50 protein-coding genes and 1 pseudogene (1 of these 51 only partly in view) are annotated in these 57,671 nt (G+C 41.7%); 29 read left to right on the top strand and 22 right to left on the bottom strand.

Annotated features, from left to right (window positions below):
- Window positions 1-1,168: the 3' portion of an apolipoprotein N-acyltransferase gene (gene lnt / locus AC504W_RS26745; protein WP_494878785.1), read on the top strand. It extends 422 nt beyond the left edge of the window; the window shows 1,168 of its 1,590 coding nt (coding positions 423-1,590); its start codon lies off the left edge, out of view; its stop codon occupies window positions 1,166-1,168.
- Between the two features lie 197 nt (window positions 1,169-1,365).
- Here the strand turns inward: lnt and AC504W_RS26740 are convergent, their stop codons facing one another.
- A complete protein-coding gene (locus tag AC504W_RS26740; protein ID WP_494875244.1) occupies window positions 1,366-2,556 on the bottom strand; it encodes an MFS transporter in 1,191 nt (396 codons plus the stop codon).
- Window positions 2,557-2,869: 313 nt separating this feature from the next.
- Here AC504W_RS26740 and psb32 point away from each other — a divergent pair, with 313 nt between their 5' ends.
- On the top strand, window positions 2,870-3,604 hold the full coding sequence (psb32, locus tag AC504W_RS26735; protein ID WP_494875242.1) for a photosystem II repair protein Psb32: 735 nt from the start codon (window positions 2,870-2,872) through the stop codon (window positions 3,602-3,604).
- A 56-nt stretch (window positions 3,605-3,660) separates the two neighbouring features.
- On the opposite strand, the gene AC504W_RS26730 is transcribed toward psb32, so the two are convergent.
- The 3 genes from AC504W_RS26730 to AC504W_RS26720 all read right to left on the bottom strand — a co-directional run bounded on the left by AC504W_RS26730 (window position 3,661) and on the right by AC504W_RS26720 (window position 6,384).
- On the bottom strand, window positions 3,661-4,044 hold the full coding sequence (locus tag AC504W_RS26730) for a DUF4346 domain-containing protein (RefSeq protein ID WP_494875241.1): 384 nt from the start codon (window positions 4,042-4,044) through the stop codon (window positions 3,661-3,663).
- 84 nt (window positions 4,045-4,128) lie between these two features.
- The gene (locus AC504W_RS26725; protein WP_494875240.1) at window positions 4,129-4,824 is read right to left on the bottom strand and encodes a potassium channel family protein; all 696 of its coding nucleotides are present in this window, start codon (window positions 4,822-4,824) and stop codon (window positions 4,129-4,131) included.
- A 225-nt stretch (window positions 4,825-5,049) separates the two neighbouring features.
- The gene (locus tag AC504W_RS26720) at window positions 5,050-6,384 is read right to left on the bottom strand and encodes a TrkH family potassium uptake protein (RefSeq protein WP_494875239.1); all 1,335 of its coding nucleotides are present in this window, start codon (window positions 6,382-6,384) and stop codon (window positions 5,050-5,052) included.
- A 286-nt stretch (window positions 6,385-6,670) separates the two neighbouring features.
- Between AC504W_RS26720 and AC504W_RS26715 the strand changes: the two genes are divergently transcribed.
- Complete coding sequence (locus tag AC504W_RS26715; RefSeq protein WP_494875238.1) at window positions 6,671-7,513, top strand: methyltransferase domain-containing protein; 843 nt, start codon at window positions 6,671-6,673, stop codon at window positions 7,511-7,513.
- On the opposite strand, the gene AC504W_RS26710 is transcribed toward AC504W_RS26715, so the two are convergent.
- The 3 genes from AC504W_RS26710 to AC504W_RS26700 form a co-directional block, all read right to left on the bottom strand.
- Window positions 7,482-8,321: an SGNH/GDSL hydrolase family protein gene (locus AC504W_RS26710; RefSeq protein WP_494875237.1), complete on the bottom strand. Its 840-nt coding sequence runs from the start codon at window positions 8,319-8,321 to the stop codon at window positions 7,482-7,484. The two genes, AC504W_RS26715 and AC504W_RS26710, sit on opposite strands and share 32 nt — an antisense overlap.
- Before the next feature lie 292 nt (window positions 8,322-8,613).
- Window positions 8,614-9,303, bottom strand: coding sequence for a response regulator transcription factor (locus tag AC504W_RS26705; protein ID WP_494875236.1), 690 nt, complete (start codon window positions 9,301-9,303; stop codon window positions 8,614-8,616).
- Between the two features lies 1 nt (window position 9,304).
- Window positions 9,305-10,408, bottom strand: a complete 1,104-nt coding sequence (locus tag AC504W_RS26700; RefSeq protein WP_494875235.1) for a sensor histidine kinase — start codon at window positions 10,406-10,408, stop codon at window positions 9,305-9,307.
- Between the two features lie 271 nt (window positions 10,409-10,679).
- Between AC504W_RS26700 and kdpA the strand changes: the two genes are divergently transcribed.
- The 4 genes from kdpA to kdpC are packed head-to-tail and all read left to right on the top strand — an operon-like array spanning window position 10,680 to window position 15,492.
- Window positions 10,680-12,425: a potassium-transporting ATPase subunit KdpA gene (gene kdpA, locus AC504W_RS26695; RefSeq protein ID WP_494879482.1), complete on the top strand. Its 1,746-nt coding sequence runs from the start codon at window positions 10,680-10,682 to the stop codon at window positions 12,423-12,425.
- Window positions 12,426-12,477: 52 nt separating this feature from the next.
- Window positions 12,478-14,610, top strand: coding sequence for a potassium-transporting ATPase subunit KdpB (gene kdpB / locus AC504W_RS26690; RefSeq protein ID WP_494875233.1), 2,133 nt, complete (start codon window positions 12,478-12,480; stop codon window positions 14,608-14,610).
- Window positions 14,611-14,632: 22 nt separating this feature from the next.
- Window positions 14,633-14,884, top strand: coding sequence for a potassium-transporting ATPase subunit F (locus tag AC504W_RS26685; protein WP_494875232.1), 252 nt, complete (start codon window positions 14,633-14,635; stop codon window positions 14,882-14,884).
- Complete coding sequence (gene kdpC, locus AC504W_RS26680) at window positions 14,884-15,492, top strand: K(+)-transporting ATPase subunit C (protein ID WP_494875230.1); 609 nt, start codon at window positions 14,884-14,886, stop codon at window positions 15,490-15,492. Before AC504W_RS26685 ends, kdpC begins: the two co-directional genes overlap by 1 nt.
- Window positions 15,493-15,585: 93 nt before the next feature.
- On the opposite strand, the gene AC504W_RS26675 is transcribed toward kdpC, so the two are convergent.
- A complete protein-coding gene (locus AC504W_RS26675) occupies window positions 15,586-16,626 on the bottom strand; it encodes a ribonuclease T2 family protein (protein WP_494875228.1) in 1,041 nt (346 codons plus the stop codon).
- 187 nt (window positions 16,627-16,813) lie between these two features.
- Here AC504W_RS26675 and AC504W_RS26670 point away from each other — a divergent pair, with 187 nt between their 5' ends.
- The 13 genes and pseudogenes from AC504W_RS26670 to AC504W_RS26610 all read left to right on the top strand — a co-directional run bounded on the left by AC504W_RS26670 (window position 16,814) and on the right by AC504W_RS26610 (window position 29,005).
- Entirely contained in the window at window positions 16,814-18,760 is a 1,947-nt protein-coding gene (locus tag AC504W_RS26670) for an APC family permease (RefSeq protein ID WP_494878783.1), read from the top strand.
- Between the two features lie 132 nt (window positions 18,761-18,892).
- Window positions 18,893-19,555, top strand: coding sequence for a CAP domain-containing protein (locus tag AC504W_RS26665; protein ID WP_494875227.1), 663 nt, complete (start codon window positions 18,893-18,895; stop codon window positions 19,553-19,555).
- 296 nt (window positions 19,556-19,851) lie between these two features.
- Window positions 19,852-21,018 (top strand): pyridoxal phosphate-dependent aminotransferase, encoded by a 1,167-nt coding sequence (locus AC504W_RS26660; protein WP_494875226.1) that lies wholly within the window; start codon window positions 19,852-19,854, stop codon window positions 21,016-21,018.
- Between the two features lie 154 nt (window positions 21,019-21,172).
- Window positions 21,173-21,256 (top strand): annotated as a pseudogene (locus AC504W_RS26655) (Mo-dependent nitrogenase C-terminal domain-containing protein); the annotation flags it as partial.
- Between the two features lie 165 nt (window positions 21,257-21,421).
- Window positions 21,422-22,096: a response regulator transcription factor gene (locus AC504W_RS26650; RefSeq protein ID WP_096581516.1), complete on the top strand. Its 675-nt coding sequence runs from the start codon at window positions 21,422-21,424 to the stop codon at window positions 22,094-22,096.
- Window positions 22,097-22,268: 172 nt separating this feature from the next.
- Complete coding sequence (locus tag AC504W_RS26645; RefSeq protein WP_494878782.1) at window positions 22,269-22,469, top strand: hypothetical protein; 201 nt, start codon at window positions 22,269-22,271, stop codon at window positions 22,467-22,469.
- A gap of 223 nt (window positions 22,470-22,692) precedes the next feature.
- Window positions 22,693-23,931, top strand: a complete 1,239-nt coding sequence (locus tag AC504W_RS26640) for a GNAT family N-acetyltransferase (protein ID WP_494875224.1) — start codon at window positions 22,693-22,695, stop codon at window positions 23,929-23,931.
- Window positions 23,932-24,024: 93 nt separating this feature from the next.
- On the top strand, window positions 24,025-24,498 hold the full coding sequence (gene ruvX, locus AC504W_RS26635) for a Holliday junction resolvase RuvX (RefSeq protein ID WP_494875223.1): 474 nt from the start codon (window positions 24,025-24,027) through the stop codon (window positions 24,496-24,498).
- A gap of 131 nt (window positions 24,499-24,629) precedes the next feature.
- Window positions 24,630-25,202, top strand: coding sequence for a DUF3727 domain-containing protein (locus AC504W_RS26630; RefSeq protein ID WP_096581510.1), 573 nt, complete (start codon window positions 24,630-24,632; stop codon window positions 25,200-25,202).
- Window positions 25,203-25,504: 302 nt separating this feature from the next.
- The gene (locus tag AC504W_RS26625) at window positions 25,505-26,044 is read left to right on the top strand and encodes a YqeG family HAD IIIA-type phosphatase (RefSeq protein ID WP_494875222.1); all 540 of its coding nucleotides are present in this window, start codon (window positions 25,505-25,507) and stop codon (window positions 26,042-26,044) included.
- Between the two features lie 263 nt (window positions 26,045-26,307).
- Window positions 26,308-27,417 carry a glutamate 5-kinase gene (proB, locus tag AC504W_RS26620; RefSeq protein ID WP_494878780.1) on the top strand — a complete coding sequence of 370 codons (1,110 nt, stop codon included), beginning with the start codon at window positions 26,308-26,310 and terminating at the stop codon, window positions 27,415-27,417.
- Window positions 27,418-27,660: 243 nt separating this feature from the next.
- Complete coding sequence (locus AC504W_RS26615; protein ID WP_494875220.1) at window positions 27,661-28,383, top strand: Crp/Fnr family transcriptional regulator; 723 nt, start codon at window positions 27,661-27,663, stop codon at window positions 28,381-28,383.
- Between the two features lie 190 nt (window positions 28,384-28,573).
- Window positions 28,574-29,005, top strand: coding sequence for a response regulator (locus AC504W_RS26610; protein WP_494875219.1), 432 nt, complete (start codon window positions 28,574-28,576; stop codon window positions 29,003-29,005).
- Between the two features lie 51 nt (window positions 29,006-29,056).
- Here the strand turns inward: AC504W_RS26610 and AC504W_RS26605 are convergent, their stop codons facing one another.
- The 5 genes from AC504W_RS26605 to AC504W_RS26585 all read right to left on the bottom strand — a co-directional run bounded on the left by AC504W_RS26605 (window position 29,057) and on the right by AC504W_RS26585 (window position 34,850).
- Complete coding sequence (locus AC504W_RS26605) at window positions 29,057-30,712, bottom strand: dipeptide ABC transporter ATP-binding protein (protein ID WP_494875217.1); 1,656 nt, start codon at window positions 30,710-30,712, stop codon at window positions 29,057-29,059.
- 207 nt (window positions 30,713-30,919) lie between these two features.
- Window positions 30,920-32,002, bottom strand: coding sequence for a photosystem II q(b) protein (psbA, locus tag AC504W_RS26600; RefSeq protein ID WP_494873532.1), 1,083 nt, complete (start codon window positions 32,000-32,002; stop codon window positions 30,920-30,922).
- Between the two features lie 428 nt (window positions 32,003-32,430).
- Window positions 32,431-33,009 carry a Uma2 family endonuclease gene (locus AC504W_RS26595; RefSeq protein WP_494878779.1) on the bottom strand — a complete coding sequence of 193 codons (579 nt, stop codon included), beginning with the start codon at window positions 33,007-33,009 and terminating at the stop codon, window positions 32,431-32,433.
- A gap of 3 nt (window positions 33,010-33,012) precedes the next feature.
- A complete protein-coding gene (locus tag AC504W_RS26590; RefSeq protein ID WP_494875215.1) occupies window positions 33,013-33,603 on the bottom strand; it encodes a Uma2 family endonuclease in 591 nt (196 codons plus the stop codon).
- A 122-nt stretch (window positions 33,604-33,725) separates the two neighbouring features.
- Window positions 33,726-34,850, bottom strand: a complete 1,125-nt coding sequence (locus AC504W_RS26585) for a type I restriction endonuclease (RefSeq protein WP_494875214.1) — start codon at window positions 34,848-34,850, stop codon at window positions 33,726-33,728.
- Between the two features lie 325 nt (window positions 34,851-35,175).
- Here AC504W_RS26585 and bioU point away from each other — a divergent pair, with 325 nt between their 5' ends.
- Window positions 35,176-36,180: a (S)-8-amino-7-oxononanoate synthase BioU gene (gene bioU, locus AC504W_RS26580; RefSeq protein WP_494875212.1), complete on the top strand. Its 1,005-nt coding sequence runs from the start codon at window positions 35,176-35,178 to the stop codon at window positions 36,178-36,180.
- 102 nt (window positions 36,181-36,282) lie between these two features.
- On the opposite strand, the gene AC504W_RS26575 is transcribed toward bioU, so the two are convergent.
- The 4 genes from AC504W_RS26575 to AC504W_RS26560 form a co-directional block, all read right to left on the bottom strand.
- Window positions 36,283-36,840, bottom strand: coding sequence for a hypothetical protein (locus AC504W_RS26575; protein ID WP_494875210.1), 558 nt, complete (start codon window positions 36,838-36,840; stop codon window positions 36,283-36,285).
- Window positions 36,841-36,934: 94 nt separating this feature from the next.
- Window positions 36,935-38,158, bottom strand: coding sequence for a type II secretion system F family protein (locus tag AC504W_RS26570; RefSeq protein WP_096581492.1), 1,224 nt, complete (start codon window positions 38,156-38,158; stop codon window positions 36,935-36,937).
- Between the two features lie 104 nt (window positions 38,159-38,262).
- Window positions 38,263-39,381 (bottom strand): type IV pilus twitching motility protein PilT, encoded by a 1,119-nt coding sequence (locus AC504W_RS26565; protein WP_015112099.1) that lies wholly within the window; start codon window positions 39,379-39,381, stop codon window positions 38,263-38,265.
- Between the two features lie 53 nt (window positions 39,382-39,434).
- Complete coding sequence (locus AC504W_RS26560) at window positions 39,435-41,447, bottom strand: GspE/PulE family protein (RefSeq protein WP_494875208.1); 2,013 nt, start codon at window positions 41,445-41,447, stop codon at window positions 39,435-39,437.
- Between the two features lie 297 nt (window positions 41,448-41,744).
- Between AC504W_RS26560 and grpE the strand changes: the two genes are divergently transcribed.
- From grpE to rsgA, 5 genes are all read left to right on the top strand, one after another.
- Window positions 41,745-42,494, top strand: coding sequence for a nucleotide exchange factor GrpE (gene grpE / locus AC504W_RS26555; protein WP_096581487.1), 750 nt, complete (start codon window positions 41,745-41,747; stop codon window positions 42,492-42,494).
- A gap of 356 nt (window positions 42,495-42,850) precedes the next feature.
- Window positions 42,851-44,812, top strand: coding sequence for a molecular chaperone DnaK (gene dnaK / locus AC504W_RS26550; protein WP_096581483.1), 1,962 nt, complete (start codon window positions 42,851-42,853; stop codon window positions 44,810-44,812).
- Window positions 44,813-45,281: 469 nt separating this feature from the next.
- Window positions 45,282-46,412: a molecular chaperone DnaJ gene (gene dnaJ, locus AC504W_RS26545; protein ID WP_494875206.1), complete on the top strand. Its 1,131-nt coding sequence runs from the start codon at window positions 45,282-45,284 to the stop codon at window positions 46,410-46,412.
- On the top strand, window positions 46,412-46,669 hold the full coding sequence (locus AC504W_RS26540) for a sulfurtransferase TusA family protein (RefSeq protein ID WP_494875204.1): 258 nt from the start codon (window positions 46,412-46,414) through the stop codon (window positions 46,667-46,669). Before dnaJ ends, AC504W_RS26540 begins: the two co-directional genes overlap by 1 nt.
- Complete coding sequence (rsgA, locus tag AC504W_RS26535; protein WP_494875203.1) at window positions 46,666-47,745, top strand: small ribosomal subunit biogenesis GTPase RsgA; 1,080 nt, start codon at window positions 46,666-46,668, stop codon at window positions 47,743-47,745. The genes AC504W_RS26540 and rsgA overlap by 4 nt, the downstream gene beginning before the upstream one ends.
- Before the next feature lie 277 nt (window positions 47,746-48,022).
- Here rsgA and AC504W_RS26530 read toward each other — a convergent pair whose 3' ends face one another.
- The 5 genes from AC504W_RS26530 to AC504W_RS26510 form a co-directional block, all read right to left on the bottom strand.
- Window positions 48,023-48,811 (bottom strand): ABC transporter permease, encoded by a 789-nt coding sequence (locus AC504W_RS26530; protein ID WP_096581475.1) that lies wholly within the window; start codon window positions 48,809-48,811, stop codon window positions 48,023-48,025.
- A gap of 87 nt (window positions 48,812-48,898) precedes the next feature.
- Window positions 48,899-49,879, bottom strand: a complete 981-nt coding sequence (locus tag AC504W_RS26525; protein ID WP_494875202.1) for an ABC transporter ATP-binding protein — start codon at window positions 49,877-49,879, stop codon at window positions 48,899-48,901.
- Window positions 49,880-50,230: 351 nt separating this feature from the next.
- Window positions 50,231-51,877, bottom strand: coding sequence for an ABC1 kinase family protein (locus AC504W_RS26520; protein WP_494875201.1), 1,647 nt, complete (start codon window positions 51,875-51,877; stop codon window positions 50,231-50,233).
- Window positions 51,878-51,908: 31 nt separating this feature from the next.
- Window positions 51,909-52,193, bottom strand: a complete 285-nt coding sequence (gene yidD, locus AC504W_RS26515) for a membrane protein insertion efficiency factor YidD (protein ID WP_494875200.1) — start codon at window positions 52,191-52,193, stop codon at window positions 51,909-51,911.
- Between the two features lie 84 nt (window positions 52,194-52,277).
- Window positions 52,278-53,342, bottom strand: coding sequence for a mannose-1-phosphate guanylyltransferase (locus tag AC504W_RS26510; protein ID WP_494875198.1), 1,065 nt, complete (start codon window positions 53,340-53,342; stop codon window positions 52,278-52,280).
- A 117-nt stretch (window positions 53,343-53,459) separates the two neighbouring features.
- Here AC504W_RS26510 and AC504W_RS26505 point away from each other — a divergent pair, with 117 nt between their 5' ends.
- From AC504W_RS26505 to murJ, 3 genes are all read left to right on the top strand, one after another.
- Window positions 53,460-54,971 carry an LCP family protein gene (locus tag AC504W_RS26505; RefSeq protein ID WP_494875197.1) on the top strand — a complete coding sequence of 504 codons (1,512 nt, stop codon included), beginning with the start codon at window positions 53,460-53,462 and terminating at the stop codon, window positions 54,969-54,971.
- A gap of 458 nt (window positions 54,972-55,429) precedes the next feature.
- A complete protein-coding gene (locus tag AC504W_RS26500) occupies window positions 55,430-55,936 on the top strand; it encodes a pentapeptide repeat-containing protein (RefSeq protein WP_494875196.1) in 507 nt (168 codons plus the stop codon).
- A 114-nt stretch (window positions 55,937-56,050) separates the two neighbouring features.
- Complete coding sequence (murJ, locus tag AC504W_RS26495; protein ID WP_494875195.1) at window positions 56,051-57,655, top strand: murein biosynthesis integral membrane protein MurJ; 1,605 nt, start codon at window positions 56,051-56,053, stop codon at window positions 57,653-57,655.
- Window positions 57,656-57,671: the final 16 nt, after the last annotated feature.

Below are 57,671 nucleotides of genomic sequence, written 5' to 3'. Positions count from 1 at the left end.
GAATCAATCAAAACCTTGGTTACGAGTTCTGATTGGTACAGCCGTCTGGTGTAGTTTAGAAAGTTTGTGGAGTTCCGGTTCTTTGTGGTGGAGTTCTCTCGCTTATACTCAATCACCACATAACTTAGTCATTTTACATCTTGGGCAACTGTCTGGCCCGAATACAGTAACAGCTGCGATCGCCGCCTTCAATGGTCTAATAGCCGAAGCTTACCTATCTTCTACACCTCGGCGGTTCGTTAATAAATATTTAGCACTAGGCACAGGCTTATTTATCACCTTACATCTCATCGGCTGGTTTTTATATAGCCAACCCATCGCCCAACCACCAGCAGCAGCCTTAAAAATTGGCGTTATTCAAGGTAACATCCCCAACAAAATCAAAGTCAAACCTGAAGGATATCTTCGCGCCATTACAGGCTACACCAGCGGCTATTTAACTCTAGCCGAACAAGGTGTAAATGCAGTTCTTACACCCGAAGGCGCTTTACCGATTTTTCAGCGTAACTTTGTAGACACCCCCCTATTTGCAGCAGTGCAGAAAAAAGGTGTAGTAGTTTGGGTTGGTGCATTTGGGGAAAAAGGACGCAGTTATACAAACAGTTTATTTACCGTTAATAGCCAGGGTGAAACTACCAGCCGATATGATAAATCTAAACTCGTACCCTTGGGTGAATATATACCCTTTGAAGAGATTTTAGGTAAATTAATCAGCCGTTTGTCACCGTTGGATGAACATCAAGTTCACGGTGCAGCCAACCAAATATTTGATACACCTTTTGGACGGGCGATTGTCGGTATTTGTTACGAATCTGCATTTCCTGTAATATTTCGCCGTCAAGCTGCGGCGGGGGGGCAGTTTATCCTCAGTTCTTCTAACGATGCTCATTACAGTGCAGCTATGCCATTCCAGCATCATGCTCAAGATATCATGCGGGCAATTGAAACTGATAGATGGTCAGCACGAGCTACTAATACTGGGTATTCAGCTTTTGTAGACCCTCACGGCAGAACTTTGTGGATATCTGGCTATAACATCTACCAAACTCACGCAGAGACTATTTATCGTCGTCAAACGCAGACTTTATATGTGCGTTGGGGTGATTGGTTAACGCCGTTGTTGTTGGGTTTGGGTGTTGTGGGTTGGTTTGTAGGGAAAGTATTTTAAACGCAAAGGTATGCAAAGTCCGCGCAGAGTTACGCAGAGGAAGAGGAGTTGAGTTGAGAAAATCAGGAGGAAGTGGAACCAACGGTACAACAATTATAAATGTTAACACCAGAAGAACAAGTGCAAAAAGTTGAACAACGCGCTCAAATCTTAGCAGAAAGATTAAGAAACCTGGGTGTAGACCCAGATTCTTTGATTTAAACAGGCTTATCTGTTGACTCTAGTTGGGATTTATTCGCTTGTAATTGCACCCAAACAAAGAAGGGAATTGCGAGTAATTGAGTAGCAGTCGAAAAGATAACTAATAGGGTAATGGAGCGATCGTACAAAACACCCATTAAAGTGCTGCCTAAAAACCAAGCAAAACCATAGCCTGTGCTGAAGATACCATAAGCTGTGGCGCGTTTGTTTTTGGGTACGAGTCCAGCGATCGCAGCTTTCAAAATCGACTCTTGTGCGCCCATCCCAATACCCCAAAATGCTATGCCTAACAGCGCCATTTGTGTATCGCCAAAAAATATCAACGGCGCGAAAAAGGAGGAAACAAAAGCAGCAACCATCAAAATCGAAATACCAACTCTGTCAAACAGATAGCCAAATATCAGTGCAGCTACGGCATCGACTCCCATTGCGAAGGCATAAAATAAAGGAATTGTTTGACCGGAAGCAACATTTCCCTTTTGAAAATGAAAGGCGATTAAGGGAAAATCTGCATAACCAGTCGCAATAATCGCCACCGCACCCAAATAAATCCAAAATACTCGCGGTATTCCGTCTTCTTCACTCATTTCATGTTCAATTTCCAAGTCGCTGGGGTTGGGATATAAAAATTGCAAAACCAATAACACAATCAATCCCAACACCGCAGGTACAATCAAAATCGTGAAGCCGTTGCGATACTCTCCTTGGAAATAAACCATTGCTGCTACGGCTAAAGGCCCCATCACAGCGCCGGTTTGATCCATTGCTTCATGCAAACCAAAGCCGAAACCTCTGCCAATTTGACTCACACCATGAGACAGGAGTGCATCTCTTGGGGGAGTACGCACGGCTTTACCTGTGCGTTCTGCCATCATCAAACCAGCTGCTACTTCCCATCTGCCGGCAAAAGCCAATAGTGGGACAACGGCAGTGTTCAAAATAAATCCTAAAGTTGTAATACCCCAATATTTGCGTGTCTGATCGCTGAGATAACCAATGGCTAGGCGCAAACCATAACCAATTAACTCACCAAAACCCGCTACTAGACCTACCACAGTGCCGCTTGCGCCCAAAACCTGCAAATAAGCCCCCGTAATACTACGCGCCCCTTCATAAGTGGCATCGGCACAGAGACTAACAAAACCAAGTAAAATCACAAACTTCAAGGCGGCTGATTTCTGTGCCATATTCTTGTATCTATGCAAATTGCTACTTTAGAGAATTCTGTCTTCATTGCTAGATTTGAAATTGAAAAAAACAACCCTGTTTTGGCAAAATTGCTGGTTGTAGCAGCTAAGACAGAATTTCGGTTATATCATAAAGTTCTGGAATATTTGGCAAAGTCCGCTGTAAACATTTGAATTTAGCCTTAAAGTCGCAAAATTACTAAATTATTTATTTGCTACTGGCAATTTTTTACATAGATAAATTACTCAACAGGATGATTTTGTCATTGATTGTGTAGTATTTTTGGTGCTAGTCTGTCTTAGGATCAATCCAATGAAGCAGTTCCTCAGAACAGTATTTGGCATTAAAACATACATCATTTGGCTGCTGACACCAATACTGGCAATTATTCTTGGTGCATCGCTGTTGGCTACCCCGGCGTTAGCTACTGGCGTGTATCAAATTCCCAATTTAAACCCCGGCGGTGACTGGGTTGTAGATCAAGGTGAAGTGATTAGTCGGATCAACGAAGGTAAGATTAGTAGTGCCTTTGAAGATTTGGCAAAGAAAACTGGCAATGAAGTCCGGTTTGTCACCATTCGCCGTTTAGACTATGGTGAAACACCAGAAAGCTTTACTCAAGGGCTTTTTGAAAAATGGTTTCCCACAAAAGAAGCACAAGCTAACCAAACTTTGTTGGTGCTAGATACTGTTACTAATAACACGGCTATTATTAGCGGAGATAAAGTCAAACCTTTGCTAACTGATTCTATTGCCGGTAGTGTAGCTACAGAAACCTTAGCTGTACCATTACGGGATGGTAACAAATATAATCAGGCATTTTTGGATGCAAGCGATCGCCTCGTTACAGTTCTCTCTGGTGAACCAGACCCAGGCCCACCAAAAATTACTGATAACGTTCAGGTAGAAGGTACTTTCACCAAAGCAGAAGATACCGACAAAGGTAATGCTACAGCTTGGGTGATAGGACTAGTAATTGCTGCAACCATTATCCCGATGGCGACTTACTACATCTATCTAGTCTATCAACCACCATCTAACGGCTAATTCTGAAGTATGAAGTATGAAGTCTGAAATTTTTTACTTCACACTTCATACTTTTCTTAGTCTTGAACATACTCTTGTCCTGTCACTAAAGCCATCTCAGCGCGGACAAATTCTCGTCCTAAATAGGCCGCATGGTCTAACTGAGAAACTGGACAGGGCTGAGTTTGTTCAAAAATTTTGACGCTAAGTTCTTTGGCTGTTCTACCACTAAAAACTGTGGTGTGAGTTCTTTCCACCTTACCTCGTGCAGGAATTACTTTGCCTGTTTCGGGATCTACAGCTAAACCATGCTCATCAATTACATTGGTAAAATGCTTTGCATAGATTAATCCCTCGCCTCTATCTAAATAGATGATGAAATATCCAGCGGGGTCAAGGTCAATATGACGCTGAGAAAGTCTCTCATCTATTGCTGCTAAATCTTGAACTATTAAATCCATAACCACTATCAAAAACAAAATTCTTTCTTCAGGGTTTTTACACCATATACTTAAGTGTAATTCTTATTTTCCTCAGTACGACCATTAAATCGGTAAGCGATTAATATCTTTGTTGCAGCCAATTACTACCATTGCTGAACCACGTTCTAAGCGCCTATTAGGTTCGGGATTAATGGCAAATTTTCCCTCTTGACTCACAGCCAGCAAATTTAAACCATAACGGTTACGCAGTTGAATTTCTGTGATGGTTTTGCCATGAAATTCATCTGGGACAATCATCTCGACAATACTATGATCTGGGTCAAGGTCAAATCTGTCTAATATAGATGGTTTTGTTAGAGTCCGCGCTAAAGCACAGCCGGCTTCATATTCAGGGAAAACAACATGGTCTGCACCGACTCTCTTTAATAACTTGCGGTGAACTTCACTAGAGGCTTTAGCCACAACATGAGGTACACCACCTTCTTTGACGTTGAGAGTGGTAATAATACTTTCTTGAACATAATTACCGATCGCTATAATGACCGTATCAAATTCAAAGATTCCTGCTTCTTTCAGCGCAGCGGGTTCAGTTGAATCTAGTTGCAAAGCATGACCAACTATTTGTTCTGTCAAAGCTTCTGAAACTCTTTTTTCATCAATGTCTGTGGCTAGTACGTCATAACCGAATTTATGCAGTGTTGAACTGACAGAACGACCAAATCGACCTAACCCAATAACAGCAAATTGGTTGTTATCTTTACGTAAACTGCGAAAAAACCCTAATGATGCAAGATTCACAGTTGCTATCCTTGTTAAAGCTCCCTGGATTTAGGACAAAAAATACTTAAATCTAACTTAAAGTAACAATTTTTATTTTTTGCCTAGTGTTTCATATTTTATCAGTTTAAGTTAATGACATTGATACTAAGTGCGGTTATCTCACCAGTAAGTTTTCGTCAAGCACAAAAACATCTCCGACTTCTTTAATAAGTCGGGGATGTTAGCTTCTATATTTTTACTCAATTATCCTACTAATAAATTTTCTTCAGGATAGTGAATTCTACTAGGACGAGGGTCGCCTAAAATAGCTGACATTAGTAATAAAACTCCAACTCTGCCAATATACATTGTCATAATTAAAACGAGCTTGGCTGCGCTGGAAACACTAGCTGTAATACCTGTAGAAAGACCAACAGTGGCAAATGCAGATACTACTTCAAATAAAATTTGAATAAAATCTAATGTTGGATCTGTTAAGGAGATGATAATAGTTGCCAAAACTACGGTAGCGACAGAACCAACTAAAACACCAACTGCTTTCAAAATTAAATTTATAGCTATCTTGCGGTCATATAATAAAACTTCTTCTTTACCTTGAAGAATTGCTTTTGTGCAACTGGTAAGAACTCGCAACGTTGTAGTTTTCATACCGCCGCCTGTACCACCAGGACTAGCACCAATAAACATCAGCGCTATGGTAATAAATAGACCAGCAGTGGTCATCTTACTAATATCAATAGTGTTAAATCCGGCAGTTCTAGGGGTAACGGATTGGAACCATGCTACTAATAATTGTCCACCGAAATCTAGTTTACCAAAGGTTTCAGTATTTCTAAATTCTATACATAAAAAAGCAATTGTTCCGACAACCAAAAGGATTATAGTTGTACTGGTGGCAACTTTAAAATCTAAAGAAAATATCAAACAGGCGTTTTTCTTGAGTAGGCGATCACGCAACCAAATGTACATTTCTAAAATTACTTGATAACCAATGCCGCCAAATATAATTAATGTAGTCACGGTGAAAACAACGAACCCAGATGTTTGATAACCAATCAAGTTATCTTTAAACAAACTAAAACCTGCGTTATTCCAAGAATTAACACTATGAAAAATCGCTAACCATAGCCCTTGTGACCAACCATACTTCGGCACAAAAGCAGGCAGAAGTAGAAATATGCCTGTAATTTCAAAAATTAAAGTAGTGGCAATAATTGAGCGAATAACTTGGGCGCTACCTTGCATTCCTGGCCTATCTAAAGCTTGCTGAATTGCAATTTTTTGTCGCATATCAAATCTGCGCCCAATGAGCAAAATCAAAAAGGTAGTAGTTGTCATATATCCCAACCCACCAATTTGAACTAGCAGTGCAATAAACAGTTGACCCCAAAAAGAAAAATAAGTCCCAGGGTCAACTACTGACAAGCCAGTCACACAAACGGCAGATGTTGAGGTGAATAACGCCACAACTAAATTATTCCAACTTCCATCGCTAGTTGAAATCGGCAGCATCAACAAAATAGTCCCGACAGTGATGACAGCCAGAAAACCCAAACAAATTGTCCGCGAAACAGTCATATTAAGGTAGAGCCTCTAAATTATTCCAGGGAGGGTCTGAGGAAAGTTTGGAAACCTAACTCCCCAGCCCCCTTCCATCGTAGGGAAGGGGGAGAAATCAAAGCCTCTCCCCTAAAAGGGGAGAGGTTTGGAGAGGGGTTTTTAGTAGAATTTGCATTTTGGCAAACATCATCTAAGCTTTGACTCTTTCCTGGAAAAGAAAACATCCTGATTTAATTAAAAACACACATGGTAGCCTACCAGTATGTTTATTTAAACTCTGTCTTGTCTTAACATTATTTGTTTTATGAGTACAACACTATATCAGCAAATTCAGCAGTTTTACGATGCTTCTTCGGGTTTATGGGAAGAAATTTGGGGCGAACACATGCACCACGGCTACTATGGTGCAGATGGAACGCAAAAAAAAGACCGCCGTCAAGCGCAAATTGATTTAATTGAAGAAATACTTCGTTGGGCAGATGTAAAAACAGCAACTAACATTTTAGATGTGGGCTGTGGTATTGGCGGTAGTTCTTTATACTTGGCAGAAAAGTTTCATGCTAGAGCTACAGGTATTACTTTAAGTCCTGTGCAGGCAGCGAGAGCCACAGAACGCGCCCAAGAAATGCTGTTAAATCTGAGAAGTAAGTTTTTAGTGGCTGATGCTCAAGCAATGCCTTTTGCAGATGATAGTTTTGACTTGGTTTGGTCGCTGGAAAGTGGCGAACACATGCCCGATAAAACTAAATTTTTGCAGGAGTGTTATCGCGTATTAAAACCAGGTGGGACTTTAATTATGGCGACTTGGTGCCATCGCTCTACGGATGAAACGCCACTAACAGCAGATGAACAAAAGCATTTGCAAGATATTTACCGCGTGTATTGTTTGCCTTATGTGATTTCGTTACCGGAGTATGAAGCGATCGCCCATGAATTACCATTAAAAAATATCCGCACTGCTGATTGGTCAGTTGCGGTTGCACCATTTTGGAATATAGTTATTGATTCCGCATTGACCCCCAGTGCCATTTTTGGGTTGTTGCGTTCTGGCTGGAGTACCATTCAAGGAGCCTTAGCACTGGGATTAATGGGTCGTGGTTATGAACGTGGGTTAATTAAGTTTGGGTTGGTATGCGGGAATAAGTAGAGATTCCGGCTTCTTGAATTGCCGAAAAAGCTGTTTCCCCAATGATGCGGTGCGCCATAGTTGTGGGATGAATACCATCCCAAAATAAAAACTGGTCGGGATTACCACATACTTGAGAACCAGATAAACATGAACTGCTAACATTAGTCAAACCAAATGCAGCCGGATTAGCGATCGCATTGCGATACAAGGTGTTAGCATCCAAACTGACAATCTCTAAGCCAGGATGCTGCTGGCTTAGTATTTTTAGCGATCGCCTTAAGCCTTGATTATGTGCTTGGGTTAATGAACTCAGATTGAAGGAATTTGTGTTGCTGCTTGTTGCTGGTAACTTGCCTAAATCTGGTAAATTAGCCACCAGAAATTTTTTTGCCCCGACATCAGTTAAAGAGGCGATCGCTTGTGTGACATTTTCAATTGGGACATTTACATTATTTACTCCTTGTAAATAATCATTCGCCCCCGCCCAAACTACATATAAGGCATTTGAATTAGTCTTTTGATGTGTCTGGGTAAATGACTTGACTTGAGTTAATAAGTTCGGGACATAATTGTTGCCCACATTACCAGTAGTTGCACCTCCGTAAGCAAAATTGTTAGTTTGCTGACTGGATAGATGCAGGCGATCGGCAAGATATTCAATCCACACCCGACCATTAGAGTAACGCCCCTGAAAGTATGTTGGACTAGGGGGGTACATTCCCCCTGTTGCTTGAAATACCTTACCTGCATCCGATAGACTGTCGCCAAACACATAGAGTCCGGCGATCGGATGAGTACTAGCAAAAGAATTTGTGAGTAGAACCATGATAAAAGCTAAAAATGATAGTCCTATTACTAAAAATGAATTATTTTTTGGCATGAATGTGCGGTTTTATTGCCAGTTTTTCAACTAATATTTGGTTAGCTAATTGTTTCTCTAGGCTAACAAGCTACCTGAAGGTATTGTGAGTGTAACCGAATACTTTTAGGTGTGGATTTTGCTAAATTAGGACTAAAACTGCATCTCATAGATTTATGCTTGAGGCTGTAAATAGTCCAGAAAAGTCTGCTTTTTGACCATTGACATTGGACTTTTTATTCTGCCAGTTATGTAATACCTATGACAGATGATCTTTCCCAATCATGTCGTTTTTGATTAAACTTTTTTTTAAAGCAATCATCACCGCTTGGGTGCGATCGCTCGCCTCTAACTTTTGTAAAATGGCATGAATATGCACTCGCACTGTCCCTGGTGCAATATATAGTGCAACTGCAATTTCTTGATTGGTTTTACCTGCTGCTAACAGTGATAAAATTTCTTGTTCGCGCTGAGTTAATGGATTAGCAATCTTTGAGATATTTTCTAATTGAGGCAGTTCAGAAACAAAAGAAGAACGAATTTCTCTTGTTGCAGTTTCATCCCACCAAGAAGCGCCAGCCGCCACAGAACGCAATGCTAAAACTAATTTTTCCGCAGCAATGCCTTTCAGGCAATAACCTTGAGCGCCTGCTTCAATTAACTTGAAAATTAAAGGCTTTTGCGAGTGGGAAGTAAGAATTAAAATTGGCAGTGCCGGATTTTGCTGCTTAATTTGTCTACAAGTTTCAATTCCACCAATTCCTGGTAAACCCACATCTAACAACACAATATCTAGAGGATGTTCTTTGACTAACTCAATAGCTGTTTCACCATCTTCCGTCTCAGCAATAATTTCTAACCCAGGTTCTTGTTGCAACCGTACTTGCAAACCTAAGCGAAAAAGTTCATCATCTTCAACTAGTAGAATTTTGATTGGGGTAGAAGACATTTCACGCAGTTGGCGGAGATGGAAATGGATAAACAGGTAGTCTAAAAGCAAACACAGCACCAGTCGGCACTTTGTTCTCTGCCCAGATTATACCCCCGTGGGCTTCAATAATTTGCCGAGATAAATAAAGCCCTAAACCTGAACCTTTAGCTTGACGGGCGCTATGACCTTGATAAAATCTTTCAAATAAGTGAGAAAATTGTTCTGGTTGAATACCTGCACCTGTATCTAAAATTTTCACAACTTGATAAGAAGTTTGCGGTTCTAAAAAAACTTCCACCTTCCCACCACGGCGGGAATGATTAATAGCATTCACTAACAGATTATTAAACACCCGATGCAGTTGCAACGCATCACCATACACCCACAATGATTGTCGCCAATTAGAATCGCCATAACCGACCGACAGATGAACACGACGATTTGCAGCTAATTCCATCAAATCACCAGTCGCCTCTTCCGCCAAAATAGTTAAATCGACTGGTGCTAAGTCCAGCTTTAAACCTTCGGTATCGTTGCGATAAACATCTAAAAGTGTTTCTACCAGTTGTAAAGAAGTTTCATGACTCCGCGCCATTGTCGATAAGACTTGTTGTTGCATTGGTACAACTGGGCCAAATTTTTCTTGTTGAAAAGCTTTGATAGTTTCAATCGCCCCTAACAACGGTGTTTTTAAATCATGGGTAAGAGTAGAAGCAAAATCTTCTCGTACCTTGACCAATTCCGCTTGCGATTCTAACTTAGCGCGAGTTACTGCGATCGCCTCTTGAGAACGACGCAGGCGATCGCTTAAAATACCAGTCACAATTAACGCCATCACCGCAATTAAGCGACTGGCTACCGTTGAGACTTTCACTAATTCATTTCCAGGTACAACCAAATTCAACAGTGTCAAACACACCGCCACCACAGTTGCTAAAAAAGTTGCCCTTCCACCAAACCAATAGTTTGTTAATAAGATTGCACCTATATAAAGATATCCAAACACATATTCAGTTGGTGTTTTAAACTCCATCACTATCACACCAATAAACAGACCGAATATGATGATAAATCTGCCAAATCGTGAGTTATTAGCTAGTATTTTTTCGGTAAATAACCTCATTTAATTTAAGTAAGATTCTCTAAAATTATATTTAATATACTAAAACTATAGAGGTTTATATCCCCGACTTCTTTAAGAAGTTGGGGATCTGATTTGTTGTTTCAACTCGGCGTTTAGTTAGCTACTAAACGCTAGATATAGAAAAAATAAACGCTGTATATTTCAAAAATATGTATAAATTTATATCTTCTATCTCTTGTTTTTGCCTGATAAAAAATCGATGATCTAAATTAATCCCAGTAATTACAAACTGTCTAAATAATTAATATTTATGCTCCAAGGATGGATTCAAATTGGACTAACGCTACTGATTGTAGTAGCCATAACTCCATTTTTTGGGCGATATCTGGCGCGTGTTTACCAAGAACGCAGCACATTTCTCGACCCTATTTTAAACCCAATTGAACGTATACTTTACACTTTAGTTGGAGTACAAACTAAAGCAGAGATGACAGGTTGGCAATACACCAGAGCCATTCTCTACAGCAATATCGTCATGGGTTTGCTGATATTTTTGATTATTATGAATCAAGGATGGCTACCCTTTAACCCAACTAAAATCCCTGCACCAACTTGGGATACAGCCCTACACACAACAATTTCCTTTATTACTAACACCAACCAACAACATTATTCTGGTGAAACATATCTGAGTTACGCCAGTCAAATGTGGGGACTTGGTTATCACATGTTCACCTCAGCTGCCACTGGTTTAGCAGTGGGCATTGCTTTTATTCGTGGGTTAACTGGGAGACCATTAGGTAACTTTTATGTAGATTTGATTCGCTCAATTACACGAGTTTTATTACCTATTTGTATTGTTGGTGGAATTGCATTGATGGCGGCTGGTGTTCCCGAAACCTTAGCAGGGCCAGTTGTATTCCCCACCTTAGAAGATTCTAATATCAGTCAAGCGATCGCCCTTGGCCCTGTTGCCCATTTTGAAATCATCAAACAACTCGGAGAAAACGGCGGCGGCTTTTTTGCCATCAACTCAGCCCATCCCTTAGAAAATCCCAACGGATTTTCTAACTTAATTCAAATTGTAGCGATGTTGTCAATTCCCACATCGTTGATTTATACCTACGGCTTATTTGCCAATAACACCAAACAAGCTTGGTTAGTCTACGGGATGGTGGGCGTAATTTACATCGTATTTATTATCCTCACCGCTATTGATGAATATAACGGCAACCCAGCAGTCAACGCACTGTTAGGTAGTAACCAACCCAACTTAGAAGGTAAAGAAGTCCGGTTTGGTTGGGTGCAATCAGCCTTATTTGCCGTCAGTACCACCGGAACCATGTGCGGCGCAGTCAACAGTTTACACGACTCCTTCATGCCCAACGGTGGTTTTGTCACCCTCTCCAATATGTTTTTACAAATCATCTGGGGTGGACAAGGTACAGGTACAGCTTATTTATTTGCCTACCTCATCTTGGCAGTATTCGTCACAGGCTTAATGGTAGGACGCACACCAGAATTTCTCGGACGCAAAATCGAAAAGCGCGAGGTAGTACTAGCGAGTTTCTTGATTCTCCTAGTTCACCCCATCTCCATTATGATTCCGGCTGGTATTACTTTAGCCTTCCCCGAACAACTAGCAGGAATCAGTAATCCTGGCTTTCATGGCTTTGCCCAAGTCCTTTACGAATATGCTTCGGCTGCGGCTAACAACGGTTCAGGCTTTGAAGGCTTAGGCGACTCCCAACCATCACCCATCGCCATTGCAGCAGGGGCAAAAACCAGCGTCACCGCCCTCTGGTGGAACCTCAGTACTTGCTTCAGCCTCCTCGCCGGACGCTATATCCCCATCATCGGCTTACTCTTACTCGCCGATAGTATGTCTCGCAAACCCCAAGTCCCCTTCACAGTTGGCACATTACGCACCGACACCGGACTGTTTACAGGCGTAACCGCAGGCGTAATTTTAATTCTCGGCGCACTGACATTCTTTCCCGTCCTCGCCTTCGACCCCATCGGGGAAGCCTTCTGGATAGCCAAAGGCATCGGCTAACTCAATACTCCTTTGCGCCTCCGCGTCTCTGCGTGAAAAAATTCCTCTTTCTATGAAAACCAACACAACACCTCGTCTTCCTCAAGGAATCCGTGACTCGCGCAAACATACCCCCAAAGCAGATATGCGGGGACTCTACCAAAGAGCGATTAAAGAGTCATTTGTCAAACTCCACCCAAAAATAGCTGTCCGTAACCCAGTCATGTTTATCGTCTGGGTAGGAACAATTGTTACCTTTCTCGTCACCCTCGACCCCAATTTATTCGGCACAATTCAAGCAAATGTTAACCAACAACGCTTATTAAACGGGTTAATTACACTGATCTTGTTTTTCACCGTTGTGTTTGCCAACTTTGCCGAAGCCGTGGCTGAAGGACGCGGTAAAGCCCAGGCTGATTCCTTACGTTCCACCCGTTCTGATACCGTTGCCAATAAAATCCTCCCTGATGGTTCAATTCAAACAGTCAATTCTACAGAACTGCGACGCGGCGATTTAGTCAAAGTAGTAGCTAACAACATGATTCCCGCCGATGGGGAAGTGATTCAAGGGATTGGTTCTGTAGATGAGTCAGCAATTACGGGAGAATCAGCCCCGGTACTCAAACAACCAGGTACAGATATTGCCAGTTCCGTTACAGGCGGTACGCGCTTACTTTCTGATGAATTAACAATTCGGATTACTGCTGATCCTGGTAAGGGCTTTATCGATCGCATGATTGCCTTGGTAGAAGGCGCGGAACGCACCAAAACACCCAACGAAATTGCCTTAACAGTATTGTTAGCAGTGTTAACCCAAGTCTTTTTAATTGTCGTGGCAACCATGCCGCCCTTTGTTAACTTTATTGCTAACTTTATCAGTACGATATTTGGCACAGAAGCCGGCAATAGCTTACGGGCGGGTGCGAGTGTGGCGATTTTGATTTCCTTGCTGGTTGCTTTGATACCAACAACCATCGGTGGTTTGCTGAGTGCGATCGGGATTGCCGGGATGGATAGAGTAGCGCAATTTAATGTGATTGCCACCTCTGGACGCGCCGTTGAAGCCTGTGGTGATATCAATACCCTAGTGCTAGATAAAACAGGCACAATCACCTTGGGCAACCGGATGGCGGATGAGTTTATCCCTGTTAATAGTTACACCATCGAAGATGTCGCCAGAGTTGCCCGTGCTGCCAGTGTATTTGATGAAACACCAGAAGGTAGATCAATTATCAAACTGGCAGATACTTATCACGTTGGTGTAGATTTCGATATCAACCAAGCAGAAGGTGTAGAATTTTCTGCCAAAACCCGGATGAGTGGGACAAATCTCCCCAACAGTAAACAAGTCCGTAAAGGGGCGGTAGATGCAATTAAAAGCTTTGTTCGCTCTCGTGGAGGCCATGTTGCTAGTGATGTTGATGCAGCATACCAGCGAGTTTCGCGGTTAGGCGGTACACCCTTAGCCGTGTGTCAAGATGACCAAATTTTCGGAGTTATCTATCTCAAAGATATTGTTAAACCCGGTTTGCGTGAAAGATTCGACCAACTCCGGCGGATGGGTGTCAAGACAATTATGCTCACAGGTGATAACCGCATTACGGCTGGTGTGATTGCTCAAGAAGCAGGTGTTGATGATTTTATCGCTGAAGCCACACCAGAAGACAAAATTGGTGTAATTCGCGCCGAACAATCTCAAGGTAAATTGGTAGCGATGACCGGAGATGGTACTAATGATGCACCCGCATTAGCCCAAGCTAACGTGGGTTTAGCAATGAACTCTGGGACACAAGCTGCTAAAGAAGCCGCTAATATGGTGGATTTAGATTCTGACCCCACCAAGTTAATTGATTTGGTCACTATTGGTAAACAGTTACTTATTACCCGTGGGGCGTTAACTACTTTTTCTATTGCTAACGATATTGCTAAGTATTTCGCCATTATTCCCACTATCTTTGCGGCGGCGGGAATTGGCGCACTCAACATTATGGGACTGAAAAGCGCCCAATCAGCAATTATCTCAGCCCTAATTTACAACGCCTTAATTATTCCGGTACTGATTCCGTTAGCACTGACGGGAGTCAAATTCCGTCCCTTGACAGCAGATCAATTATTAAGACGCAACATTTTCATTTATGGTTTGGGCGGAATTCTTGCACCATTTATTGCCATCAAATTAATTGATGTCATCTTACCTTTGTCTTAGTTTTTCACCACTCACAACTTTTATGAAATCTTTTCGTTTGCCTCAAATATTGGCAGAAATAATTGATTTTACTGCTGATTACCGCATTCCAAAACTACCTTTGTATATCTTTCTGGGAATGTGTTTCAACCTTTTGGTTGCACCTGTTGTTTATGCTGCTACTGGAGAAAGTTTTTCCCATGTTCAAGCTTGGTCATTAGGTCTATTAGGGTTAGTAACTTTAAGCCTTTCTACTTATTTATTTTTTGTTATGTTTGTTCCGGAGAAATTCTAATGAGTTTTGCACGCGAAGTTAACCGAGCCATTCGTTCTACTTTAGTTCTTTGGGTAATTGGCGCTATTATTTATCCCTTTGTAATGATCGGTATTGGACAGATTATTTTGCCATTTCAAGTAAACGGTAGTCTGATTAAAAATAGCCAAGGTCAAGTGATTGGCTCTAGTTTAATTGGTCAACCTTTCACTTCCGAAAGATACTTTAATAGTCGTCCTAGTACCACCAGTTACAGTACTGCTGACCCGAAAAAAGATGAGGCGGGAGTTTTAAAAACTGGGGTTTCCGGTGCGAGTAATTTAGCCCCAAGTAATTCAGCATTAATAGAACGTATTAAAGGCGATGTAAATCGACTTACAACAGGAGATATCCAACCTACCGCTGATTTAGTTTACACCTCTGCTTCTAGCCTTGATCCTCACATTACCCCCAAAACTGCCAGAGGGCAAGTTAATCATGTCGCCAAGGCGCGAGGACTCCAACCGCAGCAACTGGAAAGTTTGATTGCACAAAATACTGATGGTCGCTTTCTGGGTATTTTTGGTGAACCGGGAGTTAATGTGTTGAAATTAAATTTAGCGTTGGATGCGTTGAAGTCAGCAAGTTAGCCAGAATTTTATATCAAAATATTTTTTTGATTGGGCGATCGCATCACACATAGCGATCGCCTTTATCTTTTATACTTAACCCAACAACTTTAATTAATTACGCGCATCATCAATTAAGCAAGACTTGAACTTCTCAAGTTTGGCTTTTGGGCTATTGGTTAACAAGTCACTAATTAAAGTGTTAGGGGTAATATCGCCTCTGAGGTTAACCCAAAGTTCACCTAATACTGCATTGGTGCATTTGACTTCTATCTTGTCCCCAGCATTCACACCCAAAGACGACAAGGCCTGATCAATATCTTTGAGAGTAACTTGGCGACCAATACTACTAGCTACTAATGCTTGAATGGGAGATTTGTTCAAGGCATCGATTAGGGCAATGGATTCAGTAAAATATTCCTCTGGTGTACCTTGATAGCAAGTACCATGCTTAATCCATTCATGCCTTTGCAAATTGGAAGCAGTTCCCGGCATCACAACTTGTAGTTTTGCCCAAGTTTCAGGTGAAAGTTCTGTCTCTACCGCTGGCAACTTTGACCAAGCACTGGCTTTATCAAAGGTGATGTCACTCTGACTGACTCCACAATAAATATTAGATTCCGGCTGAGGCCACAAACCATGTAAAGCGAAATTAGTAGCTTCGGGACGGTTGGGATTTTTCGCTAAATTTTTGCACTCAGTTTTTTCAGGTTTAGACTCACAGAAGGCTGGTTGCCAACTTACCGCTAGTAAATAGTCATTACCTACAGCTACAGGAATTACAGGCGGTATCTTTCCTGTGGTATCAGTAGGCAAACCATCGGCACTAACGCAACTAGTAGGAACCCAACGCCGAGAAGGGCTGGCACTGGCAATTTCTAGCAGGTAGTGAGAAGGGTTATCTTTATTTTGACCAACGATTTGATAAGTCTGTCCCGGCTGTAACCTGACATTGCCGGGGTTTGTGCCTTTTTTAATGGAGATTACGGCTTCACAAGCACCAACAGCGGTGGTGAATTGGCTGTCTGTGGGAACCAAAGCAAAAGCATGATGAGGCCATAGGATCAAGGAAAACGCTAATAAGATAACTAATGCCAACTTTTGTTTGAGCGATCGCAGCATAAAATACTCCTTATATCTATACCTAATATCCATACACAAGTCATACTTTTCCTGATTTTTGTCAGGACTTGGTTTATGGGAATCAATATTTGGGGAAAATTTCTAATGTAAAAACTTGTTGTTCTTTATTCCGTGAGTGGATTTGTAGTTCAAAATTTTGAATAAAACTACCAAACTCAAAGCACTCACACCAGCGACTTTTATAACAAAATCGGATTTGATGGCTAAATCAATGTTCTCAACAAAACGGCTCAGTAGACGGTTTATGCGCTGGTTACTGGCAGAAAACCGCCGCGAAAAGGAAGGGCCTTACCAGAAGGAAGAAGCACACCGCCAGCATCCTTGGTGGCAAGTTATGTGCTTAACTGGTGTAGATTATTTTTCTACTCTAGGCTATCAACCGGGAATTGCAGCATTGGCAGCAGGTGCGCTTTCGCCTATTGCTACACTGATTTTGGTTTTATTAACGCTCTTTGGTGCATTGCCCATTTACCGCCGTATTGCTGCTAAAAGTCCACATGGTGAAGGTTCTATTGCTATGTTGGAGCATTTGCTGTCTTGGTGGCAAGGCAAATTACTGGTATTGTGTCTACTTGGGTTTGTGGCAACTGACTTTATTATTACTATTACTCTGTCTGCGGCTGATGCCACAGCCCATATCATTGAAAATCCGCTGACACCAAGTCTGCTGCACAGTCAAAGCATTGCTATTACTTTAATGTTAATTGCTTTACTCGGTGTAGTTTTCTTGAGAGGCTTTAAAGAAGCAATTGGGATTGCGGTATTTTTAGTGGCAGTTTATCTGCTGTTGAATTTGGTTGTCATTAGCATTGGGTTATATCATATTGCAATTAATCCAGGTGCGATCGCAAATTGGCAAACAGCACTTTTCGCCCGTCATCCCAATTTCTTTGTTCTCATCGGTTTGGCTATCCTATTATTTCCCAAATTGGCATTAGGCTTATCAGGATTTGAGACTGGTGTAACTGTTATGCCTCTAGTTCAAGGTAGCAGTAGCGATACCCCAGAAATGCCCAGAGGAAGAGTGCGGAATACCCGCAAGCTACTAACTGCTGCGGCTGTAATTATGAGCTTCTTTTTACTAACCAGCAGTTTTGTCACTACTCTGTTAATTCCTGCCACAGAATTTGCCACAGGTGGTAAAGCCAATGGCCGCGCCCTTGCTTATCTGGCACATCTGTATTTAGGTAATGGCTTCGGCACCATTTATGATTTAAGCACCATTTCTATTTTGTGGTTTGCTGGTGCATCAGCAATGGCAGGGCTACTAAATATTGTGCCTCGTTACTTACCACGTTATGGCATGGCACCGAGTTGGGCGTTATTAACCAGACCCTTAGTCTTGGTTTATATCACTATTGCCTTTGTGGTGACAGTGATTTTCCAGGCAAATGTAGAAGCACAGGGTGGCGCTTATGCAACAGGTGTATTGGTATTAATAAGTTCTGCCGCCTTTGCTGTTACTTTATCAGCCCATCGTCAAAATTCTTCAAAGGGAAGATTCATTTTTGCACTGATAACACTGGTCTTTATCTATACGACAATTGTCAATATTATTGAGAGACCAGAAGGGATTAAAATCGCCGCGTTCTTTATTGGTGCAATTATTTGTACTTCCCTAGTTTCCCGCGTCTGGCGCTCCACAGAACTGCGAGTAGAGCAAATAGAAGTTGATGAAAATGCCCGCCAATTCATTGCTGAAGAAAGCCAAGGTGCAATCCGCATCATTGCTAATCGGTTAAATGAAGGTAATGAACAAGAATATTTGTTAAAGGAAAAAGAGGTACGGGAAGATAACCATATTCCGCCGACAGATCCAGTGATCTTTCTAGAAATTTTGATATCTGATGCGTCAGATTTTACTGATGTGATTCGAGTCAAAGGTGTACAAGTTGGTGATTATCGAATTTTGCGGGCTGAAAGTGCCGCAGTACCTAATGCGATCGCCGCTTTGCTACTGTATATTCGTGACCAAACTGGTAAAATTCCTCATGCCTACTTTGGCTGGGTGGAAGGAAATCCCATCCAATATTTACTGCGGTTTATCTTATTTGGTGAAGGTGATATTGCTGTAGTTACCCGTGAAGTACTGCGTCGCGCCGAAAAAAATCCTCAGAGGCGACCAGGAATCCATGTCGGTGGTTGAGAAATCATAGAGGCGTTGCCTTGCAGCGTCTCTATCAAGGTTAAACAAGTGCTAAATTTTTACGTAATTAGTTAGTACGCAGATGTAAAACTAGTTTAGTGGTTTGTGCATCCCTAACCTTGAATCAAGACAATGGATACAAAGAGCAAAGTCAACATTTGGTGGAGATACGTTGTTTTATTTACGGTAGTTTTAGCATTTAGGCCAACTACCTATTTCATCCACCAGGCTTTGCGGGGACACCCAGTGGATATTAATTATTTTTGGACAGAACTTTCTCCCTTTGGACTGCTAAAACAAGGTCTTTATAACGGGAATGGTGGCGCTGATTGGAAAATTGGCCAGCCAAAAGTTACCATTTGGAATGCCCAACAGTTGCGTGATGAGCCAGAGTTAAGACAGTTTGCCTTAGAGTTGGTAAATCGCGATCGCACTCTTAATAATTTAAAACCACTAAAAGCCGACTCATTACTTTCATTAGCCGCACAACTCCACGCCCAAGATATGCTGGAGCAGCAATATTTTAATCATATTTCCCTAGATGGAAAAAATCCCCGCGATCGCTATATTGCCGTTGGCGGTAATCGGCGTGTCGGAGTTGGCGAAAATATTATTCAAGATAGTGTCCAAGGTTTAGGATTAACTTACGGCACAGTCGAAAATTTTCAACGCAGTTGGATGTACAGCAACAACCACCGCACCAACCTCCTCACCCGTGAATACAAAAAATTTGGTTATGGTATAGCAGTCGGTAAAACTGGCCAAATTTATGCAGTGCAAATGTTTAGTGATTAAGTTTCGCTAGTAAACAAAAATACTCTGCGTAACTTTGTCTGGAAAAGTTTGCTCAACGGGAGGAACCCCCCGAACTTTGCTCAACGCGGGGAACCCGCGCACGCAAGTTCTCTCCGCACGCAACTTTTCGCTGCGTTGACCTCAGCTATCCTCTGCGTTAAAACAATGGCGTAATTGATTACCCTAAAAACTGCTTCACACTGCCAGATGCAAAGGAATTCACCAAAAGACAAAACTCGGTAGAGTTTCTGGGATATCCTAAGATAAGTGAGAGATTTGCCAAAGAATAAGTAAGAATGAAACTGGCAGCAAGAGTAAGTCAGGTAAAACCTTCTTTAACCTTAGCGATCGCAGCTAAAGCTAAGGCCATGAAGGCAGAAGGTATAGATGTTTGTAGTTTTAGCGCTGGCGAACCAGATTTTGACACCCCAGCGCACATTAAAGCCGCAGCAGCAAAAGCTTTGGAAGAAGGCAAAACCAAGTATGGCCCCGCAGCTGGAGAACCAAAGTTAAGGGAAGCGATCGCCCAGAAGCTGAAAACTGATAACGGTTTAGATTACAAAGCAGAAAATGTCATCGTCACCAATGGCGGTAAACATTCTTTGTACAACTTGATCTTGGCACTCATCGATCCAGGTGATGAGGTAATTATTCCGGCTCCCTATTGGCTGAGTTATCCCGAAATGGTAACTTTGGCAGGTGGTGTATCAGTAATTGTCAACACTGATGTTTCCACAGGCTATAAAATTACACCGGAACAACTGCGCCAAGCCATTACCCCCAAAACTAAGTTATTTGTCCTCAATTCTCCATCTAACCCCACAGGGATGGTATACACGCCAGAGGAAATTAAAGCTTTGGCGCAAGTAGTAGTTGATGCAGATATCTATGTAGTTTCCGATGAGATTTACGAAAAAATTCTCTACGACGGTGCAGAACACATTAGTATTGGTTCTCTCGGTCAAGAAATTTTTGAACGTACCTTTATTAGTAACGGCTTTGCTAAAGCTTACTCTATGACAGGTTGGCGCTTGGGTTACTTAGCTGGGCCAATAGAAATTATTAAAGCCGCCAATTCCATACAAGGGCATAGTACATCTAATGTTTGTACCTTTGCTCAATATGGGGCGATCGCAGCCTTACAAGAATCTCAAGACTGTGTAGCCGAAATGCTGGCAGCTTTCACCAAACGGCGACAAGTTATGCTAGAGAGAATCAACGCCATTCCTGGACTGAATTGTCCCAAACCAGATGGTGCTTTTTATCTGTTTCCCGACATCAGCAAAACCGGACTGAAATCCTTAGACTTTTGCAACGCTTTGATTGAAGAACATCAAGTTGCAGTCATTCCTGGAATTGCCTTTGGTGCAGATAATAACATTCGTCTTTCCTACGCCACTGATTTAACCACAATCGAAAAGGGATTGGATAGGTTAGAAAAATTTGTGCGGACTCACATTTAGAGTTGTCATTTGTTATTCGACATCTTTGAAAATTAAATGTGCGTTTCTTAGAACCCTTGTAGAGATGTTTCATAGAACGTCTCTACAATCTTTTCCAGATATGTCTATTAAATTACATCGGCGGTTAAACATTCTTATCTGAACCTTATTGTTTTATCAGCCACTAGTAAGTCTGCGTTTTCGAGCGCTGTGTTATCTTACTGATGAATGTGGTGAAGATGTAACTGTTTATTGTTAAACTTTGAAAGTCACAAACAGCAGCTATCGGTAATTACAGACGCACACTTGTTATCTGATTCAATCTATACTAAGCTATTTTAGAACTAATTAGATATGTGTCGAACTGGTTCTCAGTCTGTATCAATTACTGCCTTACCTTGCTGAAATCATTAAAATCATCAATATGACACACATCTTACTTGTAGAAGATGAGGTCAAACTGGCGCGATTTATCGAATTGGAACTGAATTACGAAGGTTATCAAGTCAGTGTCGCCTACGATGGATTAACTGCGCTTACTGCGGCGCGGGAATTACATCCAGATTTAGTTATTTTAGATTGGATGTTACCTGGGTTATCAGGATTAGAAATTTGCCGTCGCCTACGGAGTACTGGTGATAAAGTCCCAGTAATATTATTAACTGCTAAAGATGAAGTCAGCGATCGCGTTGCCGGTTTAGATGCTGGTGCTGATGATTATGTAGTAAAACCGTTTAGCGTTGAAGAACTCTTAGCCAGAGTCCGCGCTCATCTGCGTCGCAATCAAGAAGCAGACGCAGCCGATATCTTAGAATTTGAAGATCTCAGCTTAAATCGCCGGACTAGAGAAGTTTATCGCGGTGACAGATTAATTGAATTAACCGCCAAAGAATTTGACTTGCTCGATTATTTACTTTCTCATCCCCGACAGGTAATTACCCGCGATCGCATTTTAGAAGAAGTCTGGGGTTACGACTTCATGGGCGATTCCAACATTATCGAAGTTTATGTCCGTTACTTGCGCCTCAAACTCGAAATCAATCAAGAAAAGCGCCTGATTCAAACCGTCCGCGGTGTTGGCTACGTCTTACGCGAGTAAATGAAGTATGAAGTGTGAAGCATGAAATATGAAGGGTTGTAAAGTAAACCCTAACCTGTGACCTCATTGCAAACAACCGTTAAACTTCATTGCAAAATAAAAAGGTAATCCGAGCAACATGATAAGTTTTGATGATGTGAAGCAACAGCGCTATAAGGAGAACACAGTGGCAATGGAATCCAACTTACTCACGGGCAAAGCTGTACAAAACGAAGATTTTAGCGAATATGTCGCCCACTTACAGCTGCACATGACTCTACAAGCTCGCAATCTGGTTCCAACCCTCCAACATACCGTAGAAGATAGTAGACAACAACTCCTCCATCAAACCCAAGCCAACTTTGAAAAGTTAATTTCTCGGCAAGGTTTGTAAATATAGGAAATTTAACTAAAAGTCAAATAAAATAAAAGCAGGTATTGTTGGGTTAACGCCTATAGCGCACTCATCAAATCTGCTTTTTTTGCTTTTTTAAATATTTAATCACCAAAATCAACCTTTTGAAGCAATAGCCCACAACGGAAAGCCGTTAAAATTATTATTGCATCAGTTCCACCCAAGAGCAGTTAGTTAAGGCTACATGGCCGCTTGAACCAAAATGACTTCATTACTTCCTCGAAATCTCAGCGTTGTCATCCGGCCAGTCCACTTTCGGGATCTGGATGGAATTGAGCGATTAACTCAAGAGTCATTCACCGCAATGACTCCTAACGAGTCTAGTTGTGCCAACCATCAGATGCAATCGCTGCGTCGCTGGTATGGATTACTCAAATTTTTGAGTTGGTTTCCTAATCCCCTACAGTATCGTTTCTGTGCATTCGTAGCTGAACAGGGACGGATGCTTTTAGGCATGATTCAGGTGTCACCATTTAACCGCACCCGTAGTACTTGGCGCATTGATCGGGTGCTGCTAGATCGCACCGCGGATAAGCAAGGAATTGGCTCACAATTGTTGCGTCACTGTTTTGAGTCGATTTTAGAAGCTCGGACTTGGTTATTAGAAGTAAATATTAATGATGTCGATGCCCTTGCACTGTATCGGCAAAATGGATTTCAACGTCTAGCAGAAATTACATACTGGAAAATTGAAGCTGATTTACTAGCGGAATTAGCACAAGCAGAACCAGATTTACCTAACTTGCTCCCAGTCAGTAACGCAGATGCTCAGTTGCTCTATCAACTAGATACAGCATCTATGCCGCCTTTAGTGCGTCAGGTATTTGACCGCAACACCCGCGATTTTAAAACTAGCTTGTTCGGAGCCTTAACTGATGCAGTCAAGCAGTGGATAACCAAAACTGAAGTTGTCAGTGGTTATGTGTTTGAACCTCAACGCAAAGCCGCAATTGGCTATTTTCAAGTGCAGCTTGACCGCAAAGGTGAAACTCCTCATGTAGCTACGCTGACAGTTCATCCTGCATACACTTGGTTGTATCCAGAATTGCTGTCGCAATTGGCGCGGATAGCACAAGACTTTCCCCAACAGGGTTTGCGGCTGGCTTCTTTAGACTACCAGCCAGAACGAGAAGAATATTTAGAACGGATTGGTGCGAAACGCACTGAACACACTTTGATCATGTCTCGCTCAGTGTGGCACAAACTCCGAGAATCAAAATTTGTCTCCCTAGAAGGCATTCAATGGACTGATGTACTGCAAGGTTTGCAACCAGCACGTAAGCCAATTCCAGGTGGTATGTCTTGGGTAAAAACAGTACAGCCACAATCCTCAGATATACCAGTGCCAAATAAATCAGAGTCTATTACCTTTAAGTGCAACAACTGTAACATTGAAGCCTCTTGCCAAAATGAATCTGTAGATGGTCAGCAGGAAAAGTAGTGAAATCAACAGGATAGTAAAGAAAGAATATATGACGCAGCACTCACTACTTAGCGTTCGACTGAGCGCTCACGCCGAAGTCACTCAAAACTTATGACAATGACCACAAAGCAGTATATTTCAGCACTAGGATTAGATGTCGGACTCAAGCGCATCGGCGTAGCTGGATGCGATCGCACTGGTTTAATTGCGACCGGAATTACAACAGTTGAACGCTCATCTTTTGAGCGCGATGTTGAGCAATTCCAAAATATAGTTAATGAACGTGAGGTAGAAATCTTAGTAGTTGGTTTACCTTATTCAATGGATGGCTCTTTGGGATTTCAGGCGCGTCAAGTGCAGAAATTTGCCACTAGACTGAGTAAGGCTCTCAAACTACCTATAGAATATGTTGATGAGCGCTTAACCTCCTATCAAGCAGAGCAAATACTCATTGCAGAAAAAGTCTCACCATCTCGGAATAAAGGTTTAATTGACCGCAAAGCAGCAGCACTAATTTTACAACAATGGCTAGATACTCGACGAGCTACCGCAGTTAAGATGCTGTCGAGTATGGATAGCTTTTGACATGATATTCTGAAAGCAATTACCTAGTAGTTGTGTCTGAATGTGAAACTATTGGCTTGACATTATTTGTCATTCAACAGGAAAGCAATTTTCACAGTTGCGGGTAAAGATTAAAGTTTAACTAATCGGCTATGTTTTCCTCTCCATTTTCTGAAGATAACGATCGCGATCGTACAGTTTCCATCACCTTGACGGATGACACAGGGCGAACCCTCGAATGTTATATCGAACATTCGCTCTCTGTAGATGGGCAAGAATACGTCTTACTTCTTCCTGTGGACTCACCCATAGAAGTTTTCGCTTGGGAAGGTGAAGACGAGGAAGAAGAAGCCGTTTTAGTAGAAGATGATGCCATCCTTGACGAAATTTTTAGCACCGCCCAAGCAGTCTTATCTGAGCAAAACTTGATTCTTAAAAATACAGCTTACGCTTTAACTGTTGCTGGTGAATTACCTGCTGTAGATGAGTCTGAACTTTTTACATTAGAAATAGAAGATGACGAAACAGATTTAGAGCCAGAGCAATTACAGTTACTCGCCAGCTTCTATCACGAAGAACAGGAGTATGCTATCTATACCCCCCTCGACCCCTTGCTCTTTTTTGCCAGGATTACCAAAGAAGGTAATCCAGAATTGCTCTCTCCAGAAGAATTTCGCCAAGTACAACCACTACTAGAAGAACAACTTTTTAACGAAGTGGAATAAAATTATAAAAATTCAAAATTAAAAACATTACATTCTTAGATTTTTAATTGCGAATTTTTATCAGCATAATTCCGCAGGAATTTCAGCACTTTCCATAAAAAACGCGTAAAACAATTTTTCTCTGGGCGCTAACCAGGGGAGCAAAGCTCTGCTCCCCTGATTAAAATTGAATAATACCAATTATCTAAAATTCCCATAAGCGCTCATTGCCAGATTTATGGGGATTTCTCTATTACTTCTGAAATATTAAACAAATGCTCTTGCTTCAGAGCATTTCTCATGATGATCCTTAAATATTGTCTATGACTTGGAACAATCTCTTACAGCCTGACTTGATTTTACACGGTTCAGTATTGCGATTGACTAAAAAAATTATTCAACAATATGGGCTGAAGGGACTAGTTTTAGATGTGGATGAAACTTTAGTTCCCTTTACAGTCGGGACTCCTTCACCAGAATTGAGACAATGGGTAGAAGATATCCGCATCGACGTTGATTTGTGGTTAGTGAGCAATAACTTAAGTGAACCTCGCATTGGTAGTATTGCGCGTTCTTTGAACTTACCTTACTACTTAGGTGCAGCCAAGCCCTCTCGCCGGAAAATTAGAGCGGCTCTGCAATCAATGGATTTACCTGCACATCAAGTGGGTATGGTGGGCGATCGCTTATTTACTGATGTTTTAGCTGGGAATCGTCTGGGAATGTTTACAATTCTCGTAGAACCGATTATTCACCCCGATGCTGCACTGCGTTCCCATCCTGTGAGAAATTTTGAAGTTTGGTTTTCCGAAATTTTGGGAGCCTCTATCACTCCCAAGCAAAACACAATTCACAAAAAGTAACAAATCGTCAGGAAAAGAAAGCTAAAGAAATAATTAAGGATGATTTAGAAACACACAAAATGGGAGATTATAAGTATTAATAACATGGGGTCAGCAAAAAAAGACCCTAGTAAATAGCAAATAACTATAAACTGGTAAAGCGTCACCTTCACTATAGAAGGATTGGCGCTTTACTTTTTAGTCCAGAGTCAAGAGTCTAAAGTCAAAAGTAACCATTGACCATTGACCATTGACCATTGACCATTGACCATTGACCATTGACCATGACCAAAACGATTGTCGTCAAAATCGGCACTTCTAGCCTGACCCAACCAGAAACAGGGCAATTAGCACTTTCTACGATCGCAACTTTAACAGAAACACTGTGCAATTTAAGGCAGCAGGGCAATCGAGTGATTTTGGTGTCCTCTGGTGCGGTGGGTGTTGGTTGTGCGAGATTGGGTTTAACCGAACGCCCCAAAGCGATCGCGCTAAAACAAGCAGTAGCCGCAGTTGGTCAAGGGCGGTTAATGCGGATATATGATGATTTGTTTACTACCTTGCAACAGCCGATTGCCCAAGTTTTGCTAACTCGCAGCGATTTAGTACAGCGTAGCCGATACCTTAACGTTTACAACACCTTTAAAGAATTGCTGGGACTGGGTGTAATTCCCGTAGTTAATGAAAATGACACCGTAGCTGTAGAGGAACTGAAATTTGGTGATAACGATACCCTATCAGCATTAGTAGCGAGTTTAGTAGAAGCCGATTGGCTATTTTTACTTACCGACGTAGACAGATTATACTCAGCCGATCCCCGTTCTGTACCCGATGCCAAACCCATTTCCTTGGTCAGTAATATTAAGGAATTGGCGCAATTGCAAATCCAAACAGGCGGACAAGGCTCACAATGGGGTACTGGTGGGATGGTAACAAAAATCTCCGCCGCCAGAATTGCGATCGCGGCTGGTGTACGAACTGTAATTACTCAAGGGCGATTTCCGCGAAATCTCGAAAAAATTTTACAAGGGGAACTTTTAGGGACTCACTTTCAACCCCAACCTGAACCCACATCAGCTAGGAAACGCTGGATAGCTTATGGTTTAGTTCCATCTGGAAAATTGTATTTAGATCCCGGTGCGATCGCCGCCATATCGCAAGCCGGAAAATCATTATTAGCCGCAGGTATCAAAGCAGTAGAAGGAGAATTTGACACTCAAGCAGCTGTGCAATTGTGCGACACTAACGGTAACGAAATTGCCAGAGGGCTAGTAAACTACAGCAGCGATGAACTGCAAAAAATCTCTGGCCGTCACTCTAGAGAAATTCCCGAAATTCTAGGATATGTTGGCACAGATACCGTAGTGCATCGAGATAACTTAGTTTTGACTTAATGGTTTTATGCGCTTAGTGGTAAAAAATTGAACAAATGAACGACTAAAAATGTGCCACTATTAAGGTGTGTCAAGCCTAAACGTCTTCTTAGTGTAGAGTTTGATGCAGTATTGTAAGTTGTTACGCTTGCAATTTACTTTTGAAAGAATTCAACTTTTGACATATTGGGACTAGTTCCTATCTCCTCTCAAGCTGCTATTAGTTGCCTAATCTTTGCCAAAAAAGCGGCTTGAAGGATTGTTATGTCTATATCTAACCAGCCTCATCTACCAATAGAAAATCAGCTACTCGCTGCATTATCGGCTGCTGAATATCAACGCTTAGTTCCGCATCTAGAGAGAGTCGAACTTTCAATTAATCAAATTCTTTACCAAGCTGGCGAACCAATCACCCACGTCTATTTTCCCAATCAGGCAATAGTTTCTTTAGTCTGTATTCAAGAAAACGGCTCGACCGTTGAAGCTGGTGTGGTGAGCAATGATGGTATGGTGGGTCTTCCTGTTATTTGGGGCGGCATTTCTACAACTACAACCGCGTTAGTGCAGGTTGCCGATGGTGCTATGAAGATGAAGTCCGAGCATCTAATTGCCGAGTTTAAGCGGGGCGCAGAGCTTCAAAATTTGCTGTTGCGTTATACTCAAGCGCTGTTTACCCAAGTGACACAAACAGCAGCCTGCAACCGTCTGCATACCATTGAGGAGCGACTGGCCCGTTGGTTGTTGATAGTGGCTGACCGTGTGCAATCAGATCAATTCCCTCTGACTCAAGAATTTATCGCTCAGATGCTGGGTGTGCGCCGTGCTGGTGTAACGGTGGCGGCTGGCACACTTAGCCGCGCTGGAATGATTAGCTATAAGCGTGGCAGTATCAACATCTTGAATCGTGAAGACTTAGAACAGACAGCTTGTGAATGTTATTCCATCATACAAAACGAGTACACTCGGTTGCTAAACACGCACAGCTAACTTTATTGAATGCCGTTTATACAAAATTCCAGACAACGTTGTTGCTCTGTTGAAGCAAGTACATTGGCAATCTCTCTGCCTGATGTACAAAATCGTACTGACATACAACCTGAAAAATTTGTACATTTAATAAACAAGCATTTTAAGCCATTCTTATTTCAGGTTTAAAAAGTATGGGAAGGAATGATTCATGTCTTGCCAATCTATCAGTCTTGATGGTCTACGCTTGCTAATTATTGATAACCATACTGACAGTAGAGAATTGCTCAAGATTTTCTTTGAAGCGGAGGGTTCTGAGGTTAAAACTGTTGCATCATTTGGTAATGCACTAGATGTAATGCGGTATTTTCAACCGGATATACTGATCAGCGAAATCTATTTACCAAATGAAGCCGCATACTCACTACTCACAAAAGTCAGAAACTTAGAAGCAAAGGGTGGGAAATACATTCCAGCAATTGCCTTGACTAGTTTTGTTACAGAAGAAGACCGTGTATATGCACTGAAAGCAGGTTTTCAGATGTGTTTATGCAAGCCAATTGACTTGGATGAGTTGGTGTATGTAGTTGCTAATCTGTCTAGACACAAGCAGTTAAATGCGTCACTATTAGATAGTAATTGATCTATCTAACTTATAGATAGATCAGCAGACAATATATTTCTAATCTTTGTCCTAGGCGCGTGCCAAAAGGGGAGCCGCAGCCAGTAATGTTTTTGTATATGGATGTTGTGGATTAGCAAAAATTTGTTTTGTTGCCCCCAGTTCGACAATTTTACCCCCATTCATCACAGCAATGCGATCGCATAAAAATCGTGCTAACCACAAGTCATGAGTAATAAACAGATAAGTTAACTCAAATTCATCTTTTAATTGCAACATCAAATCCAAAACTTGCGACTGCACACTGGCATCTAACATACTCACAGGTTCATCGCAAATCAACAGTTTAGGGCGAGTAATTAAAGCCCGCGCGATCGCCACTCTTTGCTGCTGTCCACCAGATAAATCTGATGGGTAACGTTGATAATAAACTTCTGGCGGTGTTAACCCAACTTTTTGTAACATCCACAATACTTCTTCTTTGGCCTTAGCCGCATCAGCTAGATTGTGAATTAACAAAGGATCTCCTATACTTTGCCCTACAGTCATCGCTGGATTTAAACAAGCATGGGGGTCTTGAAACACCATTTGCATCTGTCGGCGGGAGGAGCGAATTTCTTGCCGTGATAGCTTGGTTAAATCCTTACCCAAAAATTCCACCTTGCCAGCAGTCGGACGAATTAACTGTAAGATAGTCCGCGACAGTGTACTTTTACCGCAGCCCGACTCACCAACTAAGCCTAAAATTTCTCCTTGATAAAGTTCAAGGTTAATCCCATCTACTGCTTTGATTGTTTGATTCTCAGCTTTAAACAGCCTTTCAATCAAATTAGGCTCTATTGTGTAGTGTTGCTTTAGTTCTGTAATCCTCAAGATAGGCGATTCGGAAATACTTTCATCATTACCTAATCCCCAGTCCTCAGTTACCTCATCCACTGTTTGAATATGTAAAGCAGCTTGCAGAAGCGATCGCGTATATTCATGCTGAGGATTGCCAAATACCGATGTAGTTGCCCCCATTTCTACCATTTTGCCGCGGTACATTACACCGATGCGATCGCAATATTCTGCCACCATTGCCAAATCGTGAGAAATTAGCAGCAGCGCCATATTTTCTTCAGCACACAAACGCGTTAATTCTTGTAAAATCTGCGCTGAGACAGTGACATCTAAACTAGTGGTAGGTTCATCAGCCACAATTAACTTAGGATTTAGGAGGAGAGCAAGAGCGATCGCTACCCGTTGTCGCATCCCACCGCTAAACTCATGAGGGTACTGATTCCACCTACTCGCCGGAATTTTTACCTTTTCTAAAGTCGCCAGCGCTTTTTCCTTTGCTTCCTTGGCTGATAATTCTGGTGAATGTGCTTGCAAAGTTTCCAGACAATGCTTACCAATCGTCATTAACGGGTCAAGGCGTGTCATCGGGTCTTGGAAAATTAATGCTACTACTTCCCCCCGAAATTTCCGCAACTGAGTTGGTGTTAAATCAAATACTGGCTGTCCTTGAAAAGTTACTCGTCCCTCAATCCGGCTGAAAGAAGGTAACAACCGCATTACCGCCCTTCCCAAAGTAGATTTACCACAACCAGACTCCCCCACCAAACCCATTCTTTCCCCAGGTTGTAGTGTCAAAGATACATCATCCACCGCCCAACTAAGTTCTTCCCCACCGCGCTGAGGATAAGCAACTCGTAAATTTTCTATACAAAATAAAGCGTCACTCATATTTATTTATCAGCCTAGAGCTACCAGCTGGAATAATTTCAAATTTTAGCTAGTGTATCAAATTCCCTAAAGCTCCTGCTCCCAGTGACTGAGAAAAAACGCTGCATTTTAAAATGCTCAGAATGCTCAAACCCAAACTAAAAAGGCGCTCTCCTCATGGAGAGCGCCTTTCATTCACACATTAGCTATTGCTTCTAGGTCAGAAAATTAACCATTGATAGCAGGAGCTTGAAGTGCAACAGGAGCAACATCACCAGCAGCCAAATCTAAGGGGAAGTTGTGAGCATTGCGCTCGTGCATTACTTCCATACCCAAGTTAGCGCGGTTGATGATATCAGCCCAGGTGTTAATTACACGACCTTGAGAGTCAATCACAGACTGGTTGAAGTTGAAACCGTTCAAGTTGAACGCCATTGTGCTTACGCCCAATGCTGTGAACCAGATTCCAATTACAGGCCATGCAGCTAAGAAGAAGTGCAAGGAACGGCTGTTGTTGAAGGACGCGTATTGGAAAATCAAGCGACCGAAGTAACCGTGTGCCGCTACGATGTTGTAGGTTTCTTCTTCTTGTCCGAATTTGTATCCGTAGTTTTGGGATTCGTTTTCGGTTGTCTCACGAACTAAGGAGGATGTTACCAAGCTTCCGTGCATTGCGGAGAATAAGCTACCACCGAATACACCTGCTACACCCAACATGTGGAAGGGGTGCATCAAGATGTTGTGTTCTGCTTGGAACACGATCATGAAGTTGAAGGTACCACTGATACCCAAGGGCATACCATCGGAGAATGAACCTTGTCCGATTGGGTAGATCAAGAATACTGCTGTTGCTGCTGCTACGGGAGCAGAGAATGCTAGGCAGATCCAAGGACGCATTCCTAAACGGTAGGATAGTTCCCATTCACGTCCTAAGTAGCAGAATACGCCAATCAGGAAGTGGAATATTACCAATTGGTATGGGCCACCGTTGTACAACCACTCGTCTAAGGATGCTGCTTCCCAAATTGGGTAGAAGTGTAATCCAATTGCGTTAGAAGAAGGTACTACTGCTCCGGAGATGATGTTGTTTCCGTAGAGTAAGGAACCTGCTACTGGTTCACGGATACCGTCGATGTCTACTGGGGGGGCGGCGATGAAGGCGATTACGAAGCAGGTGGTTGCAGCCAGCAAGGTTGGGATCATTAATACGCCGAACCAGCCGATGTATAGGCGGTTGTTTGTGCTGGTGATCCAGTTGCAGAACTGCTCCCATACGTTGGCGCTACGGCGCTGTTGTAAGGTTGCTGTCATGTCTTTATGATTGCTTTGGTTATGTATGTTTCAGGTGTTTTCACCTGTTGTTACATATCTTAAAGGTAATTATTGCTTTTTGTAAAGGGCTTTCAGAAATATTTACTTAATAAAGCTATAAGTTAAATTTATAACTATTGGTAGAGACTGTTTTGGGTCTAAAAATTGTAGGGTGAGCGACATATTTTACCAACACTCACCCCACAAGGATGATTCAGGAGTTGAGTAATATTGTGATAAATCAGCGATCGCCTGACTAAAATAAATTTCTCGTGCATTACAGTGTGGAAGATTTTGAGCAGATATCGAAAACTTGTACTGTTAGCGATCGCATAACCTTTAACACTGCTGCCTAATCAACATCACCAGCAGCATAGCTAAATTATATGGAGAGTATCTGCATATCATACTGACGATTCAGGTAGAGTCTAGTCGGTTGCTTCGGCTTCAAACGTAACTTGGCGGTACAAATCAGCGATCGCTATTTCTACATTTATCGATTCTAGTAGCAATCTGTCGTCCAAATTATAATCCGACAATACCCATTTTCCCTGTTCGTTGCGGCGAAAGACTTCTACACCAGGTTGTGCTACTTGTACTAAGACATATTCTTGCAAGGTTGGACATTGACGATATGCAGCAAACTTTTTTCCCCGATCAGCTGCTTCCGTTGATGGTGATAGCACTTCAATAATTAAGCAAGGAAAGTGTATGGATTGTGGATCATCATCGCGTTCATTGCAAGTCACCACCACATCAGGATAAAAATACTTCTGTCCCGGTTCTAGCTGCACCTTTACATCTACAATGTAGACTTCACAAGAGCGATCGGCTAAGGCATTATCTAAAAGCTTGGAGAAATTAAGAGAAACCCGATTATGGTTGCGCGTACCGCCACTCATGGCTACAACTTCACCATCCCAATACTCGTAGCGTTGCTCTTGGGTGGGTTCCCAAATTAGATATTCCTCTGCACTTATTAAAATGCGATCGGGTAAAGCAACCATCATTTAATCCTTTTTCAGAGAATCAATATCAATATTTTCATAGATATCGATAATTGAAATATGAGCATCAAAAGTATTCAAAGACAGGGTGACATGAGGATCAGAATATTCTGAGAGTAGCCATTGATTAGCAGCAGTTTTCACATAATGTTCTACATGAATACTGTATTGATCGATGAGTAGATATTCGCAGAAACTTTCAATGGTGCGGTATGCCGAAAACTTTTCGCCGTGATCGTAATCTTGTGTTGATTTAGAGAGAACTTCAGCAATCAAACAAGGATTAATCACTGTATCGCTGCGTCCTGTTTGTAGTTGTAAAGGTTTTTCTACAACCATGACATCAGGATAAGTATAGATATTACGATTGGGAACCCAAAGGCGTTGATCAGTAGCAAAAATACGGTAGGGTTTGCCGTGTAAACTAGATTTTAACAAGGCTGCAAGGTTAATTGCTAATTCATTATGGTCAGGAGTACCGCCAGTCATGGGAACAATTGCTCCATTACGATATTCGCTACGCGTTTGGGATGCAATCTCCAGTTCAAGATACTCCTGGGATGTGTAGATTTTTGGTTCAAGTGCCTGTGTCATAGTTTAATTTTAACTTTGATGACCAGTTACGATCGCCCTGAGCATAAATTACTCCTTTACTCAACTAACTGTCAGGCTAAAGGCTGATTTTTTCAAGATGCGATCGCTTTCCACATCTATTATTAAACTATAGCCGCACTTTTACTACTGAATTGGGGCTGTTCATAAGCAGTTACAATTGCCTTTAACTTATCAGCATACTGATAAATTTCATTAACATTATCGATAGAAACTTTATCTTGAATTCTAGTGCCATTTGTATCCATTGAAAAAATTTCTAATTTCTTCCGAGTTGAGTCGTTAAAATATAAACGCACAATCGGTTTCCAAGTATTACCATCTAATAGAATATTGCAGTAGTTAACTGTATCTTTGTATGTTATTCTATTCGGCTCTATTGCCTGACGTAAAATAGATTTAACAATATAATATCCTTCACGCTCATCTTCTGTAAATTCAAGTTGTTTAATTGTTTGTTCCGTCTCTACTTCTGTTTCTGTTTTGATAGTTTCTTGCTTTGTTTTTGAACGTCCTGTTGCTTCGTCTAAAAGACTTTCAATTTCCTCTCGAATAAATTCCTTAATAGCCCTTTGTGTATATCCAGTAAACTCGTCTTTCAATTGACCTACAAAATTATTTTCAGGACATAACTCTTTAAAAAAATATTTAACAAATTCGCTCTTAGGTTCTTCAACTTGTTTTTTGAGCAGAGCCTTAATACCACCAACATACTTTAACTCTGATGCGGCTATAATAGCTTCATTGACGTTAAATGCTGATTTAGTCAACTTGGAAAGCTCACGGATTGCTAATTCATTTAAACTAAGCAAATTTAATTCCAAAAATGGAGTTTTGTCCATTTTATTAGTCCTTTCCAAATCAGCATAGAATTTGTATATTACCCCATCTGTTAATACACCAATTCGAGCATCAGTTGCCATAAAATAAGCAAATAACTGACTCCATTCACGATCATTCTTAAAATCAGTACCGTAGCGTTTACACTCAATCAGGAGTGCTGGTTGACCGTTCTGGAATATGGCATAATCTAGTTTGTAATTTGTGGAAGCTCCCACATTTGCATCATATTCAGGCATTACTTCATCTGGGTTAAAGGCATCATATCCTAGGATTTGCTGAATAAAAGGCATGATGAGGAAGTGCTTTGTAGCTTCCTCAGTTTTGATGCTGCCTAATTTTGCGGGAATTGTAGATGCAAAGGCTTTGACTTGATCAACAAAATCCATGATGCAATACTCCAAGATGATGCCAATGTGGACTGTAATGTTATAGTTCACACAAAATCTTAAGAAATAACAGAATTTTGAATGAAACCTATAATTTAAGCTGATGCTCTTAATCTTGTGAGTCTTGAGCTTTTTAGTGAGGCTATGTCGCGTGAAAATTTGCTCAAGCCTAGATCACTCAGCAATAATTTCTGGTGAAAAAACTGATCTGGTTGGGGAAGAAACCAGGATAATAAAGCATAATTAACCTTTATAGCTTCGAGCGATCGCCATCAGTCAAGATGGTTGAGACTCAAAGCTTCTGATTCAACTTAAGTAATTGACTATGAGTACAGCAAATATTACGCCAGCGCTACGTGTGGGAGTATTGGGTTTCGGTGGACTCGGACAAGCAGCCGCCAAGGTACTTGCTGGTAAACGAGAAATGACACTAGTTGCAGTGGCAGATCAAAAAGGCTACGCCTACGCCGCTGAAGGTTTAAATTTTCAAGAAAACATTGCCACTTATCAGTCTCAAGGTTCGGTAGGTTATTTAGAACCAGTTGGGACATTAACCAACAATAGTATTCAAGATTTAATTGATAGCGCCCAACCTGTAGATGGGTACTTTTTAGCTTTACCCAACTTACCCAATGACTTTATTCCATCTGTAGCCAGACAATTTATTCAATCTGGTTGGCGTGGTGTGTTAGTCGATGCAATCAAGCGCACCAGTGCGGTAGAACAGCTAATTGCCATGAAAGCAGAACTGCAAGCCGCAGGTATTACTTACATGACAGGCTGTGGTGCAACACCAGGACTGTTGACAGCTGCTGCTGCGTTAGCCGCCCAAAGCTATGCCGAAATCCACAAAGTAGAAATTACCTTTGGTGTAGGTATTGCCAACTGGGAAGCTTACCGTGCCACAGTTCGGGAAGATATTGGTCATATCCCTGGTTATACCGTAGAAGTTGCGCGGGCAATGACTGATGCAGAGGTAGAAGCATTATTAGACAAAACAAACGGCGTGCTGACCTTAGAGAACATGGAACACGCCGATGATGTGATGTTAGAGTTAGCAGGAATCGTATCACGCGATCGCGTTACAGTAGGCGGTGTAGTTGATACCCGCAATCCTAAAAAGCCCCTCAGCACCAATGTTAAAGTTACAGGGCGCACATTTGAAGGCAAAATTTCCACCCATACCTTTACATTAGGCGATGAAACCAGCATGGCAGCAAATGTCTGCGGCCCTGCTTTTGGTTATCTCAAAGCTGGCATACAACTACATCAACGAGGCATTTACGGCATCTTTACCGCTGCTGAAATCATGCCTCAATTTGTAAAATAACAGGCTAGAGGTTACAGATTAGGGCTTAGAGATTATTGTGAATAAAAATGATTCATCACATTTTGGATCTGTTTTTACCCATCTAAACCCTTTCTCTAGCCTCTAGTCCCTAGCCTCTAGTCCCTCTTCCTCTCTTCGCTCTTCTTCCAATAGCAAATATGATGTTTGCATAACAAAAGGTAGTTCTGCACCTAAAAGACCTCTTTGAATACGTTCTGATGTTTCACTAAACACCAAAAACAACGGATATATAGTATTTGCACCTTCACTTAATACATGACTATGACGAGGAGGCATTAACCATTCATAGTCTTGATCTAAAAAAACTTGAGTTTGTCGCCAACGTCCCAATAAATCAGAAAAGTCTTCATGGGGACGGTGAATAAATATTAAAATCTCGGCACCAGTTTTAACTTTCCATTCTGGATCACACATTAAAATTGCCACATCGCAGGGTAGACAAGTTACTTGTGGAGTTGCTGACATATTATTACGCAAGCGAACAATTGGCAGAGGAATAGTAATTACGCTTTCATCTGGGCGGCGTAAACTCGGAATCATTTCTAGATATGGTCGGTGTTGTTTGAGTAGTGCGATCGCCGCTTGATGATTGCTATACTCTGCCAAGCTGGCTTCGTAATGAGATTTCTGCACAGGCATAATTTTATCAAATATGAAGTATATAGACACCCTTTGGGTGCCTTGCCTCAGGCTAGTGTGAAGGATGAAGGAGCAAACCTCATCCTTTTGCCTTTTATCCCAGCTTTTCAAACACTTTGAATAGTGGCAGATACATCGACATCAAAATAGTACCAACCATACTTCCCAAAACCAAAATCATAATTGGTTCTAGAACACTAGTTAGGGCTTTTACCGCTTGTTCAACTTCATCTTCATAGAAATCAGCAACCTTCATTAACATCCCATCTAATTCTCCAGTTTCTTCCCCAATACTAATCATTTGTATTGACATTGCTGGAAAGACATTCGCTTTTTGTAAAGCAACGCTAATCATCCCGCCTTGTTGAATTTCTACACGAGCAGCATCAATAGCATTAGCAATTACTTGATTTCCTGACGTATCTCGCACAATTTCTAAAGAAGTCAAAATTGGCACACCTGAACGAGTCAAAGAACCAAAAGTTCGGCTAAATCTAGCTACCGCAGATTTTTGAATCAAATCGCCAAATAAAGGCATTTTGAGAGATAAGCGATCAATTGTTTCTCTGCCGACGCGTGTTTTGTAGTATTGTGCATAAGCAAATTTTCCGGCAACAAATGTGCCAACGATGAAAAAAGATTTCCAACTTCTTAAGATTTCACTACATGTCATCAAAAATTGCGTTAGAGGAGGTAATTCTGTACCTATTTCTATGAAGATTTTGGCAAAAATAGGCAAAAGAAAAACTGTCATCCCGACAAAGATACTCACCGCAATAAAACCTACCACTGTTGGATAAGCTAGTGCTGATTTAATTTGGTTTTGTAATCTAGCTACATCCTCTAGTAATTTAGCTAAACGATTGAGTACTTCATCTAAAACCCCCCCAACTTCTCCAGCTTGAATCATACTGACATACAAACCATCAAAACAGTCAGGATGCTTCCGCATTGAATCAGAAAGGTTGACACCGCTTTGCACATCATTACTAATATCAATGAGTGCTTGTTTCATTTTAGGATTGGTACACTGATCGGCTAGTACTCCCAAACCTCTGACAATGGCTACTCCAGCATTTACCAAGGTAGCAAGTTGTCGAGAAAACACAGCTTTTTCCTTAATCGGCACCTTAACAAAGGAATTCTGGAATTTTTTAAAGTCAAAACTGAGTGGCAAGCCTTGAGATTGTTTGAGTTCTTGAACTACAAAACCTTTATCTCTAAGATTAGTTCGAGCTTGTGCTAAAGATTCAGCAACAATTTTTTCAGTTCGAGATTTTCCTTGAGAATCACGAATGCGGGCAACAAAGGTTGGCATAGATATATAAATTCAAAATTTTAAATTTGGTTAATAAATCAGTAATTAATAGTGAAGTCAAATATTAACTATTAATTACTGACTTTCTGATGCTCGACGAAATTCTAGTGGGCTTTAGCAGCACCGGGTTTTGCTCCGGCTGGGGGTGCTGTAGCACCAATAAGACGTTGAATTTCATCTGGCTTAGAAGTTTTAGACATTGCTGCTTCAAAAGAAATAGTGCCAGCTTTGTAATAATCTGCTAAAACTTTCTCCAGGGTTTGCATTCCTAATTTGCCCCCAGTCTGAATAGCTGAGTAAATTTGTGAAGTTTTGCCTTCTCTAATCAAGTTAGAAATAGCAGGAGTAACAATCAGAATTTCTTGAGCCATGACTCGACCATATTCCCCAGGTTTGGGGTTTTTCTTGGATACTAAAGTTTGGCTAAATACGGCTACGAGAGAGTTAGATAACTGTACCCGTACTTGAGTTTGTCTTTCATGGGGAAAAACGTCGATAATCCGGTCAACTGTTTGGGCGGCTGAACTGGTGTGTAGTGTTCCAAAGACCAAGTGTCCAGTTTCTGCGGCTGAAATCGCCAAAGAAATTGTTTCTAAATCCCGCATTTCTCCCACCAGGACAATATCTGGGTCTTCCCGCAAAGCTGCTTTCAAGGCGTTAGCAAAGCTTTTTGTATCTTCACCCAGTTGTCGTTGATGGACTAAGCTTTTAATTGGTTCGTAAACAAATTCAATTGGGTCTTCTACAGTCAAAATATGCTCTGCTTTAGTGCGGTTAATTAAGTCGATAATTGCGGCTAGTGTAGTTGTTTTGCCAGAACCTGTAGGGCCTGTCACCAAAATTAGCCCTCTGGGCTTATCTGCCATTTCCCTCACTACATCTGGCAGACCCAATTTTTCAAAATTAGGAATCTTAGAACTTAACGCCCGTAAACAAGCAGCGTAAGAGCCTCGTTCTTTGTAAACATTCACCCGAAAACGAGCCAAACCCTTCACACCATAAGAGCAATCTAACTCCCAGGTTTGTTCTAAAGTTTTACGCTGGGTATTGTTGAGCATACTAAAGATCAATCTTTGGCATTGATCGTTAGTCAAGATTTCTTCTCCGATAGGTGTCAGTTTGCCACTGATGCGAAAGTAAGGAGGCAAACCTGCGGATAAGTGCATATCCGAACCACCCATTTCAATCATTTGTTCCATCAAGTCTTCAATCATCATTTCCATAGTTCTGTGTTCCTTTTGTTATTTGGTTTGACTAATTGACCATTGACTATTAACTAATCTTGAAATCTGGGTGTCATACAGTAGGGGCAATCCAGCCATTCTGGTTGAAGTTCGGCAATGCAAGTCCGACAGGTCAATCCACTCTTACGTTTGGCTCTTAACTCGGCCTCTAAGCCTGTATCGGTAAATGTCACCCGATCAACTTCTTCTAAGGTGGTAGCTCCTTGACGCACTAAATCTAAGCTGTAGGCCAACAAGGTTTTCATACCCTCTTCTACCGCAACTTCTTTAATGCGTTCTGTGGGTGCTTCTTGGTTAATCAGGGTTTGCAGATTTTCAGTGACGCGCATAACCTCATAAACACCACAGCGTCCTTTGTACCCAACACCATTACAAGTTGGGCAAACATGATTTTTGGCTTTGGCTTCTGTTAAAGCTTCTGTAGTTAAAGTATTAGCTTTGTAGAATGTGAGTTCGACCTCACCAGCAGCAGATAGACCATAGCGAGCTAGTTCTTCTGTAGTGGGAGTGTAAGGAATGCGGCATTCAGAACAGACACGTCGCACTAAACGTTGTGCCAACACACCAATTAAAGAACTAGAAACCATGAATGGCTCAATGCCCATTTCGCCTAAACGAGCGATCGCACCAGGCGCATCGTTAGTGTGTAAGGTAGTTAATACTAAGTGACCTGTTAAGGCAGCCTCAATCGCTGTTTTGGCGGTTTCTTTATCCCGTGTTTCCCCCACTAGCAACACATCTGGATCTTGCCGCAAGAAGGCTCGCAGTGCTGTGGCAAAATCCAGTCCTTTTTCTCGAATTACCTGTACTTGGGTAATCCCTGGCAAACTATATTCAATCGGGTCTTCAACAGTACTGATATTAATTCCTGGTGAATTCTTTTCTGATAATGCCGAATAGAGCGAAGTTGTTTTACCAGAACCTGTTGGCCCAGTCACCAAAATTAGACCAAAGGGACGACTAACCATCTCTTGGACAATACCCAAAGTTTCCGAATCGGTGATTAACTTATTCAATCCCAATTGAGTAGACGAGTTATCCAAAATCCGCAGTACTACTTTTTCGCCGTAGCGACTGGGCAAGGTATTCACACGAAAGTCAACTTTTCTACCTTCAAACATCCGACGAATACGCCCGTCTTGGGGCATACGCCGTTCGGCAATATCTAAACTGGCGATAATTTTAAATCGGGCTGTGACAGCTGGGATAATTTTTTTCGGTAAGGGATCAAAAGCTTCACTCAATACACCATCCTTACGAAAACGAATGCGTAAGTTTTCTTCTTGAGGTTCAACGTGAATATCCGAAACCTTCTCGTGTAAAGCCTTAGCCAAGATTCTGTTCACTAGGTTAATGACTGGAGCATCTTCTGCTCCTTTCATCGCTGATCCCAAATCAGCTTCCATTTCATCCGGTGCATCTTGGATATCCAGATTGCCAAGATTTTCTAAATCCTGATTAATATCTGTGAACTTTTCTTGTTCCAGATGCTTTTGCTTCACAGCCATCTCATCTAAAAATTGGTTGATGAGTTGCTGATAGTCTTCCTGAGTGATCACCATCCTCTGTAATGCCAGGCCTTGAGGGCGCAAAATGCGATTTAGGTCATCGGAAGCTTCTAAGTTATCCGGATCGACCATCGCCACTAAAACGCTTGGTGGATTTTGGTCTTCACTTTTCGATAGTGGTACTAAACGATGGCGACGACAAATATCCACCGGAATCAGGGTTTCAATCAGGCTGCCGACATTTGTATTGCCAATGTTGTTGACTTCCGGATCTAGGGATTCAACGCCGTATAGTATTTTAAGTTCAAATAACTGTTGTTTTTTATACTGCCTGAGAAATTCAGGCGATAGTTGTCGCCCAGTGATCGACTCCAGCACTTCCGTCAGGGGCCTGCCAGATTTGCGACTTTCAATCAGTGCCTGTCTCATCTGTTCGCTATTAACATAGCCAGATTGCACTAGCTTACTGCCGAATGGCGAAAACTCTGTTCGGGTCGTGAGAGCGGTACTGCGCCGTTGCGGGGACGATTGAGTCATAGGTGAGCAATTAGTAGGGGAAAACCTCTGCTTAAAGTATTCCCAAGCAACGGCACAGAAATTTCATTTAAACTTAATAAAATTTCTAGGGAAGTCTGAAGTCTGAAGCTTGAAGTCTGAAATTTATACTTTATATTTCATCCTTTGTCGTTCGGGTTCCCGTCCTGAGAGAGTATGCGCTAATATATTCACCATTTGTCACAATAGGATGACGGTGATATCACTTCCAGAAGAATGTTGGCAAGAAAATCTACCTTTGCGGTGATTTATTGTCCTCAACAGTATCTGGAAGAGACAATGATGGACGAAAATAAACAGGTAAACAATACAAGCCAGCAATTGGGTGAACCAATAGAGGTAAAGCAAGAAATGATGAGCGACTCCCCAGCCCAAATAGACTCCAACGAATTTGGCAGCGAGGTTACTGAGCAAGTGGCAGCCACAAGCAATGTATCAGGAGATACGGCTGCGCTCAATCAAGAAGATGGCTTCGCTGCAACCGAGAAAACACCAACAGAAACGGCCGCTTTGACAGAGTTGACTCAACAAATTGAGTCTCTCAAGGTGCAGGTAGAAGAACGTAGTACTCAGTACATGCGGATTGCGGCAGATTTTGAGAATTACCGCAAACGTACTAGCAAAGAAAAAGAAGAGCTAGATGCACAGGTGAAGCGGAACACAATTCTGGAATTACTGCCAGTAGTTGATAATTTTGAACGGGCGCGAGCGCACCTGAAACCACAGACCGATGGCGAGATGACAATTCACAAAAGTTATCAAGGAGTTTATAAACAATTAGTCGATTCCTTAAAACGCTTAGGAGTATCACCGATGCGGCCTGAAGGTGAACAGTTTGATCCTAACCTCCATGAAGCAGTAATGCGCGAACCTACGGATGAACATCCGGAAGGAACAGTGTTAGAAGAGTTAGTACGCGGATATTATATAGGCGATCGCGTGCTACGTCATGCAATGGTCAAGGTGGCTGCTCCAAAAGAGGATACACCTACTGCACAAGAAGATCAGTCGAGTCCAGCTAACAGTTAAACTGCATTTGTCTGCCTCGCTGACTGTCCCTGCGTCCGAAGTAAAAAAGCCAAAGTAAAAATAATTATGAATAAAGTTTTTGTTTTTACCTTGTAACTTTTTACTTTTACGAAGTGAGTGCTTAGGTCATAGCACAGGCGAGCAGTGTATATCTCAACAAGGAAAGGGCTGTTGACGGTTTGCCGCAGTTTAGCAGCCCGCCCTCTAGCAGTAATTTGCATAAAGGGACTGGTTTTGTGGCAAACAGCCGATACTTAGTTAGTGCGTTTCACAGACTTAGCCTTTAGCTTTAGCCCGTACAAAAATATCCCGCGCAACAACACACGGTAAAAGCATTCAGTACAAATACTGTAAGTATGGGAAAAGTTATAGGGATCGACTTAGGCACGACTAATAGTTGCGTCGCAGTTTTAGAAGGTGGTCAACCAATAGTGATCGCTAATTCTGAAGGCGGACGAACCACTCCTAGTATTGTGGGATTCGGCAAGGGTGGCGATCGCTTGGTCGGTCAGCTGGCAAAACGTCAAGCAGTAACTAATGCCGAAAATACAGTTTACAGTATCAAACGATTCATCGGTCGTCGTTGGGAAGATACGGAAGAAGAACGCGATCGCGTTCCCTACAATTGTGTTAAAGGTCGAGATGAAACTGTTGATGTGCAGATTCGCGGCAAGAACTACACACCACAAGAAATCTCGGCGATGATTCTGCAAAAATTGAAGCAGGATGCAGAAAATTTTCTCGGTGAAACTGTCACACAAGCAGTAATTACCGTACCAGCATATTTTACCGATGCTCAAAGGCAAGCAACTAAAGATGCTGGCACAATCGCCGGCTTAGAAGTATTACGAATTATCAATGAACCGACTGCGGCGGCTTTAGCCTTTGGCTTAGATAAGCAAGACCAAGAACAACTAATTCTCGTGTTTGACTTGGGTGGTGGTACTTTTGATGTCTCTATTCTGCAACTAGGAGATGGAGTTTTTGAAGTCAAAGCTACTAGTGGGAACAATCAACTAGGTGGCGATGACTTTGATAACTGTATTGTCCGCTGGATGATTGAACGCTTCCAGGAACAAGAAAAAATTAACCTCGCCCAAGACAAGATGGCTTTACAGCGTCTACGAGAAGCAGCAGAAAAAGCCAAAATTGAACTATCCAGTATGGCAAGTACCTCGATTAACTTGCCTTTTATTACGGCTGATGAATCTGGGCCAAAGCATCTAGAGATGGAACTTAGCCGTTCTAAATTTGAGGAACTAGCTGCAAATTTGATTGAAGCTACCATTGAACCAATGATTCAATCCCTTAAAGATGCTGACCTCAAACCCCAAAATATAGATCGGATTATTTTAGTTGGTGGTTCTACGCGCATTCCTGCTGTTCAAAATGCTTTAATTAAGTTTTTTAACGGCAAAACTCCTGATCGTTCGATCAACCCTGATGAAGCTGTAGCCTTGGGCGCTGCAATTCAAGCGGGAGTTCTTGGTGGCGAAGTTGATAATCTTCTGTTATTAGATGTCACTCCCTTATCTTTAGGTATTGAAACCCTAGGTGAAGTATTTACTAAAATTATTGAACGCAACACCACAATTCCTACTAGTAAATCTCAAGTTTTTTCCACTGCTATTGATGGGCAAACTTCGGTAGAAATTCATGTTCTCCAAGGAGAACGGGCAATGGCGCGGGATAATAAAAGTCTGGGTAAGTTTTTGTTGGCGGGGATTCCCCCGGCTCCCCGTGGTGTTCCGCAAATCGAAGTGTCTTTTGAAATAGATGTTAATGGTATTCTCAAGGTTGCTGCTCAAGATAAAGGCACAGGTAGAGAGCAAAGCATTCGGATTACTAATACTGGTGGTTTGAGTTCCAACGAAGTCGAACGGATGCGCCAAGAAGCAGAAGTATTTGCGGAAGAAGACAAAAAACGCAAGGAATTTGTGGAACTCAAAAACCAAGCAGATAATCTCTTAAACAGTTACGAATCCACTTTGAAGGATAATGGCAACTTTATTGGCGACCAGATGAAAACTTTAGCTAATGAAAAACTTGTCCAACTTCAAGCGGTGATGACTAATCCTGGTATTTCCCTGCAAGAATTTCAAAATTGTTTAGATGACTTCCAGCAAACCTTATTTGCGATCGGTGCTGATGTTTACAACCGCGCTAACGGTCAAAATTCTGATGAAGGTGAAGAAGGTTCAGAGTCAGTATTAACATCTCAATTAGAAAACCCTGCGAGTGGAACTGTAATACCACAGTTTAATTTTGATTTTGATGAGGAAATGACTGCACAAGCTGATTATGAGGCGATAGACTAAATAAGAAAGTATAAAGTCTAAAGTATGAAGTATGAAATTAAAACCTTCAATACTTTGTCCTTTATCGGCAAATTGAGCGTCATTACAGATGCGGTGTATTACTAATGGGGGGTTTTCCACACCTAATGGTGCGGATAGCCCCTCTAGTTCGTGGGCAGGGTTTTTCCCTGACACGTAGCACAATTGTAAAAGAGACAGCGAGAGATTCTCTCATCTGCTAACTTTGCTGTTAACTTTCGTTAGTCTTTGTAGTCTCCCAGGCAACAGCAAATTTTGCTGAATGTTTACTGGTGATTTTTATAAAAGGTAAAAGGTACAATCAATTATTAATAAAAATTAATCTATGCCTTCTGCCTTACAAAAGTGCTGAGTGCTAAGTTCTGAGTGCTGAGTAAAAAAGTCTATCTCTAGCCTCTAGTCCCTAGTCCCTAGCCTCTAGTCCCTACCTTCTATCTTTTACCTTTGCTATATGGCCCGCGACTATTACGAAATTCTGGGTGTCTCTCGTGACGCCGAAAAAGAAGAAATCAAACAAGCTTACCGCCGTTTAGCCCGCAAGTATCACCCAGATGTGAACAAAGAAGCGGGTGCGGAAGAACGGTTTAAAGAAATTAACCGCGCTTATGAGATACTCTCAGAACCAGAAACCCGTGCGCGTTATGATCGCTTTGGCCCAGAAGGTGTTTCCGGTGCTGGTGTGGGCTTCCAAGATATGGGCGATATGGGTGGTTTTGCCGATATCTTTGAAAGCATTTTCAGCGGCTTTGCTGGCGGTGGTATGGGTGGACAGACAGCGCAAAGACGGCGCAGCGGCCCAGTGCGGGGTGATGATTTACGGCTAGATCTGAAGTTGGACTTTCGAGAAGCGGTATTTGGTGGTGAAAAAGAAATTCGCATTTCTCACTTAGAAACTTGTGAGGCTTGTAGTGGTTCTGGTGCAAAACCAGGAACTCGCCCCCGTACTTGTTCAACTTGTAGCGGTTCCGGTCAGGTGCGACGGGTAACTAGAACACCTTTTGGTAGTTTTACACAAGTGTCAACTTGTCCAACTTGTAACGGTACAGGTTCGGTAATTGAAGATAAGTGTGATTCTTGTGATGGCAAGGGTACAAATCAAATCACCAAGAAACTCAAAATTACCATTCCGGCTGGGGTCGATAACGGTACACGTTTACGCATAGGACAAGAAGGGGATGCAGGTCAACGTGGTGGCCCCCCTGGAGATTTATACGTTTACCTGTTTGTTAATGAAGATGAAGAATTCCAAAGGGATGGAATTAATGTTCTTTCGGAAATCAAAGTTAGCTATTTACAAGCGATTTTAGGCTGTCGTTTAGAAGTCAATACAGTCGATGGGCCAGTAGAATTAATCATTCCCGCAGGAACTCAGCCGAATACAGTGATGAAGCTAGAAAATCGTGGCGTACCCCGCTTAGGTAATCCGGTAAGTCGCGGAGATCATCTCCTAACAGTGTTAATTGATATCCCCACAAAGATCATCCCAGAGGAGAGAGAATTGCTAGAGAAGCTGGCTAAAATTAAGGGCGATCGCACTGGTAAAGGTGGTTTAGAAGGATTCTTGGGAAATTTGTTTAAGTAATGAGTCTATCTTCTATATCTACTCCTGATGCTCAACTCGACTTGCGCGGTACTCCTTGTCCAATAAACTTCGTGCGAACAAAACTCCGCTTAGAAAAAATGTCGCCCGGAGATTTGCTGGAAGTATGGCTTGACCCAGGAGAACCAATTGAGCAAGTACCTGATAGCTTGACTATGGCAGGCTATCAGGTAGAGCAAATTATAGACTGTTCTGATTATTTTTCTTTGTTAGTCCGCCGTCCAAGCATTAGCCCATGATCGGGGAGACTGTGACAACTACTGGACAGTTATTTGGTACCGTCTTGGCTGTACAGGCAAATTTTTATCGTGTACAGCTAGATCAAGAGGATAAAGAGAAAAAGTCTGCTCATTTCCCTATTCTTTTGTGTACACGCAGAACGCGATTGAAAAAAATCGGACAGCAGGTAATGGTGGGCGATCGCGTTGTGGTGGAAGAACCAGATTGGGCTGGTGGACGCGGTGCGATCGCGGAAGTTTTACCCCGTACTGGACAATTAGATCGACCAGCGATCGCTAATGTTAACCAGATTATGCTGGTATTTGCGGTGGCTGATCCTCCGTTAGAACCTTACCAATTGAGTCGATTTTTAGTTAAGGCTGAGTCTACTGGCTGGGATGTAGTACTTTGTTTGAATAAAAGCGATTTAATCTCAGCCCAGGAACAGCAAGAAATTAGCGATCGCCTCGTAGCTTGGGGTTATCAACCGTTATTTATCAGTGTGCAGAACAATTTTAATATTGATGAAGTAGTAACTCATCTCAGCCATAAAACTACTGTGATTGCTGGGCCTTCTGGTGTGGGTAAATCTAGTTTAATCAACGCCCTCATTCCCGATATTAACCTGCGAGTCGGAGAAATTTCAGGTAAACTTGCCCGTGGTCGCCATACTACTCGCCATGTAGAATTATTTGAATTACCTGATGGTGGTTTGTTAGCAGATACTCCTGGTTTTAATCAACCAGATTTAGATTATCAACCAGAAGAATTAGTCCACTATTTTCCCGAAGCGAGAAAGCTACTAAAAGTTGCTCATTGTCGATTTAGTGATTGTTTACATCGAGACGAACCTGATTGTGCTGTGCAAGGAAATTGGGAACGCTATGAACATTATGTAGAGTTTTTGGATGATGCGATCGCTAGACAAACTCAATTAAACCAACAAGCCGATCCTGAATCCACCTTGAAGTTAAAAACCAAAGGTAAAGGACAAAGTAAATACGAACCCAAACTTGAAAGTAAAAAATATCGTCGAGTTTCGCGCAAAACTCAACTGCAAGCTTTACAAGACTTATATCAAGATAGCGAAGAATAATTCTTTGCGCCTAACCGCTGTGCGTGAGTCAAACAATATTTAGATCCAGAGAAATGTTCGCTCTTGTGAACTACGATTAAATATAATTAACCACCGATGAACGCAGATAAATCTGTATGTTATCCAAGTGAAAAGCAGTATAATATCGAATTCAAAATCTAAAATCACACACCCAAAATTGACTCATACTATTTCACGAAAATCTTGATGCAAATTCATTGGTTTTTAATTCTTTCCCCCTGCTCCCTATTTGTATCAAACTTAAAGTGAAATGGTATCACGCACCCATTCCAGAGTAACGTTTTAATCCCGCGCGCCATAACAAACGGTTCGTTCCTAAAAACACCATTATCCAACCAATCATACATAAAAAACCCCGCACTATATCCACAGGTAGTCCCACCAAAATACTTGCAGGGAAATTAATTAAATAAGGAAAAGGTGTAAATAAAACAATATTCCGAATATATTCGGGAAACACATTTAAAGGTGCAACCATTCCCGATAAAAATAAAAAGAACAAGAACCAGAAATTTTCTAACGCACTAGCCCGTTCTGTCCAAAAGGCTAACACGGCAAAGGTATACTGAATTACAAATCGCAAAATAAATGCTAACACTACTGCTAACGTAAATAGAAACACTTGACCTAAATTCGGCAACCACAAAGCCTGGGGATAAAGTGTGAAAAATAAAGCTGTTAACAATATAGTAAAGGGTATGCGAGTAACTCTTTCAGCCAGATGAGATGCAACATGATGCCATACAGGATCTATTGGTTGCAATAATTTAGGTGAAAGTTTACCTTCTACAACTTCTTTTTCAAATTCCCAAATTACCCAAGCGACCGTTATTTGCCTAACTACAAAAACTGTGAGGAAGTAACGGGAAAAATCCACAGAAGACAAACCAAATTTGCCTCCTTGCGCTGCTTGCATCCAAACACCCATCAGGATTATAGGTAAAGACCCAGACAAAACCCATAAAATTAGTTCTGCACGAAACTCCATCATGTGAGCGTTGTATACAGTAAGAAAAGTTAAAGTTTTTCTAATAAATTTTTTCATTTGTCATTTGTGTCTTTGTCGTTAACCAAGTTGTCCTATTTCTTTTTCTCAGCAAGGGCTTTCGCCCTGCTACGCTAACAGCACTGACTAAACAACTCCCGCCTGAAAAACTTTACCGATTACTTCTTCTATAGGTGGTTCTGTTACTTTTAAATCGATGACTTCTAACTCTGACAAAATTTGAGATACAGTACGGGTGAGAGCTTCTTGCTCCACCATAAAACATACGGCTCGCCCATCTAAAAATTGCACATCCCCATAAAACTTGAGTTTTTCTCTAGATAAAGGTTGGGCTAACTCTACATGAACTTCTCGGTATGGTGCAAAGCGTTCTAATAATCCATCTAAACTACCGTCATACATCAACTTTCCTTGGTGAATTAACAAAACTCGTTGGCATAAAGCAGTAATATCAGCCATGTAGTGGCTAGTTAATAATACTGTGGCCTGATAACGCTGATTGTAGTCGCGCAGGAAATCACGCACTGCTACTTGAGCATTTACATCTAAGCCTAGAGTTGGTTCATCGAGAAATAATACTTGGGGACGGTGTAAAAGTGCAGCTAACAGTTCTGCTTTCATCCGTTCACCTAAAGATAACTTGCGTACTGGTTGAGTCAGCTTTCCTTGGAGGCTCAACATCTCTGTTAATTCTCTTAATCGGTAGGAAAATTCCTGATCTGAGATGTTGTATACAGCAGCGTTAATTTTTAAAGAATCTATGGTTGGTAAGTCCCAGATTAACTGCTGCTTTTGTCCCATCACCAAGGTAATTTTTTGCAAAAATGCTTCTTGGCGCAGAAATGGAACGTGTCCAGCTACTCTGACTGTTCCACTAGTAGGATGAATTAGACCAGTGAGCATTTTGAGGGTGGTAGTTTTTCCAGCACCATTTGGCCCTAAAAACCCCACTACTTCGCCAGGAGCAATTTCAAAGGAAACATTTTCTACAGCTTGAATTGAACGGTAGGTGCGGCGGAAAAAGTGGTTAATTGTCCCAGCGATACCTGGTTCTTTAATCGCCACCGGATAAGATTTACTTAAGTTTTCAACAAAAATATGCGGCATAAAATTTATCTTAAAACCTTTCAGGGTATTGTTAGGCGTAAGCCGTAACGCACCAAAAGCTTTGCGGTAAATGTGTTAGGCTGTCGCTAACATATCCTACGTGTATTTCCAACATCAAATATGATTTCTACAGAAGTTAAAGTATGACTGAGCCTGATATTCACGCTCGCAAAATGTCTTGAATCGATAGGGTTTTGGCTATATATCTAAATAAATTATCAGCCTAGCCTGCGGCAAGCCGCTTACGCGTCTACGTCTGTGTCCATCGGCTGTTTTAAATTATTAAATTATGGATTTTTAGTGACCAATATTATCCCAGAGAGTAGTAAAGTCAAGGTAAAATAACCCGGTCTAACGTAAACGACCCGATCGCAAAATACTGATAATCAACCACAATCCTAATAAACTAGCAGCGGCAAATAACACACTACTTAAAACCGATAGTTGCGGTGTCTGAGCTTTTGTGGAAATAATTGCTGCCCCCATAATCAGTGAACCTACCAGAATACTGAAAGAGAGGCGATTGGCTGCATCGTCCATTGTGCGCCGCACACCATCCAAGCCATGTAGTGAGAGATTCCAACGTAATGTTTCTGATGTTACACGGTCGAGTAAAAGTTCAACTTGTCGGGGTGATTGTAATGATAAACTTTTGAGGTCGAGGGCGGTGCGAAGGAGCGATCGCACGGGATTTTCCCCGACTAATTGCCGACGAAACAAATCCGTCATTAACGGCTTGACTTCATCAAACAGATTGATCTCCGGATTAAAAGCGCGGGCTACACCTTCTAAGTTAGCTAGGGTTTTGGCATATAAGCCCATATTGCTCGGCAATCTAATTTTATTGTTGCGGGCGACTTGTAAAATTTCATAAATCACTTGACTAAAATTCATTTCTGTCAAGCTGACATTGTGATATTTCCGCAACATGCGATCGTAATCATTTTCCAGCCGCGCCACAATTACTGGTTGTGCTGAATCGGCTAATTGTAAAGTCAACTGAGCGCATCTTCCCGCATCTAAATCGACGATCGCCAATAACATTTCTGTTAAAATCTGCTGTGTGCGGGGATCAAGTCTGCCCACCATCCCACAATCTAAAATTGCTACCCGACCATCATGCAGATAAAATAAATTTCCGGGATGGGGATCAGCATGAAAAAAACCATCCAGATATAACTGCTGGAAAAATGCTCGAAATAGTAAGGTAGTAATATCTTTACGTTGGGTAGCAATATCTTTACTATTATTGTCACTGGTCAACTTTGCTGACAGTAAAGGCACACCATCTAACCACTCCATCACTAACAATTTCTCTGATGTGAGATGCCAGTGAATTTCCGCTACTACAATTTGTTTCGGGTCAAACCAGCGACCTTTCGCTAAATTCTTTCGTAATTGGTCTGTAAAGCCTGCTTCTCGCGTAAAATCTAACTCAGCCTCTAAAGCTTTAGTAAATTCTTCGGCAATAGATTTAATTTCGTAAGTTTGCCCAAAGTCAGTTCGGGCGACTAAATCAGCGATCCCCTGAATTAAAGCAATATCTTGAGCAATGGTGACATCAATTCCAGGACGCTGCACTTTTAAAGCGACTTCCCGACCATCGGCTAGTGTGGCGCGATGAGTTTGGGCAATTGATCCCGCCGCGACTGGTACAGGATTTACCTTTTGAAAAACTTCTTCTAGGGGACTTTTTAGCTGTTTGCGGATGAGTACTTCTATTTCTGACCAAGCAACTGGTGGTACTTCGTCTTGCAGTGTTGACAGTTCCTCAATATAGGCGGCGCTGAGTAAATCTGGACGAGTAGATAACAACTGACCAAGCTTAATATAAACAGGCCCCAAATTTACCAAAATATTTTTTAGCACCGCTGGGGTAGGTAGCTGGGGTTCATCAGTTTTGCCCCCAGTCAGTAGCCTTCGCATATAATCCCAGCCATTACGAAACACTACTTCAATAATTTCTCGTTGACGAGGAACAGTTTGAGTTAGGAACATTGTGGTAAACAACTGCAAAAACGCAGAGAAGTTAAAGGGGTAGACAACAGGGAATTACAATACAGCCAGAGCTATTTTTAGTTAGGGTTTTACTGGCAAAAGCACAGTCTTGAAATCTTTTTTGGGATGATTTTACAACTTCTATCAAGCTTTGCTCACTTAATATTCTTTTAATGTAAGTAGAACAAGATTCTCCACCATGTAATTGCCGATGAGGACAAGCAAAGCCTTTCACCGGAGAAATGTATTTTTGATAAGCAGTAATAGAGTTAATCGCCATTGTCTTGGCCAGAGGCTCAAAGCTAAGAGTATTCATAACTGTCAGTAAAAACAACAGACAGTCAAGTTATAATAAAAAAACTAGCTTTTAAGCCTCTGTCAAGGGTTTTAACTTTGAAAATTACAGTAGGTTTGTAAAGCGAGGGTCATCTTGCAGGATTTTGAGAACCTGCTTAATTTCTTGGGTGCGTTCTTTATTAACGATGAGGGTAACATTGCGATCGCGCACAATCACCACATCCTCTAAACCAATAGTAACAATTACATCCTCTGGATTAGTAGCATAAACAATCGCTCCTTGCGTATCTAAACCTATATGGGTAGCTAATTCTACATTGGGAGTCTCTTCTTTTTTTAACAAACGTTCAATCGCATTCCAATCTCCTAAATCATCCCAACCAAAATCAACCGGGAGGACGTATGCTAAATTGGTTTTTTCCATGAGTGCATAGTCTATACTCTTTTTAGGTAAATCAGGGTAAATTTCAGGGCCGTATTGTTCTAGGGGTTTGATGATTTCTGGAGCATGGGTGTATAGTTCTTCCAGAACAACTCCAGCCCGAAATACGAACATTCCACTATTCCAGCTAAAACGTCCCGTAGATAAAAAAGTTTCTGCTAACTCACGGTTGGGCTTTTCAGTAAAGCGGTTGACATGATAAGCTGGCAACTCATTAAAGCTACCAATCTTTTCACCTTGTTCAATGTAGCCGTAACCAGTTGATGGAAAAGCAGGCTTGATTCCTAAAGTAACAATCGCTTTGGTGCTTGTTGCTAGTTGAGTAGCAGCCTTTAGTGTGTCTGTAAACGCCTTTTGGTCAGCTATCCAATGGTCAGCCGGAAAAAAGCCGATGATTGCGTCTTCACCATAACGCTTTTTAATTTCCAAACTTGTCCAAGCAACCGCAGCGGCAGTATCCCTTCCCTCTACCTCAATGAGTAAGTTTGGCGATGGCAGTTCGGGTAACTGTTGACGGACACCTTCAGCTATCTGGCTGGAAGTAATCACCCATAAGGAATCCCAACCGTCTGCCAATGGGAGCAACCGATCAGCTGTTGCTTGCAGTAAACTTCTAGAACTGCCATCTAGACTTAAAAATTGTTTAGGACGGTCTTTACGACTCAGAGGCCAAAAACGCTCACCTTTGCCACCAGCGAGGATGACGGGGAACAAGGAACTATTCATGTTGTCATACACACCTACGCAAGAACATTACAAGTGTACAGTGAGCTTTTACTCTGGCAATATTTGTAGCTTGCATTAACATAACTTTTATGGAAGTGGTTGAGTGGGGAGAAAATTGTGATTAGAGAAGTTCAATTATCTGAGAATCAAGTTAAGTCTCAGCAAATACCGAATTTAGACTTAGAGAGTAAACCTGGTCAAATCCAACGGGTAGAAACTCAGGGATCGCTGCAAACAGTAGCAGATTCAGACTCAGACACTACATCTCAAGCAGCTTCAGCCAGTACCACTCGCAGTGTTGTCGAGTCAGTCAGTGCAATTCCCAACGAACTGTACGATAGATTGGGTTTAAGTATGCCCCGCTGGCTACTGTGGATACTGACAGTGGTGATGGGTGTGATTCTCTCAGGGCTGTTAGTCTCAACTTTGGCGCTCTGGACTCCTTTATGGAGTAATTTGGATAAAAGCGATGAAGAACTGGGTTTTGCTGGTAAAGAAGAGCAAAAAGTGCCTTTACCTGGGGAATTATGGAGCAAAATTTCCCAATATCAGCTATCACGCCCTATGAATATTTTGATTATGGGGATTGAGCCAGTCAACGGGGCTGTAGATGGCTCACCTGAAAGTTTTGCAGGGAAAAGCGACACCATGCTTTTAGTCCGGCTCAACCCCAGTGATAAATCCATTCGGGTGCTTTCCGTTCCCAGAGATACGATGATAGCGATCCCAGAAAAAGGTTTAACTAAGCTATCAGATGCTAATCCCCAAGGCGGGCCGGTCTTAGCTGCGCGAGTAGTCAGCCGGACTTTAAACAATGCGCCGATTGACCGTTACATTCGGATTTCTACCAGTGGCTTAAGGCAATTAGTTGATCAATTGGGTGGGATCGAAGTATTTGTACCTAAAGCAATGGAATATCATGATAGTACCAGTCAATTGAACATTAATCTAGTGAGTGGCTGGCAAACTCTCAGCGGCGAACAGGCAGAACAGTTTGCTCGTTTCCGGGAAGATGGGCTAGGGGATTTACCGAGAGTACAGCGACAACAAGCACTCATGGCAGCATTAATTCAACGCCTCAATAGTCCTACTGTCGTACCGAAATTGCCCCAATTAACCCGCATTATGCGGAAGTATTTTGATACCAACTTAAAAATAGAAGAAATGATGGCTTTGGTGAATTTCTCGGTAAATGTAGATCGGGATAATTTCCAAATGACCACTGTACCTGGTACTTTCAGCCGTTTCAGTAAAGACCCTAATAGCTATTGGCTGAATATGACTGGACAACAGAATCTACTGAATAATTATGTTGGGGTAGATGTACCTGGCCTCAAACCAGATACACGTCCGGTTTCTAACCTCAAAATTGCTATTCAAAATGCCTCTAATCAACCACAAGTAACCGAAAAAGTTATTGCTTATCTGAAAGAGAAAGGGTTTAAAAATATTTACACAGTATCAGATTGGCCAGATAGCCAACGCCAAACTCAGATTATTGTCCAAAGAGGTAGCCGACAGCCAGGAATTGACTTACAAAAAGTCTTAGGTTTAGGTCAAATTGAAGTCTCAACATCTGGAGATTTGGAATCTGATATCACAATTCGGATTGGTAAAGATTGGAAATAATTAGTAGTCATTAGTCAATTGTTTTTAGTTATTAATTACTTGTTAGCCTGCTTCTGAGACTCATTCTTGACTATGAACTATTGACTCTTGACTATAAAGCTATGAAAAAGATTTAGCTGAGATTATTAAGTTTGACACAATCAAAGTTAACCTCTTCCTCATAACTCACTAGTGAAGTTAGTAAAGTTATGCAAAAGATTTGGCAGAAATTATTAAGTTTGAAATAATCAAACTTGATCTATTACTCTAGGACTTACGCATTGACAGAAAAGCCAAAATAACGGGTGGAGTTTTCAAGGCTAATAGCTAGATTTTTCAATGAGATTTTAGCGATCGCACTCAATTAAAGGTGATTGATAAGAGCCTGAAACAACGTATTTACGTTAATGCACAAGATAGTTATTTTGTACAGTGCGTAAGTCCTATACTCATAACTCACTAATGAGGTACGTAAAGTTATGCAAAAGATTTGGCAGAAATTATTAAGTTTAATTATAATTCTGCTTTTAGCTGGTTTGTGGGTAATACTTAGCCCACGACCAGCTTTTGCACAAATTAATACAATTAACTACAGCAATGCCAATTTAGAAAACCGCGACTTTGCCAATGCCGATTTAGTAGGTGTAACTTTTGTGGCAGCGGAAATGCGGGGTACAAACTTCCAAGGAGCAAATTTAACAAACGCCATTTTTACTAAGGGTGTTTTATTAAAGGCTAATTTAGAAGGCGCTAACTTAACAGGTGCTTTAGTAGACCGTGTGACTTTAGATGGTGCTAATTTAAAAAATGCTAATTTTACCGAAGCTACTTTAACCCGTAGCCGTTTTTACGATGCTGATATTACAGGTGCGGATTTTACAGATGCTTTAATTGACCGCTATCAAGTGTCACTGCTGTGTGAAAGGGCTGATGGAGTAAATGCGGTTACAGGTGTAGCGACTAGAGAGAGTTTGGGTTGTAAATAAAAGAATGAAGAGTAAAGTTTGAAGTATGAAATATATTAATTAAATATTTATTTTTGGGATTTCAGCTTTTAGCCTAGAAATTTCATCCGTCTTCAGACTTGTCAGGTATTATTCGTGACTAATCAAGAACAAAAATCTTCTCGTTCTTTTGCTGGGATTGCTGGCATTGTTGCCGCAGCCACATTAATTAGTAAAGTATTTGGTTTGATACGGCAGCAAGCGATCGCTGCCGCTTTTGGCGTTGGTGCAGCTGCTACCGCTTATAGCTATGCCTATATTATTCCTGGATTTTTATTGATATTACTGGGTGGTGTGAATGGGCCGTTACATAGTGCTGTTGTGAGTGTGTTAGCCAAACGCAAGCAACAAGAAGCAGCTCCTTTGGTGGAAACAGTCACAACATTAGTGGGTGGCATACTTTTATTGGTAACTGTTGCCCAGGTTTTCTTAGCAGATACGATTGTTGATATTGTCGGTCATGGTTTGTCAGAGACGACACGCGCGATCGCCATTCAACAACTGCAAATCATGGCCCCGATGGCGTTATTTTCCGGTTTGATTGGCATTGGCTTTGGTACTCTCAATGCTGCCAATCAATATTGGTTACTCTCTATTAGCCCTTTATTATCCAGCATTACTGTAGTTGTAGGTATTGGTATTTTAACTTTGCAACTAGGTAAGAACATTATTCTGCCAGAGTACGCTTTTATAGGTGGAATGGTTTTAGCTTGGGGAACTCTAGCTGGCGCAATTCTTCAGTGGGTAGTCCAGTTAATTGTGCAGTGGCGGTTAGGACTGGGGACACTGCGGCTACGCTTTGATTTTAAAGCTCCTGCCGTTCAAGAAGTGATTAAAATCATGACTCCGGCAACAATTTCTTCGGGGATGATGCCAATTAATGTTGCTACTGACCTTTATTTTGCCAGTCCGATCCCTGGTGCTGCGGCTGGTTTTAACTATGCTAATTTGCTAGTTCAAACACCTTTAGGGATTATTTCTAATATTATTTTGTTACCTTTATTACCAATTTTCGCCAAACTAGCGGAACCAGACAATTGGCCTGATTTAAAATTACGCATTCGTCAAGGTTTATTACTCACAGCCTGTACGATGCTACCACTGGGGGCTTTAATGGTGGTGTTATCTGTACCAATTGTGCAGATAGTATATGAGCGCGGCGCTTTTAAGCAAGATGCTACACAGTTAGTTTCTTCGTTATTGGTGGCTTATGGTATTGGGATGTTTGTTTACTTAGGGCGTGATGTGTTAGTGCGGGTATTTTACGCCTTGGGAGATGGACAGACACCATTTCGCATCAGCGTTTTTAACATTGTGCTGAATATTGTACTTGATTATTTTTTTGTAAAACCCTTTGGCGCACCAGGTTTGGTATTAGCAACTGTTGGTGTTAATTGCAGTTCGATGTTAATGCTGTTATGGTTACTAGACCGCAAGCTTAACGGTTTACCTTGGCGGGAATGGAGTCTGCCAATTTTGGGTTTAGCTGGTGGTAGTGTTGTGGCTGGGATAGCCAGCTATGGGACTTTATTTGGTTGTCAGCAATTATTAGGTACAAAAGGTCTAGTCATTCAGTTAATAGAGTTGTCAATTGCTGGTTTAGTAGGTTTAGTGGTGTTTGGTGCGATCGCTTCACTCCTGAAAATTCCAGAAGTAAATACTTTTGTGATCCGTATGCGTCAGCGTTTCTTAAAAAAATAACTTTGAGAATCTAAGT

Source organism: Nostoc sp. C96 (genome assembly GCF_059384975.1).
Note: the sequence above shows the minus strand (reverse complement) of the source record. Positions and strands in the feature narration are given on the sequence as shown.

What these genes read in the sequence shown, in the direction of transcription:
- AC504W_RS26500 (WP_494875196.1), top strand. Translation starts at nt 55,430, where the DNA reads ATGCAAAAGATTTGGCAGAAATTATTAAGTTTAATTATAATTCTGCTT.
- yidD (WP_494875200.1), bottom strand. Translation starts at nt 52,193, where the DNA reads ATGAATACTCTTAGCTTTGAGCCTCTGGCCAAGACAATGGCGATTAAC.
- AC504W_RS26540 (WP_494875204.1), top strand. Translation starts at nt 46,412, where the DNA reads ATGAGTCTATCTTCTATATCTACTCCTGATGCTCAACTCGACTTGCGC.
- AC504W_RS26625 (WP_494875222.1), top strand. Translation starts at nt 25,505, where the DNA reads ATGACTTGGAACAATCTCTTACAGCCTGACTTGATTTTACACGGTTCA.
- AC504W_RS26720 (WP_494875239.1), bottom strand. Translation starts at nt 6,384, where the DNA reads ATGACTGTTTCGCGGACAATTTGTTTGGGTTTTCTGGCTGTCATCACT.
- dnaK (WP_096581483.1), top strand. Translation starts at nt 42,851, where the DNA reads ATGGGAAAAGTTATAGGGATCGACTTAGGCACGACTAATAGTTGCGTC.
- AC504W_RS26510 (WP_494875198.1), bottom strand. Translation starts at nt 53,342, where the DNA reads ATGAATAGTTCCTTGTTCCCCGTCATCCTCGCTGGTGGCAAAGGTGAG.
- AC504W_RS26590 (WP_494875215.1), bottom strand. Translation starts at nt 33,603, where the DNA reads ATGACACAGGCACTTGAACCAAAAATCTACACATCCCAGGAGTATCTT.
- AC504W_RS26520 (WP_494875201.1), bottom strand. Translation starts at nt 51,877, where the DNA reads ATGTTCCTAACTCAAACTGTTCCTCGTCAACGAGAAATTATTGAAGTA.
- AC504W_RS26575 (WP_494875210.1), bottom strand. Translation starts at nt 36,840, where the DNA reads ATGCCTGTGCAGAAATCTCATTACGAAGCCAGCTTGGCAGAGTATAGC.
- AC504W_RS26530 (WP_096581475.1), bottom strand. Translation starts at nt 48,811, where the DNA reads ATGAAAAAATTTATTAGAAAAACTTTAACTTTTCTTACTGTATACAAC.
- AC504W_RS26560 (WP_494875208.1), bottom strand. Translation starts at nt 41,447, where the DNA reads ATGACTCAATCGTCCCCGCAACGGCGCAGTACCGCTCTCACGACCCGA.
- AC504W_RS26630 (WP_096581510.1), top strand. Translation starts at nt 24,630, where the DNA reads ATGTTTTCCTCTCCATTTTCTGAAGATAACGATCGCGATCGTACAGTT.
- AC504W_RS26645 (WP_494878782.1), top strand. Translation starts at nt 22,269, where the DNA reads ATGGAATCCAACTTACTCACGGGCAAAGCTGTACAAAACGAAGATTTT.
- grpE (WP_096581487.1), top strand. Translation starts at nt 41,745, where the DNA reads ATGATGGACGAAAATAAACAGGTAAACAATACAAGCCAGCAATTGGGT.
- AC504W_RS26740 (WP_494875244.1), bottom strand. Translation starts at nt 2,556, where the DNA reads ATGGCACAGAAATCAGCCGCCTTGAAGTTTGTGATTTTACTTGGTTTT.
- AC504W_RS26685 (WP_494875232.1), top strand. Translation starts at nt 14,633, where the DNA reads ATGAAATCTTTTCGTTTGCCTCAAATATTGGCAGAAATAATTGATTTT.
- bioU (WP_494875212.1), top strand. Translation starts at nt 35,176, where the DNA reads ATGAGTACAGCAAATATTACGCCAGCGCTACGTGTGGGAGTATTGGGT.
- AC504W_RS26675 (WP_494875228.1), bottom strand. Translation starts at nt 16,626, where the DNA reads ATGGATATTAGGTATAGATATAAGGAGTATTTTATGCTGCGATCGCTC.
- AC504W_RS26670 (WP_494878783.1), top strand. Translation starts at nt 16,814, where the DNA reads ATGGCTAAATCAATGTTCTCAACAAAACGGCTCAGTAGACGGTTTATG.
- AC504W_RS26700 (WP_494875235.1), bottom strand. Translation starts at nt 10,408, where the DNA reads ATGAGGTTATTTACCGAAAAAATACTAGCTAATAACTCACGATTTGGC.
- AC504W_RS26570 (WP_096581492.1), bottom strand. Translation starts at nt 38,158, where the DNA reads ATGCCAACCTTTGTTGCCCGCATTCGTGATTCTCAAGGAAAATCTCGA.
- kdpC (WP_494875230.1), top strand. Translation starts at nt 14,884, where the DNA reads ATGAGTTTTGCACGCGAAGTTAACCGAGCCATTCGTTCTACTTTAGTT.
- AC504W_RS26715 (WP_494875238.1), top strand. Translation starts at nt 6,671, where the DNA reads ATGAGTACAACACTATATCAGCAAATTCAGCAGTTTTACGATGCTTCT.
- kdpB (WP_494875233.1), top strand. Translation starts at nt 12,478, where the DNA reads ATGAAAACCAACACAACACCTCGTCTTCCTCAAGGAATCCGTGACTCG.
- proB (WP_494878780.1), top strand. Translation starts at nt 26,308, where the DNA reads ATGACCAAAACGATTGTCGTCAAAATCGGCACTTCTAGCCTGACCCAA.
- AC504W_RS26710 (WP_494875237.1), bottom strand. Translation starts at nt 8,321, where the DNA reads ATGGTTCTACTCACAAATTCTTTTGCTAGTACTCATCCGATCGCCGGA.
- AC504W_RS26705 (WP_494875236.1), bottom strand. Translation starts at nt 9,303, where the DNA reads ATGTCTTCTACCCCAATCAAAATTCTACTAGTTGAAGATGATGAACTT.
- psbA (WP_494873532.1), bottom strand. Translation starts at nt 32,002, where the DNA reads ATGACAGCAACCTTACAACAGCGCCGTAGCGCCAACGTATGGGAGCAG.
- kdpA (WP_494879482.1), top strand. Translation starts at nt 10,680, where the DNA reads ATGCTCCAAGGATGGATTCAAATTGGACTAACGCTACTGATTGTAGTA.
- dnaJ (WP_494875206.1), top strand. Translation starts at nt 45,282, where the DNA reads ATGGCCCGCGACTATTACGAAATTCTGGGTGTCTCTCGTGACGCCGAA.
- AC504W_RS26565 (WP_015112099.1), bottom strand. Translation starts at nt 39,381, where the DNA reads ATGGAAATGATGATTGAAGACTTGATGGAACAAATGATTGAAATGGGT.
- AC504W_RS26585 (WP_494875214.1), bottom strand. Translation starts at nt 34,850, where the DNA reads ATGGATTTTGTTGATCAAGTCAAAGCCTTTGCATCTACAATTCCCGCA.
- AC504W_RS26650 (WP_096581516.1), top strand. Translation starts at nt 21,422, where the DNA reads ATGACACACATCTTACTTGTAGAAGATGAGGTCAAACTGGCGCGATTT.
- rsgA (WP_494875203.1), top strand. Translation starts at nt 46,666, where the DNA reads ATGATCGGGGAGACTGTGACAACTACTGGACAGTTATTTGGTACCGTC.
- AC504W_RS26595 (WP_494878779.1), bottom strand. Translation starts at nt 33,009, where the DNA reads ATGGTTGCTTTACCCGATCGCATTTTAATAAGTGCAGAGGAATATCTA.
- AC504W_RS26730 (WP_494875241.1), bottom strand. Translation starts at nt 4,044, where the DNA reads ATGGATTTAATAGTTCAAGATTTAGCAGCAATAGATGAGAGACTTTCT.
- AC504W_RS26660 (WP_494875226.1), top strand. Translation starts at nt 19,852, where the DNA reads ATGAAACTGGCAGCAAGAGTAAGTCAGGTAAAACCTTCTTTAACCTTA.
- AC504W_RS26610 (WP_494875219.1), top strand. Translation starts at nt 28,574, where the DNA reads ATGTCTTGCCAATCTATCAGTCTTGATGGTCTACGCTTGCTAATTATT.
- psb32 (WP_494875242.1), top strand. Translation starts at nt 2,870, where the DNA reads ATGAAGCAGTTCCTCAGAACAGTATTTGGCATTAAAACATACATCATT.
- AC504W_RS26615 (WP_494875220.1), top strand. Translation starts at nt 27,661, where the DNA reads ATGTCTATATCTAACCAGCCTCATCTACCAATAGAAAATCAGCTACTC.
- AC504W_RS26605 (WP_494875217.1), bottom strand. Translation starts at nt 30,712, where the DNA reads ATGAGTGACGCTTTATTTTGTATAGAAAATTTACGAGTTGCTTATCCT.
- AC504W_RS26665 (WP_494875227.1), top strand. Translation starts at nt 18,893, where the DNA reads ATGGATACAAAGAGCAAAGTCAACATTTGGTGGAGATACGTTGTTTTA.
- AC504W_RS26640 (WP_494875224.1), top strand. Translation starts at nt 22,693, where the DNA reads ATGACTTCATTACTTCCTCGAAATCTCAGCGTTGTCATCCGGCCAGTC.
- ruvX (WP_494875223.1), top strand. Translation starts at nt 24,025, where the DNA reads ATGACAATGACCACAAAGCAGTATATTTCAGCACTAGGATTAGATGTC.
- AC504W_RS26525 (WP_494875202.1), bottom strand. Translation starts at nt 49,879, where the DNA reads ATGCCGCATATTTTTGTTGAAAACTTAAGTAAATCTTATCCGGTGGCG.